General features: G+C 69.7%; 56 protein-coding genes, 3 tRNA genes and 2 pseudogenes (2 of these 61 only partly in view). 37 read left to right on the top strand and 24 right to left on the bottom strand.

Annotated elements, in window-relative coordinates; genetic code table 11:
* From ACAG26_RS02770 to recC, 4 genes are all read right to left on the bottom strand, one after another.
* Positions 1-480, bottom strand: partial view of a hypothetical protein gene (locus tag ACAG26_RS02770; RefSeq protein WP_370479097.1) — the 5' portion only. Its footprint begins 285 nt before the window's first position; 480 of the gene's 765 nt are visible here — the first part of the coding sequence; the start codon lies at positions 478-480; the stop codon falls past the left edge of the window.
* 95 nt (positions 481-575) lie between these two features.
* Positions 576-2,345, bottom strand: coding sequence for an exodeoxyribonuclease V subunit alpha (gene recD, locus ACAG26_RS02765; protein ID WP_370479095.1), 1,770 nt, complete (start codon positions 2,343-2,345; stop codon positions 576-578).
* Positions 2,342-5,596 carry an exodeoxyribonuclease V subunit beta gene (recB, locus tag ACAG26_RS02760; protein WP_370479092.1) on the bottom strand — a complete coding sequence of 1,085 codons (3,255 nt, stop codon included), beginning with the start codon at positions 5,594-5,596 and terminating at the stop codon, positions 2,342-2,344. The genes recD and recB overlap by 4 nt, the downstream gene beginning before the upstream one ends.
* Positions 5,596-8,892 (bottom strand): exodeoxyribonuclease V subunit gamma, encoded by a 3,297-nt coding sequence (recC, locus tag ACAG26_RS02755; RefSeq protein ID WP_370479089.1) that lies wholly within the window; start codon positions 8,890-8,892, stop codon positions 5,596-5,598. The genes recB and recC overlap by 1 nt, the downstream gene beginning before the upstream one ends.
* 177 nt (positions 8,893-9,069) lie before the next feature.
* On the opposite strand from recC, the gene ACAG26_RS02750 reads away from it, so the two are divergent.
* From ACAG26_RS02750 to ACAG26_RS02725, 6 genes are read left to right on the top strand one after another with little or no spacing between them, the layout of a single operon-like run.
* Positions 9,070-9,576 (top strand): protein disulfide oxidoreductase, encoded by a 507-nt coding sequence (locus ACAG26_RS02750; RefSeq protein ID WP_370479087.1) that lies wholly within the window; start codon positions 9,070-9,072, stop codon positions 9,574-9,576.
* 13 nt (positions 9,577-9,589) lie between these two features.
* On the top strand, positions 9,590-10,456 hold the full coding sequence (locus tag ACAG26_RS02745) for a cytochrome c biogenesis CcdA family protein (RefSeq protein ID WP_370479085.1): 867 nt from the start codon (positions 9,590-9,592) through the stop codon (positions 10,454-10,456).
* Between the two features lie 24 nt (positions 10,457-10,480).
* A complete protein-coding gene (locus tag ACAG26_RS02740; RefSeq protein ID WP_370479083.1) occupies positions 10,481-11,086 on the top strand; it encodes an HD domain-containing protein in 606 nt (201 codons plus the stop codon).
* 11 nt (positions 11,087-11,097) lie between these two features.
* Entirely contained in the window at positions 11,098-11,853 is a 756-nt protein-coding gene (locus ACAG26_RS02735; protein ID WP_370479081.1) for a class I SAM-dependent methyltransferase, read from the top strand.
* Between the two features lie 33 nt (positions 11,854-11,886).
* Positions 11,887-12,264 (top strand): BlaI/MecI/CopY family transcriptional regulator, encoded by a 378-nt coding sequence (locus ACAG26_RS02730; protein WP_370479079.1) that lies wholly within the window; start codon positions 11,887-11,889, stop codon positions 12,262-12,264.
* Complete coding sequence (locus ACAG26_RS02725; protein WP_370479077.1) at positions 12,261-13,181, top strand: M56 family metallopeptidase; 921 nt, start codon at positions 12,261-12,263, stop codon at positions 13,179-13,181. Before ACAG26_RS02730 ends, ACAG26_RS02725 begins: the two co-directional genes overlap by 4 nt.
* A gap of 83 nt (positions 13,182-13,264) precedes the next feature.
* Here the strand turns inward: ACAG26_RS02725 and ACAG26_RS02720 are convergent, their stop codons facing one another.
* Together ACAG26_RS02720 and ACAG26_RS02715 are read right to left on the bottom strand one after the other, a co-directional pair.
* Positions 13,265-14,104, bottom strand: a complete 840-nt coding sequence (locus ACAG26_RS02720; protein WP_370479075.1) for a cytochrome c biogenesis CcdA family protein — start codon at positions 14,102-14,104, stop codon at positions 13,265-13,267.
* Entirely contained in the window at positions 14,101-14,598 is a 498-nt protein-coding gene (locus tag ACAG26_RS02715) for a protein disulfide oxidoreductase (protein ID WP_370479073.1), read from the bottom strand. The genes ACAG26_RS02720 and ACAG26_RS02715 overlap by 4 nt, the downstream gene beginning before the upstream one ends.
* A gap of 156 nt (positions 14,599-14,754) precedes the next feature.
* On the opposite strand from ACAG26_RS02715, the gene ACAG26_RS02710 reads away from it, so the two are divergent.
* Genes ACAG26_RS02710 through ACAG26_RS02695 form a run of 4 tightly spaced genes read left to right on the top strand, consistent with a single transcriptional unit; the run spans position 14,755 to position 17,334 of the window.
* Positions 14,755-15,192, top strand: a complete 438-nt coding sequence (locus ACAG26_RS02710; protein ID WP_370479071.1) for an SRPBCC family protein — start codon at positions 14,755-14,757, stop codon at positions 15,190-15,192.
* 20 nt (positions 15,193-15,212) lie between these two features.
* Positions 15,213-15,683 (top strand): cyanase, encoded by a 471-nt coding sequence (gene cynS, locus ACAG26_RS02705; RefSeq protein ID WP_370479068.1) that lies wholly within the window; start codon positions 15,213-15,215, stop codon positions 15,681-15,683.
* 43 nt (positions 15,684-15,726) lie between these two features.
* Positions 15,727-16,299 carry a hypothetical protein gene (locus ACAG26_RS02700; RefSeq protein ID WP_370479066.1) on the top strand — a complete coding sequence of 191 codons (573 nt, stop codon included), beginning with the start codon at positions 15,727-15,729 and terminating at the stop codon, positions 16,297-16,299.
* A 3-nt stretch (positions 16,300-16,302) separates the two neighbouring features.
* Positions 16,303-17,334, top strand: coding sequence for a patatin-like phospholipase family protein (locus ACAG26_RS02695; protein ID WP_370479064.1), 1,032 nt, complete (start codon positions 16,303-16,305; stop codon positions 17,332-17,334).
* Positions 17,335-17,341: 7 nt separating this feature from the next.
* Here the strand turns inward: ACAG26_RS02695 and ACAG26_RS02690 are convergent, their stop codons facing one another.
* The 3 genes from ACAG26_RS02690 to ACAG26_RS02680 form a co-directional block, all read right to left on the bottom strand.
* Complete coding sequence (locus tag ACAG26_RS02690) at positions 17,342-18,043, bottom strand: crotonase/enoyl-CoA hydratase family protein (RefSeq protein WP_370479062.1); 702 nt, start codon at positions 18,041-18,043, stop codon at positions 17,342-17,344.
* Position 18,044: 1 nt separating this feature from the next.
* Positions 18,045-18,827, bottom strand: a complete 783-nt coding sequence (locus ACAG26_RS02685) for a hypothetical protein (protein WP_370479606.1) — start codon at positions 18,825-18,827, stop codon at positions 18,045-18,047.
* A 100-nt stretch (positions 18,828-18,927) separates the two neighbouring features.
* The gene (locus tag ACAG26_RS02680; protein ID WP_370479060.1) at positions 18,928-19,644 is read right to left on the bottom strand and encodes an MBL fold metallo-hydrolase; all 717 of its coding nucleotides are present in this window, start codon (positions 19,642-19,644) and stop codon (positions 18,928-18,930) included.
* 110 nt (positions 19,645-19,754) lie between these two features.
* Here ACAG26_RS02680 and ACAG26_RS02675 point away from each other — a divergent pair.
* From ACAG26_RS02675 to rplA, 11 genes are all read left to right on the top strand, one after another.
* Positions 19,755-19,827 (top strand) — tRNA-Thr (locus tag ACAG26_RS02675).
* Positions 19,828-19,862: 35 nt separating this feature from the next.
* A tRNA-Met gene (locus ACAG26_RS02670) sits at positions 19,863-19,936 on the top strand.
* A 40-nt stretch (positions 19,937-19,976) separates the two neighbouring features.
* On the top strand, positions 19,977-20,144 hold the full coding sequence (gene rpmG / locus ACAG26_RS02665) for a 50S ribosomal protein L33 (RefSeq protein ID WP_068250576.1): 168 nt from the start codon (positions 19,977-19,979) through the stop codon (positions 20,142-20,144).
* 47 nt (positions 20,145-20,191) lie between these two features.
* Complete coding sequence (hadA, locus tag ACAG26_RS02660) at positions 20,192-20,668, top strand: (3R)-hydroxyacyl-ACP dehydratase subunit HadA (protein ID WP_370479057.1); 477 nt, start codon at positions 20,192-20,194, stop codon at positions 20,666-20,668.
* Positions 20,655-21,083 carry a (3R)-hydroxyacyl-ACP dehydratase subunit HadB gene (gene hadB / locus ACAG26_RS02655; RefSeq protein ID WP_370479054.1) on the top strand — a complete coding sequence of 143 codons (429 nt, stop codon included), beginning with the start codon at positions 20,655-20,657 and terminating at the stop codon, positions 21,081-21,083. The genes hadA and hadB overlap by 14 nt, the downstream gene beginning before the upstream one ends.
* Before the next feature lie 3 nt (positions 21,084-21,086).
* Positions 21,087-21,587, top strand: a complete 501-nt coding sequence (gene hadC, locus ACAG26_RS02650) for a (3R)-hydroxyacyl-ACP dehydratase subunit HadC (protein WP_370479052.1) — start codon at positions 21,087-21,089, stop codon at positions 21,585-21,587.
* Positions 21,588-21,779: 192 nt separating this feature from the next.
* Positions 21,780-21,852, top strand: a tRNA-Trp gene (locus ACAG26_RS02645).
* Positions 21,853-21,918: 66 nt separating this feature from the next.
* Entirely contained in the window at positions 21,919-22,371 is a 453-nt protein-coding gene (gene secE / locus ACAG26_RS02640) for a preprotein translocase subunit SecE (RefSeq protein WP_370479050.1), read from the top strand.
* A gap of 44 nt (positions 22,372-22,415) precedes the next feature.
* Positions 22,416-23,159: a transcription termination/antitermination protein NusG gene (nusG, locus tag ACAG26_RS02635; RefSeq protein ID WP_370479048.1), complete on the top strand. Its 744-nt coding sequence runs from the start codon at positions 22,416-22,418 to the stop codon at positions 23,157-23,159.
* 28 nt (positions 23,160-23,187) lie between these two features.
* On the top strand, positions 23,188-23,616 hold the full coding sequence (gene rplK / locus ACAG26_RS02630; protein WP_370479046.1) for a 50S ribosomal protein L11: 429 nt from the start codon (positions 23,188-23,190) through the stop codon (positions 23,614-23,616).
* A 135-nt stretch (positions 23,617-23,751) separates the two neighbouring features.
* On the top strand, positions 23,752-24,459 hold the full coding sequence (gene rplA / locus ACAG26_RS02625; RefSeq protein WP_370479044.1) for a 50S ribosomal protein L1: 708 nt from the start codon (positions 23,752-23,754) through the stop codon (positions 24,457-24,459).
* 58 nt (positions 24,460-24,517) lie between these two features.
* Here rplA and ACAG26_RS02620 read toward each other — a convergent pair whose 3' ends face one another.
* From ACAG26_RS02620 to ACAG26_RS02580, 9 genes and pseudogenes are all read right to left on the bottom strand, one after another.
* Entirely contained in the window at positions 24,518-25,729 is a 1,212-nt protein-coding gene (locus ACAG26_RS02620) for an RNA polymerase sigma factor (RefSeq protein ID WP_370479042.1), read from the bottom strand.
* Positions 25,730-25,738: 9 nt separating this feature from the next.
* Positions 25,739-26,440, bottom strand: a complete 702-nt coding sequence (locus ACAG26_RS02615; protein WP_370479040.1) for a YciI family protein — start codon at positions 26,438-26,440, stop codon at positions 25,739-25,741.
* Positions 26,441-26,615: 175 nt separating this feature from the next.
* Positions 26,616-27,512, bottom strand: coding sequence for a cyclopropane mycolic acid synthase family methyltransferase (locus tag ACAG26_RS02610; protein ID WP_370479038.1), 897 nt, complete (start codon positions 27,510-27,512; stop codon positions 26,616-26,618).
* A 232-nt stretch (positions 27,513-27,744) separates the two neighbouring features.
* Positions 27,745-28,608, bottom strand: coding sequence for a cyclopropane mycolic acid synthase family methyltransferase (locus tag ACAG26_RS02605; RefSeq protein ID WP_370479036.1), 864 nt, complete (start codon positions 28,606-28,608; stop codon positions 27,745-27,747).
* Between the two features lie 113 nt (positions 28,609-28,721).
* Positions 28,722-29,582, bottom strand: a complete 861-nt coding sequence (locus tag ACAG26_RS02600; protein ID WP_370479034.1) for a cyclopropane mycolic acid synthase family methyltransferase — start codon at positions 29,580-29,582, stop codon at positions 28,722-28,724.
* Between the two features lie 59 nt (positions 29,583-29,641).
* Positions 29,642-30,547 (bottom strand): alpha/beta fold hydrolase, encoded by a 906-nt coding sequence (locus tag ACAG26_RS02595; RefSeq protein WP_370479031.1) that lies wholly within the window; start codon positions 30,545-30,547, stop codon positions 29,642-29,644.
* 2 nt (positions 30,548-30,549) lie between these two features.
* Positions 30,550-31,896: an ABC1 kinase family protein gene (locus ACAG26_RS02590; protein ID WP_370479029.1), complete on the bottom strand. Its 1,347-nt coding sequence runs from the start codon at positions 31,894-31,896 to the stop codon at positions 30,550-30,552.
* A gap of 64 nt (positions 31,897-31,960) precedes the next feature.
* Positions 31,961-33,403: a PE-PPE domain-containing protein gene (locus ACAG26_RS02585; RefSeq protein ID WP_370479027.1), complete on the bottom strand. Its 1,443-nt coding sequence runs from the start codon at positions 33,401-33,403 to the stop codon at positions 31,961-31,963.
* A 232-nt stretch (positions 33,404-33,635) separates the two neighbouring features.
* Positions 33,636-33,890: pseudogene (locus tag ACAG26_RS02580) on the bottom strand (DUF664 domain-containing protein); the annotation flags it as partial.
* Here ACAG26_RS02580 and ACAG26_RS02575 point away from each other — a divergent pair.
* The 3 genes and pseudogenes from ACAG26_RS02575 to ACAG26_RS02565 form a co-directional block, all read left to right on the top strand.
* Positions 33,888-34,385 (top strand): annotated as a pseudogene (locus ACAG26_RS02575) (WYL domain-containing protein); the annotation flags it as partial. The pseudogenes ACAG26_RS02580 and ACAG26_RS02575 overlap by 3 nt on opposite strands.
* Positions 34,386-34,460: 75 nt before the next feature.
* Positions 34,461-38,600 carry an NEW3 domain-containing protein gene (locus ACAG26_RS02570; protein ID WP_370479025.1) on the top strand — a complete coding sequence of 1,380 codons (4,140 nt, stop codon included), beginning with the start codon at positions 34,461-34,463 and terminating at the stop codon, positions 38,598-38,600.
* Positions 38,597-39,529, top strand: coding sequence for an ROK family protein (locus ACAG26_RS02565; protein ID WP_370479023.1), 933 nt, complete (start codon positions 38,597-38,599; stop codon positions 39,527-39,529). The genes ACAG26_RS02570 and ACAG26_RS02565 overlap by 4 nt, the downstream gene beginning before the upstream one ends.
* Here ACAG26_RS02565 and ACAG26_RS02560 read toward each other — a convergent pair.
* Genes ACAG26_RS02560 through ACAG26_RS02550 form a run of 3 tightly spaced genes read right to left on the bottom strand, consistent with a single transcriptional unit; the run spans position 39,492 to position 40,405 of the window.
* Entirely contained in the window at positions 39,492-39,809 is a 318-nt protein-coding gene (locus tag ACAG26_RS02560; RefSeq protein ID WP_370479021.1) for a type II toxin-antitoxin system PemK/MazF family toxin, read from the bottom strand. The two genes, ACAG26_RS02565 and ACAG26_RS02560, sit on opposite strands and share 38 nt — an antisense overlap.
* Positions 39,799-40,029 carry a hypothetical protein gene (locus tag ACAG26_RS02555; protein ID WP_370479019.1) on the bottom strand — a complete coding sequence of 77 codons (231 nt, stop codon included), beginning with the start codon at positions 40,027-40,029 and terminating at the stop codon, positions 39,799-39,801. The genes ACAG26_RS02560 and ACAG26_RS02555 overlap by 11 nt, the downstream gene beginning before the upstream one ends.
* 40 nt (positions 40,030-40,069) lie before the next feature.
* Complete coding sequence (locus ACAG26_RS02550; protein WP_370479017.1) at positions 40,070-40,405, bottom strand: winged helix-turn-helix transcriptional regulator; 336 nt, start codon at positions 40,403-40,405, stop codon at positions 40,070-40,072.
* Between the two features lie 88 nt (positions 40,406-40,493).
* Here ACAG26_RS02550 and ACAG26_RS02545 point away from each other — a divergent pair, with 88 nt between their 5' ends.
* The 4 genes from ACAG26_RS02545 (at position 40,494) to ACAG26_RS02530 (ending at position 43,488) form a co-directional block, all read left to right on the top strand.
* Entirely contained in the window at positions 40,494-40,910 is a 417-nt protein-coding gene (locus ACAG26_RS02545) for an anthrone oxygenase family protein (protein ID WP_370479603.1), read from the top strand.
* 312 nt (positions 40,911-41,222) lie between these two features.
* Positions 41,223-41,774, top strand: coding sequence for a 50S ribosomal protein L10 (rplJ, locus tag ACAG26_RS02540; protein ID WP_370479015.1), 552 nt, complete (start codon positions 41,223-41,225; stop codon positions 41,772-41,774).
* A gap of 44 nt (positions 41,775-41,818) precedes the next feature.
* Positions 41,819-42,208 (top strand): 50S ribosomal protein L7/L12, encoded by a 390-nt coding sequence (gene rplL, locus ACAG26_RS02535; RefSeq protein ID WP_370479012.1) that lies wholly within the window; start codon positions 41,819-41,821, stop codon positions 42,206-42,208.
* Between the two features lie 224 nt (positions 42,209-42,432).
* Entirely contained in the window at positions 42,433-43,488 is a 1,056-nt protein-coding gene (locus ACAG26_RS02530) for an ABC transporter ATP-binding protein (protein ID WP_370479010.1), read from the top strand.
* Positions 43,489-43,538: 50 nt separating this feature from the next.
* On the opposite strand, the gene ACAG26_RS02525 is transcribed toward ACAG26_RS02530, so the two are convergent.
* Positions 43,539-44,429 carry an oxidoreductase gene (locus ACAG26_RS02525; protein ID WP_370479008.1) on the bottom strand — a complete coding sequence of 297 codons (891 nt, stop codon included), beginning with the start codon at positions 44,427-44,429 and terminating at the stop codon, positions 43,539-43,541.
* A gap of 15 nt (positions 44,430-44,444) precedes the next feature.
* Entirely contained in the window at positions 44,445-45,263 is an 819-nt protein-coding gene (locus tag ACAG26_RS02520) for a class I SAM-dependent methyltransferase (protein WP_370479005.1), read from the bottom strand.
* 364 nt (positions 45,264-45,627) lie between these two features.
* On the opposite strand from ACAG26_RS02520, the gene ACAG26_RS02515 reads away from it, so the two are divergent.
* From ACAG26_RS02515 to ACAG26_RS02490, 6 genes are read left to right on the top strand one after another with little or no spacing between them, the layout of a single operon-like run.
* Positions 45,628-46,518 (top strand): metal-dependent hydrolase, encoded by an 891-nt coding sequence (locus ACAG26_RS02515; RefSeq protein ID WP_370479002.1) that lies wholly within the window; start codon positions 45,628-45,630, stop codon positions 46,516-46,518.
* A 26-nt stretch (positions 46,519-46,544) separates the two neighbouring features.
* Positions 46,545-47,426, top strand: a complete 882-nt coding sequence (locus ACAG26_RS02510) for a metal-dependent hydrolase (RefSeq protein WP_370478999.1) — start codon at positions 46,545-46,547, stop codon at positions 47,424-47,426.
* Between the two features lie 27 nt (positions 47,427-47,453).
* Entirely contained in the window at positions 47,454-48,341 is an 888-nt protein-coding gene (locus ACAG26_RS02505) for a metal-dependent hydrolase (RefSeq protein WP_370478997.1), read from the top strand.
* A 14-nt stretch (positions 48,342-48,355) separates the two neighbouring features.
* Positions 48,356-49,933 (top strand): flavin-containing monooxygenase, encoded by a 1,578-nt coding sequence (locus ACAG26_RS02500; protein ID WP_370478994.1) that lies wholly within the window; start codon positions 48,356-48,358, stop codon positions 49,931-49,933.
* The gene (locus ACAG26_RS02495) at positions 49,930-50,886 is read left to right on the top strand and encodes an SDR family NAD(P)-dependent oxidoreductase (RefSeq protein WP_370478992.1); all 957 of its coding nucleotides are present in this window, start codon (positions 49,930-49,932) and stop codon (positions 50,884-50,886) included. Before ACAG26_RS02500 ends, ACAG26_RS02495 begins: the two co-directional genes overlap by 4 nt.
* A gap of 6 nt (positions 50,887-50,892) precedes the next feature.
* Entirely contained in the window at positions 50,893-51,804 is a 912-nt protein-coding gene (locus ACAG26_RS02490) for an alpha/beta fold hydrolase (protein ID WP_370478989.1), read from the top strand.
* A 5-nt stretch (positions 51,805-51,809) separates the two neighbouring features.
* On the opposite strand, the gene ACAG26_RS02485 is transcribed toward ACAG26_RS02490, so the two are convergent.
* Complete coding sequence (locus tag ACAG26_RS02485; RefSeq protein WP_370479601.1) at positions 51,810-52,460, bottom strand: hypothetical protein; 651 nt, start codon at positions 52,458-52,460, stop codon at positions 51,810-51,812.
* 260 nt (positions 52,461-52,720) lie between these two features.
* Here ACAG26_RS02485 and ACAG26_RS02480 point away from each other — a divergent pair, with 260 nt between their 5' ends.
* The 3 genes in view from ACAG26_RS02480 to ACAG26_RS02470 are tightly spaced (at most 24 nt apart) and all read left to right on the top strand, a layout consistent with a single transcriptional unit that may run on beyond the window.
* Positions 52,721-54,523 (top strand): SDR family oxidoreductase, encoded by a 1,803-nt coding sequence (locus ACAG26_RS02480; RefSeq protein ID WP_370478987.1) that lies wholly within the window; start codon positions 52,721-52,723, stop codon positions 54,521-54,523.
* Positions 54,524-54,547: 24 nt separating this feature from the next.
* Positions 54,548-55,468, top strand: coding sequence for a cyclopropane-fatty-acyl-phospholipid synthase family protein (locus tag ACAG26_RS02475; protein WP_370478984.1), 921 nt, complete (start codon positions 54,548-54,550; stop codon positions 55,466-55,468).
* Positions 55,469-55,473: 5 nt separating this feature from the next.
* A protein-coding gene (locus tag ACAG26_RS02470; RefSeq protein WP_370478982.1) for a hypothetical protein crosses the window boundary here: on the top strand, positions 55,474-55,570 show its start. It continues 260 nt past the right edge of the window; the window shows 97 of its 357 coding nt (coding positions 1-97); it begins with the start codon at positions 55,474-55,476; its stop codon lies beyond the right edge, outside the window.

Below are 55,570 nucleotides of genomic sequence, written 5' to 3'. Positions count from 1 at the left end.
CTGTTCGGGCGCCAGGCCGCCGTGGCTGTCCACCGTGACACCGTCCTGCGCCGCTAGCCACGCCTGAAGCTCGGCTTCGGCGGCCCGCTCGGCCGCCGCGATCCGCTGTCCTTCGGGTGATTGCCAAAACGCGTCGCGGCGGCTGAACCACTTCTCCCATGCGCGCCGACGCTCCTGAGTGGTTTGACCACACGTGCATCCGAATCCGTAGTCATGGAAGTCGCTCTCGGGCAGCCGGGGATGGCATGCGCACATGCACCGCTGGCCGTTATTGATGTCACGCCACCCGGTGAGCGCATCCAAAGCGACGTCGGCGAGCGCGCGGGGGTCGTGGTCGCCGTGCCGGTCGAATGTGGCGGCCAGGTAGTCGTGGTACCGCTGCCGCGCCACGGCCCGGGCACGCTCGATGCGCTGCCGGTATTCGGCCGCTCCGTCGTCGTCGGAGAAGTCGACAATGTACCGCTCCGGGTCCTTGCCCACGCTGTCCAGGGTGGCACGCGTCGACGCCGTTGTCGCGCGAATTTTCGCTGCCCCGCGACGACGAAAAGCCATGGTATCACCGGCGATATCCGTTTTCAGACGGTGTTAGTGGTTCCGTCCCGGGGCTGGTGGGGCTCCTGAGACGCAGGTGCCGCCGTTAGCCGTTGCGCCAGCCCCGACGCCCGCACGACCCGGCGCCCCAACGCGGCGCGCACCGCGGCCTCCGAGCCGACCACCCGCACGGTGCGCTTCGCCCGGGTGACCGCGGTGTAGAACAGTTCGCGGCTCAACAACCGGGAGTCGTCCGCAGGCAGCAGCACCGTCACGTCCTCGGCCTGGCTGCCCTGGGACTTGTGGATGGTCATCGCGTGCATGGTGTCCACGTCGGCCAGCCGGCTGGGCGCGAACTCCAAAACCCGGTCGGCGCCGGCGATCACCGCCCGCAGCCCGTCGGGCCGCACCAGCGTCACCCCGGTGTCGCCGTTGTGCACCCCCAGCCCGTAGTCGTTGGCGGTGACCAACAGCGGCCGCCCGGCATACCACGGCGACCAGTGCGTGTCGCCGGTCTCCTCGGTCAGCCAGCGCTGCACCTGCCGGTTCCAGTGCTCGACGCCGTGCGGCCCGCGCCGGTGCGCGCACAGCAGCCGGTGCTCGTCCAGCGTCGCCAACGCGACCGCCTCGGCGCCCAACAGCGCGGCCTCCCGCAGCCGCAACGCGTGCGGCACCAGCACGGCCCGCAACCGCGCCACCGGATCCTCGTCGTCGATCCACTCCAGGTGCTCGCCGCCGGCGGCCAGCAGCGTCAGCACCGCGTCGGCGTCGCCGGCCCGGATCGCGGCGGCCAGCGCCCCGATCGACGCGCCGAATCGGTGCGCGGTGCGCAGCGCGGCCACCCGGGTGTCGCTGCGCGCCGACAGCCCGTCGACCAGATCGGCCAGCACCGCGCCGGCTTCCACCGACGCCAACTGGTCGGGGTCGCCGACCAGGATCAGCCGGGCATCCGGGCGCACCGCCTCCAACAGCCGCGCCATCAGCGTCAGCGACACCATCGAGGTCTCGTCGACGACGATGACGTCGTGCGGCAACCGGTTGCCGCGGTGATGCCGAAACCGCGTCGCGCTGTCCGGCCGGGACCCCAACAGCCGGTGCAGGGTCGACGCTGACAAGCCGGAAAGCCGTTGCCGATCAACCGGGTCCAGCCGCAGCACCTCGACGGACACCGCCTCGGCCAACCGGGCCGCCGCCTTGCCGGTGGGTGCGGCCAACCCGATCCGCAGCCCACCCCGGCCGGACACCGACGCCTGGCGGGCCAGCAGCGCCAGCAGCCGCGCCACCGTGGTCGTTTTCCCGGTGCCCGGCCCGCCGGTCAGCACAGTCACCGGCTGCGACAGCGCGATCTGCGCGGCGGCCCGCTGCTCCTCATAGCCCGGCGGAAACAGCCGATCCAGATCCGGCGCCGCGGCGGGTGCGCCGTGCAGCGACAGCGCCAGCAGGTCGGTGCAGACCTGGGCTTCCTCGCGCCAATACCGGTCCAGGTACAGCAGCCCGTCGTCGGTCAGGTGCAGCACCGGCGGCTCGCGCACGAGCCGGCTGGCCCGCACCGCCGCCAGCCACCCCGCCGGCTCCGGCCACGGCAGCTCCGGCCCGCCGACATCGGCGGCGACGGCGCCCAGGTCGACACACACCGATCCGCCGCGCAGCGCCCGCACCGTCACCGCCACCGCCAGCGCCACCCGCTCGTCGGGTTCCCCGCCCAGCGCGCAGATCCGTTGCGCGGTATGCACATCGGCGAACTCCAACACCTCGGCGGCGTTGAACACCCGCAGCAGGCCGGTGGCGCCGGCGACGGTCTCCGGGGTGGTCACGTCGCCCCCGCGTCGAGCAGGTCCGACAGCGCCGCCACCAACCCGGCCGGTGGCCGCCAACTGAACACCCCGGCCGGATGGCCGTCGAGTAGCGGGGTGTCCGGCCCGCACATGCCGCGCACGAACAGGTACAGCACCCCGCCCAGGTGCCGTGCCGGGTCGTAGCCGGGCTGGCGCCACCGCAGAAACCGGTGCAGCACCGCGGCGTACAGCAGCGCCTGCAGCGGATAGTCGGAATGCAGCATCGCCTCGGCCAGCTGGGGAGGGCTGTAGTCGGCGGCGGTGTCGCCCAGGTAGTTGGTTTTGTAGTCGACCACCAGATACCGCGGCCCGGGCAGCCGCAGCACCGCGTCGATCGACCCGGACAGATACCCGCGCAGCGGCTGGCCGCCCAGCACCTCCGAGCGTAACCGGTCGGCGTAGCCGGCCAGCGGGTCGTCGTCGGGCAGCTGCGCGGCCAGCAGCGCGCCGACCTCGGCCAACCGCAGCTCCGGGGCCACCCCGCGGACATCCCCGCCGGCCAGCGGGATCTCGAAGTCCAGCTCCCGCAGCCGATCCGGCAGCCCGACCGCCCGCAGCGTCACCCCAGACGCCAGTGGCCCCAACGCGGTGTCGTGCAGGGGCAGCAGCGCGGACGCCACCGCCGCCGGGTCGGCGTTCACCGGCCACCACACCGAGGCCGCCCGCACCTGCTGCTCGAGCTCGGCCGCCAAATCGGCGGCGGCCGGGTCGGCGTGTTCGAGCACGGCGTGCACCAGCGACCCGAACGTCGCGCCCGCCGGCAGCGCCGCCATCGGTGACGGAACCGCCGCGCCCACCGGCGCCGACACCGGAACCGCCTCGGCCTCGTCGTCGCGGGCGGTGATCTCGGCCTCGCTGGACACCGGGGCGTCGGCGGCGACGCGGATCAGCGCCGAATACGAGGTGCGCCGCCACCCGGTGTCGATCGACCGGTGAAAGTGCCGCACCGCCAGCGCGGTGGGCGGCGCCGGTGGGGGCAGCGGGGTGATCGGCGCGATCACCGAGTCCTCCAGCACCGGCCCGCCGGCGGCCGCCCACTCCCGGAACCGGGCCAGCGCCTCGGCGTCCGACGGCTTGGGGTCACAGCGGTCCGGCACCGTCGCCTCGCCGGGGCGGCGGCCGCGCAGCAGCCGGGACAGCCCGCCGGTGGGTTCGTCGAACGACGGCGCCCACCACGCCACCACCTGGGACTGCGCCCGGGTCAGCGCCACGTAGGTGAGCCGAATGTCGTTGCGGGCGGCCTCGGCTCGGCTGAACCGCCGCACATCGGCGGCGTCGGGGCCGCCGATGTGCAGGCAGCGAACCCCGGCGTCGTCGTGATACAGCGGGATGTCGTCGTCGAACACGTGCCGGTTGAACGCGAACGGCAGGTAGACGATCGGGAACTGTAACCCCTTGGCGCCCCACACCGTCAGGATCTGCACGGCGGCGGCGTCGCTGTCCAGGCGGCGGTTGCGTTGCCGGGCGCCGCTGCGGGTGCCGCGCTGCCGGCGCAGCCAATCCCGCAGCGCCGGCAGGCCCAGCCGGTCGCGGTGCGCGGCCTCGTGCAGCAGCTGCGCGAGGTGCGCCAGGTCGGTCATGGTGCGTTCCCCGCCGCGCTCGGCCAGCAGCCGGCTACCCAAACCGGCCAGTTGCGCGGCCTCGAACACCGCGGCCGGGCCGCGCAGGCGCAGCTCGTCGGCCCAGTCCCGCAACACCGCGGCCACCCGGTCGGTCAACGCGTCGCCGCCGGCCGCCAAATCGGCGGCGGTGTGGCCGAAGAACACCGTCGCCGCGGCGGCGCGCACCAGCCCGCCGCGGTGCGTCTGGTCGAAGGACTCCAGCAGGCACAGCCAGTCGGCGGCCGCCGCCGAGCCGAACACGTCGGCGTCGCCGGTGAACACCGCCGCAATCCTGGCCCGCGCCAACGCCTCCTGGCACACCGCGGCGTCCTTGCCGTTCTCCACGATCACCGCGATGTCCCCGGCGGTCACCGGCGCCCCGGCGAAGGTGGCGGCGCTGGCCCGCAGCGCGGCGATGTCGGCGGCCAGATCGGCGGCGATGTGGCGCCGCAACGGGTCGATTGGGATGACCCGGTCCTCGTCGACGCCGAACCCGGCCCGGCCGACCACCCGCAACCGAAACGGCGCGCCGCACGGTGCTCCGGCCAGCCGGTGCCCGCTGATCGCGGCGGTGATGTCGTGCACGACGATGCGCGGATCACCCAGCGCCGCACCGGCTAACACGGTGTGCACGCGGTCGACCAGCACCGCGTCGCTGCGCCAGTTCACCGCCAACGTGCACTGCCGCTCGGCGGTGCGCGCGGCCTGCAGGTAGGTGTAGATGTCGCCGCCGCGGAACCCGTAGATCGCCTGCTTGGGGTCCCCGATCAGCACCACGGTGGCGTGCCCGGCGAACCCGCGCTCGATCACCTGCCATTGGATCGGGTCGGTGTCCTGGAATTCGTCGACCATCACGATCGGCCAGCGGCGCCGCATCCGGTCGCGGGCCGGCGAATCGGCCGGCGCCAACGCCGCCGCCAGCCGGCGCAGCAGGTCGTCGTAGCCCAGCACCGACAGCCGACGTTTGCGTAGCTCCAGCTCGGCGAGCACCGCGGTGACAAACCGCAGCCGCACCTCGGCCGCCGAGCCGGGCTCGGGCTGCTGCGGGCGCAGCTGCGCGTACGGGTCGGCGACCGCCGCCCGGGCCAGGGCCAACGCGTCGGGGTAGCTCAGCGCGGCCTCGTCGTGCTGGGTGCCGAACCGGGCCAGGTACAGGTCGTCGACGATCCGGCACACCAGGTCGTCGAGGCTGTCCACCAACTCCACCCCGGCGCCGGTATCCCCGGCGATGCCCAGCGATTTGAGCACCAGGTGGCAGAACTGGTGGGTGGTGGCGATGGTGGCGGCGTCGAAGCCGGCCAACGCGTCGCGCAGCCGGTCGCGGCGCCGTGCCCGCTCGGCGGCGCCGCCGTGCAGCAGGTGCTCGACCAGGTCGGTGGCGGGCCGGGTGGTGCCGTCCAGGGCGGCCACGGTGTCCACCAGCTGGTCGCGCACCCGCTCGCGCAGCTCCCGGGTGGCCGCGCGGCTGAACGTGATCAGCAGCATCTCGTCCAGCGTGGCGTGGCCCTCGGCCAGATAGCGGGTGACCAGCCCGGCCAGCGCGAACGTTTTGCCGGTGCCGGCGCTGGCTTCCAGCACCGTGGTGGTGCCGGGGGCGGGCAGCGGGCCGAGCAGGTCGAAGCGGTCCATCAGCGCAGCGGCCGTTCCGCGCGCAGCAGCGGCAGCCACAGCCGCGCCGCCAACGCGCCCAGTCGGGTGTCCTCGCCGTCGACCTCTTCACCGGGGCGCGGCGGCCCCAGCAGCACGTCCAGCGCGGCCCGCGGCCCCCACACCTTTTCGTGCGCGGGTTCGGCGTTTTCGCCGGGGTAGCGCTGCGAGGACCACTTGCTGCCGGCGTACCCCACCGGGTCGCGGCCGGCGTGGCGTTTCTCCGCCCACGCGAACGACGTTTTCAGCGGCAGCGGCAGCGGTTGGCAGCGCCCGGTGTCGTAGAGCCGCACCAGCTCGGCCAGCGTGTCGCGGGGTTGCGGCGGCGAGCCGAACAGCCGCTGGCGGATCTGGTCGCCGTCGCCGGCGCGCCCGATACAGCGGGCCGTCCAGTCCCGGCCGGGATGCTGGGCGGCCAACGCCAGCAACGTGATCCAGGCCTGCAGCAGGTGGGTGTCGCGCAGCTTGGAGTAGGTGACCGACACCGTGGCGTCCCCGAACACCGGGGTGATCGTCCCGGTCAGCCGACGCCCGCCGCCGAGATCCACCGCGACGTCGTAGGCGTCCGGGTCGCCGACCCGATACTGGCGGGCCGCGGCCGCCAGCCCCGCCGCGCGGTCCCGGATCTGTTTGGCCGCCCGCCAGCCCAGCTGCCCGGGTGGCAGGCAGCCGCGCCGCCACTCGGTGTCGATGGCGGCGGCGGGGTCCATGCCGCGCAGCATGTCGTGCAGCATCCGATCGCCCACCGCCCACTGCTGGCGGGCGTCGACCTCGACGGGGATGTCGTCGCTGACCTCGTCGACGTCCCAGGGCAGCGTGTAGTCCAGGGCGCGGAAAAACCCCTTGACCGGATCCTTGAAGAACCCGAGCAGGTCGGGTAGCGCGACGTCGTCGGGTTCCGGTGCCGGCAGCGGGTCCGCGACGAAGACCGGTGCGGGGCAGCGGGTTCCGGCGGCGGCCTGGGCGGCCAGCGGCGCGGTCGGGTCGAAGGTGAACGGCGCGCCGGGGATCAACGCGCCCGGTCGCACGGTTTTGACGTCGAACGGCTGCAGCGGATGCTGCACGACGACCCGGTCGCGCACCGGGGCGCCGGTGGTGTGATCCAGGGCGTCGAGCAGCTCGGCCAGCGGCACCGCGGGCGGGCGGTGATGCCCGGTGTGCTCGTCGGCGCCGGTGTAGGTGATCACCAGCGTGTCGGTGGCCGCGCTGATCGCGTCCAGCAGCAATTGCCGGTCCTCGGATCGGATGTCGCGTTCCCCGGTCAGCGGGTCGCGGGCCAGCACGTCGTCGCCGTCGGGCAGATCCAGCCGCGGGAACACCCCGTCGTCCAGGCCCAGCAGGCACACCACCCGGTGCGGCACCGAGCGCATCGGCACCATGGTGCACACCGTCAAGGTGCCGGTGCGGAAGTTGGCCCGGGTGGGCCGCCCGGCCAGCCGGCCGGCCAGCAGTGCCCGCACGTCGGGCAGCCGCAACACGGTGTCGGTGCGGGCACCGGCGTCGGCCAGCACCGCGGCGAACTCGCGGTGCAGGTGCGCGGACGGCCAGGGGTCGTCGGTGCGGGTCAACGCCGCGACCCCGTCGCGCAGGGCCTCGATCCAGCCGGCCAGCGGGCGGGCGCCGTCGAGCGCCGCCACCGCCGCCTGCAGCCGGTCCACGTATTCGGCCAGCCGACCGGCCAGCTCCACCCGGCTGCTGCCGACGTCGTCGAGCGGCAGCGCGGTGTCCAGCCAGGCCCGCGAATCGTCGGACATCGCCACCCCGGTCAGGATGCGGTCCAGCCCGAACCGCCAGGTGTTGTGCACGACCTGGCCCAGCCCGTACGGCTCGCGGGTGCGCGGATCAAAACCCCAGCGGATGTTGGCGTCCCGCACCCAGGCGGTGATCTGGGTCAGGTCGTCGTCGGTGAAGGCGAACCGGGCCCGCACCGGGTCGGCGTGCGCGAGGTTGAGCACCTGGCTGGCGGTGGCCCGGCTGCCGGCGATGGCCAGCAGATCGGCGGCCACCCCCAGCAGCGGGTTGGTGTGGGTGAGCGCCCGGTCGGCCAACCGGACCCGCAGCCGATGCGCCGGATGCACGTCGCCGGCCAGCTCGCCCAGCCCGAAACCGGCCACGATCAGCGGGGCGTAGCTTTCGATGTCGGGGCACATCACCACGATGTCGCGCGGCTCCAGCGTCGGATCGTCCTGCAGGAGGCCCAGCAGCACGTCGCGCAGCACATCGAGCTGCCGGGCCGGGCCGTGACAGCTGTGCACCTGCACCGAGCGGTCGGTGTCGGCGTGTGTGCGTCCTTGTGGGCGCACCGCGTTGGCGTTCAGGTCGGCTTGCAGCCAGCCCAGCAGGGTGTCGGGGTGCGGTGCGGCGCCGAGGAATTCGTCGCTGGCCGGGTCTGGCGGCAAAGCACGCTGCAGCTCGCGCAGATCCCGACCCAGGGTTTGCAGCAGCGGATGCGCGGCTGCGTGGCGGCTGTCGTCGGCGGTCCGCGGCACGGCGCCGTGGCGATGAGTCAGCGCCTGCCACAGCGCGTCGGAGGGGTGCGGCAGCCACAGGTGCAGCTCGTGGTGGGTGGCCAAAGCCTGCAGCAACTCGACGTCGGTGCGGGTCAGCCGGGTGTGCCCGAACAGCGACAACCGGGCCGGCAAGGTATCTGTCGGGGCGTCGTGCAGCCGGGCTTTGGTCTCTTCGTGCCGCCGATGCGGGGGAGCGGCGGGGATCGTGGCCAGCAGCGCCCGCCACAACGGCGGCTGCCAGCACAGGTCGGGGGCCAGCTCGTTGCCGGCGCCGTCGGTGGCCCGCCCCTGGCCCCAGTCGATCAGCAGCTGGGGCCGTTGTTGGGCGTAGGAGGCGAACAGCCCGGCCAGCCGACGCGCCACCGCGTAGCGCCGGCCGCGCCGCAGCTCGCCCTCCGGGGTGGGGTCGCCGTGACCCAGATGCGTTGCCAGCGTGCGGCACCAGGGCTGCTCGCAGCTGGCGTCGATCACCTCCAGCAGCGGCCAGGTCATGGCGTCCGGGGACCACGGGTCGTCGTCGGCGGGGCTGGTGATCTCGGCGATCAGCGAGCCGGGGCTGCGAAACGCGACCCCCGCGCACACCCCGTCGCCGCCGCGGCCGGCGCCCAACACGTGCGAAAGGCGTTGGCTGAGCCAGCGCTCCACCCCGCGGGCCGGCACCAGCACCAGCTCCTCGGCGAACGGATCGGCCAGCGGGTCGGCCAGCAACCTGCCGAGCCCGTCGGCGAGCAGATCCGTGCGCTCGGCGCGGTGAACGTGAAGCGGCATCGAGGGAAACCCTAGACCGCGGCCCCGCTCGGGCCGCTGACTCTGCGTGTACCACGCGGGTTACTCGCACTTTTGCCTGGTGGATGCAGAGTCAACGCCTATGCTGCAGTGAACCGGGCCGGATTCGGCAACGTGTCGTCTAATGACGGTTGTGTCACTTCGATGGGAGGCACTGTCATGAGGATCCACCTCGCGCGTCGCATCAAGGCCCTGGCGCTGGGATCAGCCGCCGCGGCATTGGTTTTCGGGCTGGCCGGCCCGCCGACGGCAGCCGCCGCCGATGAGCGGCTGCAGTTCACCGGCACCACGCTGGACGGCGCACCGTTCAACGGCGCCAGCCTGCAGGGCAAACCCGCCGTGCTGTGGTTCTGGGCCCCGCAGTGCCCGTTCTGCAACCAGGAGGCGCCGTCGGTGAGCCAGGTCGCCGCCGCCAACCCCCAGGTCACCTTCGTCGGCGTGGCCGGACACTCCGACGCCGCCGCGGAGCAAAGCTTCGTGTCGAAGTACAACCTGAACTTCACCAACCTCAACGACGCCGACGGCTCCATCTGGGCCCGGTTCGGCGTCCCCTGGCAGCCGGCGTATGTGTTCGAACGCGCCGACGGCACCTCGTCCTTCGTCAACAACCCCACCTCGGCGATGCCCCAGCAGGAGCTGTCCGAGCGGGTCGCGGCGCTGACCTAAGCGAACCGGCGGCGTGGACCAACACCTGCTGGGGTTGGCCTTCGGCGCCGGATTGGTCGCCGCGCTCAACCCGTGCGGGTTCGCGTTGCTGCCCGCCTACCTGGCGTTGGTGGTGCGCGGCGAACGGGCCAGCGGCCCGCGCGCACTGGGGCGCGCGCTGGCGGCCACCGCGGCGATGACAGCCGGCTTTCTGGCGGTGTTCGCCGGCTTCGGGGCGCTGACCGTCGCGGTCGCGACCACCGTGCAACGCTACTTGCCGTATGCGACCACCCTGCTCGGCATCGCCCTTGTCGCGCTGGGGGTTTGGCTGCTGCTGGGGCGTCGGGTGGCGGCCTTGACGCCCCCGGCGCTGGCCGGCGGCCGGTGGGCGCCGACCGCGCGGATCACCTCGATGCTGGGCTACGGGGTGGCCTATGCGCTGGCGTCGCTGTCCTGCACGGTCGGGCCGTTTTTGGCGGTCACCGGGGTCGCGGTGCGCGGCGGATCGCTGCTCGGCGGTGCGGCGAGCTACCTCGCCTACGCGGCCGGGTTCGGGTTGCTGGTCGGGGTGTTGGCCGTCGCGGTCGCGTTGGCCCGCGCCACGCTGATCGACCGGATGCGCCGAATCATGCCCTACGCCAACCGGATTAGCGGGGCGCTGCTGGTCGTGGTCGGGCTCTACGTGGGTTATTACGGGCTCTACGAGGTGCGGCTATTCGACCTGAACGCCAACCCCGCCGACCCGGTGATCGCCGCGGCCGGCCGGCTGCAAGGCGCGCTCGCCGGGTGGGTGCACCAGCACGGGGCCTGGCCGTGGCTGGCGGCGGTGGCGGCGATCGCGCTGGGTGCGCTGGTGGTGCGGGGCGTGCGCCGTCGTCGTCGTACCCGCATGCCAAAGTGAAGGCGCACCCGGAAGGAGCCGACCATGCCCGCTGCGACGACCGCCCCACGCCTGACCCCGAGGTTCGTTGAGGCACTCGGCTACGCCGCCGACAAACACGCCACCCAGACCCGCAAGGGCGGCGACATCCCGTATCTGGGCCACCTGCTGTCGGTGGCCGGGCTGGTGATCGAGGCCGACGGCACCGAGGACCAGGCTATCGCGGCCCTGCTGCACGACGCCGCCGAGGATCAGGGCGGCGAAGCCACCCTGGCCGAGATCCGGGACCGGTTCGGTGCCGAGGTCGCCGGCATCGTCGCCGAATGCAGCGACACCTTCGAAACCCCCAAACCGGCGTGGCGGCCGCGCAAGGAACGCTATATCCGCCACCTGGCTGAGGCGTCCGACGGCGCCGTGCTGGTGTCGCTGGCCGACAAACTGCACAACGCCCGCGCGTTGCTGCGCGACTTCCGCACCGTCGGCCCCGAGCTGTGGGGCCGGTTCAGCCAGCACGACCCCCAGCAGCACCTGTGGTACTACCGGTCGCTGCTGGCCGTCTACGCCGAGCGCACCGACGACGCGATGGTCGGCGAGCTGCGCGACGTCGTCGACACGCTGGAACGCGAAATCGCCGCGGTTGGCACAATGTGACGATGGCAGACATGACGATCGCGAAACACCAGGGCGACTACGGAGTCGACGGCTCGTTTCACACCTTTTCGGCGCGGACGCAGGGGCTCGGTGTCCTCGCCCAGAGCGCGGCGCTGCTGGGGTTCGCGGCGATCAGCGCGGCCCGCGGTAAGCGGCTGCGCGCGGCGCTGTCCGGGGCGGCGGGCAGCGGAATCCTGGCCAGCGCCGGGCTGTACCTGTACGCCACCCGCGCCGGCAAATTCCAGGTGTGGGATGAGTTGCTCGACGCGCTGCGGCTGCGCGGCGACGAAACCCTGCTGGACATGGGCTGTGGCCGCGGGGCGGTGCTGCTGGCCGCGGCCAAGCGGCTGCCGCACGGCCGGGCCATCGGCGTCGACTTGTGGCAGGCCGACCAGACCGATAACTCCGAGCAGGCCACCCTGGCCAATGCCGCCTTAGAGCAGGTCCTCGGCCGGGTCGAGGTGCACACCGCCGACATGACCGCGCTGCCGCTGGAGGACGGCAGCGTCGACGTCGTCGTGTCCAATCTGGCCATCCACAACATCCCGTCCCGAAACGGCCGCCGCCGCGCGCTGACCGAGGCGGTGCGGGTGCTGAAGCCGGGCGGGCGGCTGGTGATCGCCGACCTGTGGGAGATCCGCAACCACGCCGCCCAGCTGCGCGAACTCGGCTGGCGCAACGTCACGCAGCGCAACCTGGGCTGGCGGATGTGGTACGGCGGTCCGTGGGCGGCAACACGTTTGGTGACCGCGACGAAACCGTCCTGACCAGGCACCGGGCGGACCGATACCATCGAGACCATGGCTGTTCGGGGATTCGGCGATCTCGAGGCCGTCGTCATGGACCGGCTGTGGCGCCGCGGCGCGGTGACCACGGTCCGGGAAGTCTTCGATGACCTGGCCGGCGAACGCCAAATCGCCTACACCACGGTGATGTCGACCATGGACAACCTGCACCGCAAGGGCTGGCTGCAGCGTGAGCGCGCCGGCAAAGCCTTCCGGTACTGGCCGACGATGAGCCGGGAAGAACATTCGGCGGCGCTGATGCGCGACGCGCTGGACGCCGGCGGCGACTCCGATTTGGTGCTCACCCACTTCCTCAACCAGCTCGACGAGCAGGAGTCCACCCGGGTGCGGGCCGCGCTGCGCCGGCTGATCGCGGATCGGGATCCGGTGTGAACGCGGCGGTGGTGCTGCTGGGGTATGCGGCCGCGCTGACCTGGCTGGGTCCGCGGCTGCTGCGCCGGGTCACCGGCGCCGGGGTGCCGCCGCGGCTGGCGGTGGCGGCGTGGCTGACGGCGGTGGCCGGTGCGGTCGGGGCCTGGCTGGCGGCCGTCGCCGCCCTGCTGGTCGCCGACATCGGCAGCATGTGGCGCCACTCGGCGCTCTCGTTGTGCCTCAAAGCGCTTGGCGTCGCCGGCCAGATCGGGCTGCCGCGTCCGGTGGGGTCGGTGCTGGTGGTGGCCCTGCTGGCGACCGGCCTGATCGTCACCGGTGTCGGCGGGGTGCGGGTGGCCCGCCGGGTACGGTGGCTGCGGGCCCGCAGCCGGGCGCACGCGTCGGCGGCGCGGCTGATCGGGCGGCCCACCGACCGGTCCGGGGTGGTGGTCGTCCCGGCGGGGCAGGCCGCGGCCTACTGCGTGGCCGGGCGGCCCCGCGCGGTCGTGGTGACCACCGCGGCGCTGGACCGGCTCGACGAGCCGCAACTGGCCGCCGTGCTCGCCCACGAGCAGGCCCACCTGGCCGGCCGACACCACGACGTGTTGACGGTGCTGCGGGCGCTGGCGGCCAGTTTTCCTGGGCTGCCGTTGTTTTCGGCGGCCGCCGACGCGGTGGCGGTCCTGTTGGAGATGTGCGCCGACGACGTCGCGGTGCGCCGACACGGGTCGCGGCCGCTGCTGGGTGGGCTGCTGGCCCTGGCCGGGGCGCCGTCGAGTGCGCCGGCGGTGTTGGGCGCCGCCGATACCGCGGTGCTGCAGCGCGCCGAACGGCTGCTCGCCCCGTCGCGGTGCTGGCGGCACCGCGCGGTGCCGACCGCCGTCATCGCCGTCGCGGTGCTCACCCCGGTGGCCGCCGCGCTGGCCTGCTCGCTGTAAGGCGCGCCCGTCGCCGCCGACTGTGCAGTCTTATACGCGAAACGGCGCTCAGGCGTATGAGATCGCACAGTCGGTGCGGCGGGTCAGGCGCGGCGACGCGCCAGCAGCACCACCGCGGCGACCACCGCCACCGCCGCGCCCAGCAGCGGCCACACCCCCAACGCGTCCACCACGCCGACCAGCCAGGACTGCACCGCACCGGCGGCCCGAATCACCGGGTCGTCGGGGCCGGCGTCGGTGAAATACAACCGGATCTCGTAGTAGCCGTAGTAGGTCACATACAGACCGGTCAGCAGCACGATCACCCCGGCGATGCGACCCACATACGGCAGCACCCGGCGCAGCGCCGCGGTCGCCGACGAGCCGGCCAGCGCCACGGCCAACGCCGCCACCCCGACCGTGATGCTCATCCCGGCCGCGTAGGCGAGAAACGCCAGCACCCCGGTCAGCGTCGACCCCTGCTGGAAGGTGGTGCTGATCACGGCGAGAAACGGTGCGACCGTGCACGATAGCGACGCCGTCGCATAGCCCACCCCGTAGCCGTACATCGACCCCAGCCGGGCCGTCGGTGTTCCGCCGGCGGCCCGCGGCAGCACCACGGTGATCTCCCGACCGGCAAGCAGCCACAGCGCGGTCCCGATCAACACCACCCCGATGACGACGGTGGCAAACGGCAGATACTTTTGCGCCGAGGCGATCACCGGGGAGATCACCAGCCCGAACACCCCGAACACGGTGAGGAATCCGGCGGCCATCGCCACGGTGGCCGCCCCGGCGCGGGCCACCGCCACCGGCCGCGCGGTGTGCTGGCTGCCGGCGATCACCAAACCCAAATAGCCGGGCAGGAACGCGAACCCGCACGGGTTGAGCGCGGCGACCAACCCCGCGCCCAGGGCGAAACCCAGCGCCGCGGTGTCGATCACTGGCCGGCCAGGGCCCGTACCCGCGCGGTCAGCTCGGCTTCCGGGAGCGACCCCTTGACCACGTCGACGCCGCCGTCCTTGGACACGAACGCATAGGCCGGTTGGCGGGTGACCCCGAATTTCGCCCACACCGTCGCGTCGGTGTCGGCGAGTTCGGTGAACGCGTCCAGGTGATATTTGCCGACGAACTCCTGCAGCGCCGGCAGTTGGTCCTGGGCGCCGACGCCCACGAACGTCACCGTCGGGTTCGCCGCGGCGACCCGGCCCACCATCGGTGCTTCGCGCTGGCAGGTGGGGCACCACGGCGCCCAAAACCACAGCACCGCGGGTCGTCCCCGCAAGCTTTCACCGGAAAACGGTTGCCCGGCCAGGGTTTTCGCGGAGAACTGCAGCTGGCTTCCGGCCCCGGTGCCGCCCTGGCTGGCCGGTGTCGAGCTGCACCCCCCGAGCAGCAGGACCATCGCGGCGGTGAGCAGGGCGAACAGGCGGGTCATCACGAGTCCTTCCGAGTCGGGCACAGGCCGATCTACTACCTACGTACGTAGATAGTAGATCGTAGGTGGCGTCGCGTCGGCGACCGGGAGGACGAGTTGGCCCGATCTTCGCAAGCCGTTAACGCACGGCGCAGACACGCTTTAATCTCAGCACGCATGGCGCACGGCACGCTGGAACACACCGCCGACATCGCGGCACCACCGGATCGCGTCGCCGCGTTCCTGGCTGACCTGGTCAACTACGCGGGCATCCATCCGATGCTGGTGACCGTGCGCCGGGTGGCCGGCGGCACCGACGGCGCCACGAAATACCTTGCCCCGCACCGCATGCGGCTGCACGGGGTGCCGATCCGGTTCACCTGCCGGGTCGAGCTACGCACCGATGGCCGCGGCACCATCTGGACGCACACCCGGCAGCGGCCGGGCATCGACATGCGCGCCACCATGACCGTGTGCCCGCACGGCGACGGGTCGCGGGTGCACGAGCGGGTCGAGGTGCGCGCACCCCGGCTGCTTGTGCGCACCGTGCTGCGCGACGGCGGCCGCTCGCACGCGGCGATGTGGGACAACTTGGCCCGGCACTTCCCGGGCTGACCGGTGCGCCGGGCAGGTGCATGCTGGTAGCCATGACCACCCGAAACGAGATCACCGAACAGATCGTGCTGGCCCGGCTGGCCCAGGGGTTGAGCTGGCAGGAGCTGGCCGACGCGATCAAGAAACCGGTGGTGTGGACCACCGCGGCGTTGCTGGGCCAACACCCCATCCCGGCGGAGTTGGGCAGCGTCCTCGTCGAGATGCTGGGCCTGGACCCGTCGGCGGTGCCGGTGCTGGCCGCACCGCCGATGCGCGGCGGGCTGCCGACCGCGGTGCCCACCGACCCGACCATCTACCGCTTCTACGAGGCGATCCAGGTCTACGGCGGTGCGCTCAAGGAACTGATCCACGAGCAGTTCGGCGACGGGATCATGAGCGCGATCAATATGAGCGTCGACCTGCAGAAGAAGTCGCACCCGTCGGGCGACCGGGTGGTGGTGACCTTCGACGGCAAGTTCTTGCCCTATGACTGGGTGAGCGCCGAGGCCTGAGGATCCGGCCCGCCCGGTGCGGGTGGCGCGTTACCCTCGATCGGTGACCTTCGGCGGCCCACAACCGGCTCCCGGCTGGTGGCTGCCCGCGTCCCCGCCGCGCCCGTCGCCGTGGCCGCGGCTGGCGCTGGTGGCCGCCGTCGTTGCCGCGGTGCTGGTCTCCGGCGTCGCGGTTGCGGCGTGGCGGGCCACCGGGCACCGGCACGACGCCTACCGGCCGGGGGATTGCGTGGTGGTGGAGGCCTCCACCGGCGGCGAGTTGCACGCCAGCCGGGCCCGCTGCGACACCGACCCCAGCTTCACCGTCGCCAAGCTGGCCAATCCGGCCGGCGGTTGCGCGCCGTCGGGCTACGACCGGTTCGCCCCGCCGTCGGCCGACGACCGCACCGGGCATCTGTGCCTGGTGCCCAACCTCGTGGCCGGGCACTGCTATCGGCTGGGTGTCGCGGTGGGGGTGTGGAACCTGGTCGACTGCACCGGCGCCGGGCCGGCGACCATCCGGGTGACCCAGCGGCTCGACACCGACGACGCGCGGGCCTGCGCGGCCGGTGACCAGCTGCCGGCCCGCAGCTATCCCGCTCCGCCGCGCACCTACTGCCTGGGGCTGGCCACCTGAGCCATGGCAGCGCAGCAGAAGCGCGTCGACCTGGTCCTCTCCGGTGGCGGCGTGAAGTTCATCGGGTTGGTGGGCGCCGTCGTCGCGCTGATGGACGCCGGCTATTCGATCCAGCGGGTGTCGGGGGTGTCCGGCGGTTCGGTGGTCGGCGCGATCATCGCGGCCGCCGCCAAGGGCGACCAGCTGACCGGCGACCAGGTCAAAGAGCTCGCGTTCTCGGTGCCGCTGCGCAAATGGCGTGATGCGGGACCGATCCCGATCGTCGGTCCGGCCTGGGGATTTGTCCGCGACACCGGCTTTTACCGCGGCGACGTCGCCCACGACTGGATCCGCAGCGAGCTGCACAACCTGGGTGTGCGCACCTTCGGTGATTTGATCTACGACGACGCCAGCCTGCGGCCCGAGCGGCGCTACCGGGCGGTGGTCAGTGTGGCCGATCTGACCGCCGCGCAGCTGGTGCGGCTGCCGTGGGACTACCGCCGGGTCTACGGGCTGGATCCCGACGAACAGTCGGTCGCCGATGCGGTGCGCGCCTCGATGGCGGTGCCGTTTTTCTATCGCCCGGTCACCTTGACCAACGCCGCCGGCCGCAAATCCACCCTGGTCGACGGCGGGGTGCTGTCGAACTTCCCGATCGACTCCTTCGACCGGCCCGACGGCCGGCCCCCGCACTGGCCGACGTTCGGGGTCACGGTGGTGCCGACGATCAACGAGGGGCTGGGCGAGGTGTTGCCGGGCGTCAAACCGCTGCGCTGGTTGGGTCAGGTGTCGCTGCTGGAGAGTTTGCTCACCACCATGCTGGTGGGCCATGACCAGACCCACCTGAATCAGCCGTGGGTCAGCGTCCGAGCGATCAAGGTCGACTCGACCGACGTGGGGGTCTTGGACTTCGGGGTGTCGCGAGCCCAGCTGGAGGCGCTGTACGCCAATGGCTACGCCGCCGCCGAGGAGTTCCTGTCGACCTGGGACTGGCCGGGGTATCTGGAGCGCTTCCGGCGCTTCCACGAACTGCCCCCGGAACCGCAGACGACCTAAGACCGGCCTAGCCGCCGAACTCGGCCTCGATGCCCTCGATCCCGGCGCGCAGCGCCGCCAACCCGGCCGCCCGAGCCCGCAATTTGGACGCGGCGTGCGCGCCGCGGTGCAGGTTGGCGAACTCGCCGGCGGCATCCATCGCGCGGGTCAACACCGCGTCGGGCAGCACGATCTCGTCGAGCCAGCCGGTGGCGACCGCGGTTTCACCGAAGAAGGTGTTGGCCAGCCCGACGGCCTGCTGGAAGGCCGACGGGGTGAGCCGCAGCTGCATGATCGCCAGCGCCGCATGCGGCAGGGTCATGCCGATCGCGACCTCGTTGGCCTGGATGTTGTAGGCCGGCGCGGCCACCCGGTGGTCGCCGCTGCACAGCAGAAACGCCCCCATCGCGATCGCGTGCCCGGTGCAGGCCATCACCACCGGCTTGGGATACGACAGCAGCCGGTACGCCAGCTCGAACCCGCCGCGCAGCATGTCGATGGCCGGCTGCGGCTCGCCGGAGGTCAGCACCTTCAGGTCGAAGCCACCGGAAAACACCCGCTCGTTGCCGGCGATCACCAGCGCCCCGACGTCGTCGGCGTCGGCGGTGTCCAGCGCGGCGTTGATGGCCTGCTGCATGGCCGGCCCCAGCGCGTTGACCTTGCCGTCGTCGAGCGTGATGACCGCGACGGACTCGTCGCGGCGATAGCTGACCGGGCCTGCCGTCGTCATCTCAGTTGTGGTGCTTGCCGAGTTCGGCTTCGGCGTCGCCCCAGTGCAGGCTGACGTCGGTCGGCTCGTCGTGTTCGCGGCTGCGCCACCGCTCCTGGGTTTCCTTGACCGCCTGCTGGATCCGGTCGATCTCGCTGCGGAACACGTCCGGGCGGGTCTCTTTGCTGGCGTAGTGGAAGTAGGTGAGCACCCCGCGCAGCAGCTCCAGCTTCTGCTTCTCCCGTTTGGCCAGGTCGTGGGTGGTCATCAGCTCGATGCGCTGCACCGGCGGCAGATCGTTCCAGTCCAGCACCACCTTGGACTCGAATTGCTCCCGCCCGCCTTTGCCGAACAGCCCGCGGGTCCGCTCCGGGCTGCCGTAGTAGGTGACGGCCCCGGCGAAATGCGACTCGATGGCGTCGCCGAGCTCGGCGCGGTCGATCGCCGAATCCCACACCGTGCGCCACTCCTGGCCCGGCGCCAGCACCGGGATCTCGCGGGGCAGCTTGAGCGGGACGACGTCGGCGTAGCCGTCGGCGGCGGTCTCGTACTGGGCGACGCTAGGCGGATGCGGGAAGGCGAACTGCACGTCGTAGGCCGGCGTCTTCCCGAAGTTGCGCACCACCAGCTCGATGACGTGCCAGTCGGCGGCGTGCGGCTCCATGTACATGCCCACATGCGGCCGGGTCTGCTCCAGCGTGACCCGCCGGTTGCGCTGCAGCTGCCGGTGCACGTAGAGCAGCGCCACCACGCCGAGCAGCAGCGCCGCCCAGGCGGCCCACGCCACCCAGGAGCCGGCTCCCATCTCGGTCAGGCTGTGCCAGCGGTCGTCGATCCACCCCGTCGAACCCACCCACCGGTTCTACCACAGCTGCCGGGGCGCCCGATGCACGGATTGGAACAGGTCAGCCGCCCATCAACAGGTGCCACTGCTCCAGGTCGGCGGCGCGGTAGACGTAGTTGGAGCGCTTCACCTCCGACAGCGACGCGCTGGGGTCGCTGGAGTACCAGTGCCCGGGGAACACCGTCGGGTCACCGGGCAGCGCCGCCAGCTGCTGCAGGCTGCGGTACATCGCGTCGGAATCCCCGCCGGGAAAGTCGGTGCGCCCGCAGCCGTCCAAAAACAGCGTGTCGCCGGCCACCAACCGGCCGTCGAGCAGGAAACACTGGCTGCCCGGGGTGTGCCCGGGGGTGTGCAGCAGCTCGATGTCGACGGCGCCGACGGCCACCTTGTCGCCGTGCTCGTGCGCGGTGAGATCCGTCATGGAGATGCCGGTGATCCGCGAAACCCACAGCGCCTCATGGGTGTTCACATGCACCGGGACGCTGACCCGGTCCAGCAGCTCGGCCAGGCCCTTGAGCTCGAAGCCCATCATCGAACCGCCGACGTGGTCGGGGTGGTGGTGGGTGACCAGCACCCCGGACAGCCGCATGCCGTCGCCCTCCAGCACGTCGAGCAGGTCCCCGGCGGCGTAGGCCGGGTCGACCACCACGGCGTCGCCGGTCTGCCGGTCCCCGATCAGGTAGGCGAAGTTGCGCATCTGGGTCGCCATCATGTCGCCGGCGGCGAAATCGCGACCCGACAGCAGCTGGCGGAAGTACAGCCGATCTGACTCTGGCATGCCCTCAAGCCTAGGACACGGCGACGCCGACCTGCGGTTTGGCGACGCTGCGGCCCAGGCTGTACCCTCTTCTAGGCCCGCGGCATCTGCGACTGATCGCTGCGGGTGACGCCCCCTTAGCTCAGTCGGCAGAGCGTTTCCATGGTAAGGAAAAGGTCAACGGTTCGATTCCGTTAGGGGGCTCGGTGGACGCCGGGCAGGCTGGCGGCGATACCCGAGGCGATGTAGCTCAGTTGGTTAGAGCGAACGACTCATAATCGTTAGGTCGCCGGTTCAAGTCCGGCCATCGCTACAACGCAAGCACGGCAATTGTCAGAAAGAGGGCAGCCAAAGTGGCCTCCAGCACCGATGTACGGCCGAAGATCACGCTGGCCTGTGAGGTGTGCAAGCACCGCAACTACATCACCAAGAAGAACCGCCGCAACGACCCGGACCGGCTGGAGCTGAAGAAGTTCTGCCCCAACTGCGGCAAGCACCAGGCTCACCGCGAGTCCCGGTAGGCCGCTGCCGTCACAACGCAGGCTGACTAGGTGAGGTTCTAAGGCTCGTGGCACTGTCGCCGAAGCTCGTCGGGACGCACTACCGGTATCCCGAGCATTACATCGTGGAGCGGGAAAAGATTCGCGAATACGCCAAGGCGGTCAAGGTCGAAGACCCGTCCAGCTACGACGAGCAGGCCGCCGCCGACCTGGGCTACCACGGACTGCTGGCCCCGCTGACGTTCATCTCGGTGTTCGGCTACACCGCGCAGCGCGCGTTTTTCGAGGACTCCAACATCGGCATCCAAGACGCCCAGATCGTCCAGGTCGACCAGGTGCTGAAATTCCTGCGGCCGATCGTGGTGGGCGACAAACTGTACTGCGACGTCTACGTGGATTCGGTGCGCCGCGCGCACGGCACCGACATCATCGTGACCAAGAACATCGTCACCAACGAGGCCGGTGACGTCGTCCAAGAGACCTACACGACCCTGGCGGGCCGTGCCGGCGAGGGAGAAGAGGGCTTTCAAGATGGCGCTGCGTGAGTTCAGCTCGGTGCAGGTGGGCGACAAACTGCCCGAACGGGTCATCCCGCTGACCCGCGCGGACCTGGTGAACTACGCCGGGGTATCCGGGGACCTGAACCCGATCCACTGGGACGATGACATCGCCAAGCAGGTCGGGCTGGACACCGCGATCGCGCACGGCATGCTGACCATGGGCCTGGGCGGCGGCTACGTGACGGCGTGGGTCGGCGACCCCGGCGCGGTCACCGAGTACAACGTCCGCTTCACCGCGGTGGTGCCGGTCCCCAACGACGGCAAGGGCGCCGAAATCGTCTTCAACGGCCGGATCAAGTCGGTGGACGCCGAAACCAAGTCGGTGACCATCGCGCTGACCGCCACCACCGACGGCAAAAAGATCTTCGGTCGGGCCGTCGCCTCGGCGAAGCTGGCGTAGACCATGCCGCTGAAAACCAACGTCCTGGGCATGAGCTGGCGTTACCCCGACTGCTTTGTGGTGGGCCGGGAGAAAATCCGGGAATTCGCCAAGGCCGTCAAGGCCGAGGACCCGGTCAGCTTCGACGAGGACGCGGCCGCCGAAGCCGGCTACGACGCGCTGGTCGCCCCGCTGACGTTCGTGTCGATCTTCGCCAAACTGGTTCAGGCCGACTTCTTCCGCAGCGTCGACACCGGGTTCACCACCATGCAGATGGTCCAGGTCGACCAGAAATTTCTCTACCACAAGCCGATCACGGTCGGTGACCGGCTCTACGCCCAGATGGACATCATCTCGGTGGAGGAGCGGTTCGGGGCCACCGTCGCGGTGACCAAGAACCTGTGCACCAACCAGGACGGTGAGCTGGTGCTGGAGGCCTACACCACGATGATGGGCCGCGAGGACGACAGCTCGGTCAACCTGAAGTGGGACGTCGAGAGCGGTCAGGTCGTCAAAACGGCCTGATTAGTAACCAGCACCAGCGTCGATGTACACTCGGACCTCGGGGTTTTCCCAGTATTAGCGCGCTTTCCGTGAGCCAGCCGAACGGAGGGCGCGCTAGTTATGAGCGCCGGCGACGATGCGGAGCAACGCGAAGCAAAGGGGCGGCGCCTAGGTAGAGTCCCGGCTTTGCGCGGGTTGGCCTGCCAACCGCGAAGGGGCGTAGCTCAACTGGCAGAGCAGCGGTCTCCAAAACCGCAGGTTGCAGGTTCAAGTCCTGTCGCCCCTGCAGACGAAGGCGTGCCATGGTGGACACTGGAGGGTACGCACGAGCAGACGAACGAAGGAGCATGCGGTGAGCGACGAGCGTGACGGTTCCGACGCCGCAGCTGACGGCGGCGAAACCGGCGACACCGTCGAACACGGTGGCCGCACGGCGGTGGCCACCCGTCCGCAGCGCCCCACCGGGAAGCGGTCCCGGCAGCGCGCGGCCGACGCCGCCGACACCGAGGCGGCCGCCGAGACAACAGACTCCACGGACAGCTCCGACACCGAAACCACGAAGACCAAGAAAGCCGGGAAAGGTAAGAAGACCAAGAAATCGGCGGGCGCGGTTAACCCGTTCGCCTACGTCTACAACTACCTGAAGCAGGTCGTCGCCGAGCTGCGCAAGGTGATCTGGCCCAACCGCAAGCAGATGATCACCTACACCTCGGTGGTGCTGGCGTTCCTGGTGTTCATGGTGGCGTTGATCGGCGGGGCGGACTACGGGTTCGCCAAGCTGATCATGCTGGTATTCGGCGAGTGAATCGCCGGTGCGACGAGCTGAAGTTATAGAGAGGACTGACAACCGTGACTACCTTCGACGGCGATACGCCCGCGGGTGAGACGGTCGACATCGAAGAGGCCGAACCCGACACGGCCCTGACCGAGGCGCCCGCGGCCGACACGGCCGAAGAGGCCGAAGAGGTTGACCCCGCGGTGGCGCTCAAGGCGGAGCTGCGCAGCAAGCCCGGCGACTGGTACGTCATCCACTCCTACGCCGGCTACGAGAACAAGGTGAAGGCCAACCTCGAGACCCGTGTGCAAAACCTCGACGTCGGCGACTACATCTTCCAGGTGGAGGTGCCCACCGAAGAGGTCACCGAGATCAAGAACGGGCAGCGTAAGCAGGTCAACCGCAAGGTGCTGCCCGGCTACATCCTGGTGCGGATGGACCTGACCGACGACTCGTGGTCCGCGGTGCGCAACACCCCCGGGGTCACCGGGTTCGTCGGCGCGACCTCGCGGCCGTCGGCGCTGACGCTGGACGACGTCGTGAAGTTCCTGCTGCCCCAGGGTGCGGCGAAGAAGCCCGCCAAGGGCACTGGGGGCACCGCCACCACCGCCGCCACCGAGGGTGGGTTGGAGCGGCCCGTCGTCGAGGTCGACTACGAGGTCGGCGAGTCGGTCACCGTCATGGACGGCCCGTTCGCGACGCTGCCGGCCACGATCAACGAGGTCAACGCCGAACAACAGAAGCTCAAGGTGCTGGTGTCCATCTTCGGTCGCGAAACACCTGTGGAACTGAACTTCACCCAGGTCTCCAAGATCTAGAACACAGTACGGAAGGACAGCAACACCCATGGCCCCGAAGAAGAAGGTCGCCGGGCTGATCAAACTGCAGATCGAGGCGGGTCAGGCCAACCCTGCGCCGCCGGTCGGTCCGGCGCTCGGTCAGCACGGCGTCAACATCATGGAGTTCTGCAAGGCGTACAACGCCGCCACGGAGAACCAGCGCGGCAACGTCATCCCGGTGGAGATCACCGTCTACGAGGACCGCAGCTTCACCTTCGCGCTCAAGACGCCGCCCGCGGCCAAGCTGCTGCTCAAGGCCGCCGGGGTGGGTAAGGGCTCGGCCGAGCCGCACAAGACCAAGGTGGCCAAGGTCAGCTGGGACCAGGTGCGCGAGATCGCCGAGACTAAGAAGGCCGACCTCAACGCCAACGACGTCGACGCCGCCGCCAAGATCATCGCCGGCACCGCCCGGTCGATGGGCATCGCCGTCGAATAGTGCCTGTTGACTCTGCGCTGACGGTGCAAAAGTGCGAGTAAGCACCGCCGTGAACGCAGACTCAACGCAAAGGAAAGCGTGGGAGGGCCAGCTTCGGCCCGCCAACCACAACCAACCACGAGATTGGATTAGCACATGAGCAAGAACAGCAAGGCCTACCGCGCCGCCGCCGAGAAGGTGGACCGCGCCAACCTCTACACCCCGCTGGCGGCCGCCAAGCTGGCCAAGGAGACGTCGTCGACCAAGCAGGACGCGACCGTCGAGGTGGCGATTCGGCTGGGCGTCGACCCGCGCAAGGCCGACCAGATGGTGCGCGGCACCGTCAACCTGCCGCACGGCACCGGCAAGACCGCCCGGGTCGCCGTGTTCGCGGTGGGGGAGAAGGCTGAGGCCGCCACCGCCGCCGGCGCCGACATCGTCGGCAGCGATGACCTGATCGAGAAGATCCAGGGCGGCTTCCTGGACTTCGACGCCGCGATCGCCACTCCCGACCAGATGGCCAAGGTCGGTCGGATCGCCCGGGTGCTGGGGCCGCGCGGCCTGATGCCCAACCCCAAGACCGGCACCGTCACCGCCGACGTCACCAAGGCCGTGAACGACATCAAGGGCGGCAAGATCAACTTCCGGGTGGACAAGCAGGCCAACCTGCACTTCGTCATCGGCAAGGCCTCCTTCGACGAGGCCAAGCTGGCGGAGAACTACGGCGCCGCCTTGGATGAGGTGCTGCGGCTCAAGCCGTCGGCGTCCAAGGGCCGCTACCTGAAGAAGGTCACCATCTCCACCACCACCGGCCCGGGTATCCCGGTCGACCCGTCGGTCACCCGCAACTTCGCCGAGGCCTAGTCCCCGCGACGCCTGACCGGCGTGTCGCGTCGGGAGATTCACACTCGGCGCGGGACAGCTAGCCCGAGCATTCCGCGATGCGGCGGCGCAGGAACGCCTGCGCCGGCGCGGAGCCGTGGGCTTCCAGCGCCTTGCGATACCAGCTCAGCGCCTCGGCGCGCCGGCCGGCGCGGCGCAGCAGGTCGGCGCGGATCGACGGCACCAGGCGCGCCAGCCGCGGATCGTCGGCCACCGCCGCCAGTGCGGCCAGCCCCGCCTCGACGCCGTCGCGGAACCCGACCGCCAGCGCCCGGTTGGCCCGCACCACCGGGGAGTCGGTGAGCGCCAGCAGCCGGTCGTAGGCGGCGCAGATCGCCCGCCAGTCGGTCTGCTCCCAGCTCGGCGCGGTCGCGTGCAGCGCCGCGATCACGGCCTGCGGCAGATACGGCCCGGTCGACCCCTGCGCGCGGCGCAGCCGATCCAGCCCACGGGCGATGCGCTGCTGATCCCAGCGGCGGCGGTCCTGCTCGTCGAGCGGGATCAGGGCCCCGCCGTCGTCGACCCGGGTGGCGCGCCGCGAATCGTGCAGCAGCACCAGCGCGGCCAGGGCGTGCGCGTCGGGTTCGGCCGGCATCAGCCGGCACAGCTCCCCGGCCAGCCGCACCCCCTCGTCGCACAGTTCGTCGCGGATCGCCGACGGGCCGGCCGTCGAGAAGTAGCCCTCGGTGAACACCGAATAGATGCAGGCCAACACGTGCGGGGTGCGTTCGGGCAGCAGCTCGGCCGGCGGCACCCGCAGCGGGATGTTGGCGCGGCGCACCTTGGTTTTGGCGCGGGTGATGCGCTGCCCGACGGCGGACTCGGTCTGCAACAGCGCCCGGGCGATCTCGGCGACGGTGAGCCCGGACACCAGCCGCAGCGTCAACGCCAGCTGCGAGGTCCTGTCCAGCGCCGGATGCGCGCAGGTGAACATCATCCGCAGCTCGTCGTCGTGCACCGGATGCGGATCGGTGTGCTCGGTGCGGGCCCGGATCTGGTCCACCATCGCCGCCAGTTCCTTTCCGGGACGCACCGATTCGCGTCGCAGCCGATCCCGGGCCCGGTTGCGGGCCACCGTCACCAGCCAGCCGCCCGGGTTTTCGGGGACGCCGTCGCGCGGCCAGCTGCGCAGCGCCTCGGCGCAGGCTTCCTGGACGGCGTCCTCGGCGACGGTCAGGTCACCGGACCACCGGGCCAGCGCGGCGACCGCCGCACCCCATTCCCGGCGGAAGACGCCGTCCAGGTCGGCCATGCGCGCCCGTTACAGCCCGGAGACGCCCGCCAGTTGACGCACCGCCACGGCCGAGGCGGGGATCATCGCCGCGAGTTTGACGGCCTCGTCGCGGTCGGCGGCCGACAGCAGATAGAAGCCGGTGGCGATCTCGGCGCCCTCCGCGTAGGGTCCGTCGGTCAACAGCAACTGGCCGTCGCGCACCCGCACCGTTGTCGCCGTCGCGGGGTCGTCTAGTGCTGCGCCGCCGCGGACGTGATCGCCTGCGGCAGCGGCGAATTCGCCGTGCCGGGCGGCCTCGGCCTGCCATTGTGGACTGCCGGGGACGTTGGCGTGTTCCGGCGGCTCCAGCAGCAGCGCCAGCCACTGCGCGTCGCCGCTGCGTGACCATCCCGCGTCGACGGTGTGGTAGACCGGCCGCACCTCGACGGTGCCGAACGCGGCGACCGGGATGTCGCGGGCGAACGCCAGCGCGTCGTCGAGGTTGTCGGCCTCGAAGACGTAGTACCCGCACGCCACCTCGGCGCTCTCGGCGAACGGGCCGTCGGTGATGGTCGGCGCGTCGGGGCCGCCGGTGATGCGCACGCCGGTCGCCACCGGGGTCAGCGCGTCACCGGCCCGGATCGCCGACGCCGTCTTGGCGTGGAACCGCTCGAATTCGGCCATCCCCGCGGCCCGCTCGTCGGGGTTGCGGTCCCGTTCCTGGCTGCTCAATAGGGCGAGGTACTGCATCGGTGTCACCTCCGGGGTAGGGGAGCGGAACCCGTGTCCCACTCTCTACCTATCCGACGAACGGCGCAGCCCGAATCCGACACCGGCTTCGTGCCCCGGCGTTCGTGACTGTGCGGCCTGATACGCCAGGTGGGCGTGTCGCGTATGAAACGGCACCCTCGGCACAAGCCTGGGGCTACGAGACCGCGCCCGGCTTGAGGTAAGTGACCAAGCTCACATCGAGGCTTTCGTCGGTGAAGTAGTACTCGCAGCCACGCAGGTAGCGCATGTAGCGCTCGTACACCTCTTCGGACTGGATCGCGATGGCCTTGTCCTTGTTGGCTTCCAGGGTGTCGCCCCAGATCCGCAGCGTTTTGACGTAGTGCGGCCGCAGCGACATGGCCTCGGGCACCACGAACCCGGCCTTCTCGCCGTGCTCGACCATCATCTCGGTGGTGGGCAGTCGCCCGCCCGGGAAGATCTCGGTGACGATGAACTTGATGAACCGCGCGGTTTCGAAGGTGATTCTCTTCCCCCGGGCGTTGAGGTCGTACGGGTGGTAGCTGACGCTGCTTTGAATGGTCATCCGCCCGTCGTCGGGCAGGATCTCAAAGCAGTTCTTGAAGAAATCGTTGTAGCGTTCGTGGCCGAAGTGCTCGAAGGCTTCGATGGACACGATCCGGTCCACCGGTTCACTGAACTCCTCCCAGCCGTGCAGTTCCACCCGATGGGTGCGGTCGCTGTCGACGGTGTCCAGCAACTGCTGGGCGCGGGCCTGCTGGTTCTTGGACAGGGTGAGGCCGATGACGTTGACGTCGTATTTCTCGATCGCCCGTTTCATGGTGGAGCCCCAGCCGCAGCCGATGTCCAGCAACGTCATTCCGGGCCGCAGATCCAGCTTGTCCAGGTTCAGGTCGACCTTGGCGATCTGGGCTTGCTCCAGGGTGAGGTCCGGCGGCTCGAAGTAGGCGCAGCTGTAGATTCGGTTCGGGTCCTGGAATAACCCGAAGAAGTCGTCGGAGATGTCGTAGTGGGCCTGGATCTCTTCGAAGTGCGGCCGCATTCGGGTCCTGCGTGACGTGTTCTCCGGCATCTGTGCTTGGTCGCCTTCCCCATGATCGCTCACTGGTGCTAAGCGCGTTTGCCCGTGGACGTTAGCGTAGGTCGATTCTGCAGCATACCGAGCGGAGAAACGCCAACTTCAGCCATGACACCGTTTCGCGGCCATACTGTGTCATACTGCCGCCCCGCGCGGTTGCCCAGGCGCCAGCACCGCGACCCGCTGAGCCCCCGATTTGCCCCGGACAGAACGACTTCGACGCCGGCTACTTTTGCAGCGTGAACTGGTGGACGTTGGTGTAGCCGTCCACGAAGAGCTCCACACAGCCGGTGAGGTACTTCATGTAGCGGTCGTACATCTCCTGGGACTGCGCGGCGATGGCTTCTTCGCGGTTGCGTTCCAGGTTGGCGGCCCACTCCCGCAGCGTCCGCGGATAGTACAGCCGCCCGATCGCCTGCTCCTGGCCCAGGATGAACCCGGCTTTGGTGGCGTGTTCTTCGACCAACGCCACCGACGGCAGCTGCCCGCCCGGGAAGATCTCGGTCATGATGAACTTGGCGAACCGGGCCTTCTCGAACGTCAGCGCGAGGCCGAGTTCTTTCGCCTCGCTCATCTTGACCGCGGTGATGGTGTGCAGCAGCATCCTCCCGTCGTCGGGCAGCGCGTTGTGGGCCATCTCGAAAAACGCGGGATAGCGTTCGTGGCCGAAGTGTTCGAACGCCCCGATCGACACGATGCGGTCGACCTGGTCGTCGAATTCTTCCCAACCCTGTAGCCGCACCTCGACGGTGCGCTGGGTGGGGACCTTCGCCAATTTCGCGATGGCGTAGTCGCGTTGGCGTTCGCTGAGCGTGAGCCCGACGACGTTGACGTCGTAGTTTTCCAGTGCCCGCTGCATGCCGTGACCCCAGCCGCAGCCGATGTCGAGCAGCGTCATCCCGGGTTGCAGCCCCAGCTTGCCCAGCGCCAGATCGAACTTGGCGTTTTGGCCCTCGTCGAGGGTCATATCGTCGCGTTCGAAATAGCTACAGGTGTAGCCCATCGTGGGGCCCAGGAACAGCTCGAAGAATTCGTTGGAAATGTCGTAGATCGACTGCAGTTCTTCGTACTTCGGATCTAATTTGGTCATCCTTACTTGCGCTCCCACTGGTTGCGGTTTGTTCGGCGACCCGGGTTAGGGTACTCCCTGATCGCCGCCGCGCGGGGAGCCACAACGACGCCGGGGGCCATTACGTCCGGATGCTATTTGGTCAGCGTGAATTGGTGCACGCTGGTGTAGCCGTCGCGGAATAGCCGCACACAGCCGGTGAGGTATTTCATGTAGCGGTCGTAGACCTGCTGTGACTGCACCGCGATGGCCTGGTCCTTGTGGGCTTCCAACGCGGCCGCCCACAGCTGCAGCGTCCGCACGTAGTTGGGCCCGATCTCGTGCGCCCGGGCCACGTCGAAACCGGCCGCGGTGGCGCGCTCTTTCACCATCGGCACCGTCGGCAGCCGACCACCGGGGAAGATCTCGGTCAGGATGAACTTGTTGAACCGGGCCATCTCCATGGTCAACGGAAGACCCCGCCGTTGGCAGTCGTCCTGGGTGATCGCGGTGATGGTGTGCAGCAACATCGTCCCGTCGTCGGGCAGCGCGTTGTAGGCCATGTCGAAAAACGCGGGATAGCGTTCGTGGCCGAAGTGTTCGAACGCCCCGATCGACACGATGCGGTCGACCCGCTCGTCGAATTCCTCCCAGCCCTGCAGCCGCACCTCGACGCTGCGCCGGGTGGGGACCCGGGCCAGCTTGGCCAGCGCGTAGTCGCGTTGGCGCTCGCTCAAGGTCAGCCCGATGACGTTGACGTCGTAGTTTTCCAGTGCCCGCTGCATGCCGCCGCCCCAGCCGCAGCCGATGTCGAGCAGCGTCATCCCGGGTTGCAGCCCCAGCTTGCCCAGCGCCAGATCGAACTTGGCGTTTTGCGCCTCGTCGGTGGTCATATCGTCGCGGGCGAAGTAGCCGCAGGTGTAGCCCATGGTGGGGCCCAGGAACAGCTCGAAGAATTCGTTGGAAATGTCGTAGATCGACTGCAGCTCTTCGTACTTGGGATTTAACTTAGGCATGCTTCCTAAGCCTCCCAGCCGCGGGCGGATTCGGCAAGTGCCTAAAGGCCTCGAATCGGTCAGTGCCCGTCGGCGAAGGTGGTCTTCAGCTCGCCGACCACCTGATCCCACAGCTCCTCGGGCAGTTCGTGGCCCATGCCGTCGATCAGCACCAGCCGCGCGCCCGGGATCGCCCGCGCCACCGCCCGCCCACCGAACGGCCGCATCAGCTTGTCGGCGCGGCCGTGGATCACCACCGTCGGCGCGGTGATCTGCCGGTCGTAGCGGACCAGGCTGCCGCTGCCCAGGATGGCGCCGAAGTGGCGGGCGATGCCCCACGGGTAGAAGCTGCGCTCGTAGCTTTCGATGGCCTCGGCCCGGATCCGCTCCTCGGGCGCCGGGTAGCCGGGGCTGCCGATGATCCGGGTGACCCGCACCGCGTTGTCGACGATCACCTCCCGCGGCGAATCCGGCGGCGGTCCGGTGAGGATCGCCAGCAGCGCCCGCGGCGCCGGCGGCGGCAGGAACGGCTGGTTGTTCGACGAGAAGATCACCGCCAACGAGCGGGTCCGGCGGGCGAAGCGGGCCGCGAAGACCTGGGCGATCATGCCGCCCATCGAGGCGCCGACGATGTGGGCGCGGTCGATGCCGAGGTGGTCGAGCACCGCGGCGCCGTCGTCGGCCATGTCCTCCAGCGTGTACACCGCGGGGCTGCGCAGCCCCAGAAACGACCGGATCATCCGCACCGGCAGCAGCCCGCCGGCGTGCCGACGGTCCAGCTTGCTGGACAGGCCGACGTCGCGGTTGTCGTACCGGATCACCCGCAGGCCCTGCGCGGCGAGCTTCTCGCAAAAGCCGGTGCGCCACAGCAGCAGCTGCGCGCCCAACCCCATGATCAGCAGCACCGCGGGGTCGTTCGGGTTGCCCATGTCCTCGTAGTAGATGTCCAGCTCGCCCGAGCGCGCGGTGCCGCTGCGGATCTCCACGGTTACGCCTCCGCCCCGTCGGTGTGCTCGCGGCTGACCTCGACCATGAAGTTGGCGAAGTACCCGGTCAGCTGCGGGTCGGACATCATCTGCCAGTTGGGGGCCAGCAGCTTCATGTAGCGCTCCACGTAGAGGAACTGCTTGCCGATCAGCACCAGCTCGCGGGGCAGCTTGACGTCGTAGGCGTCGGCCAGCGCCGACAGCTGCTTGCCGATCTCGGCATAGGACATGTCGCCGAGCGTCTTCATGGTCAGCGGGGTGGAGAACGCCTCCAGGTCCTTGGCGGCCTCGGCTTCGGGTTTCAGGGTGCCGACCGCGCCCATCAGGACGACGATCTTGCCGGCCGCGGCGTGGTCCTTTTTCACCAGCAGCGCATGCACCAGTTCGCGCAGCAGCCACCGGGTGCGCGGGTCGATGCGGCCCATGATGCCGAAGTCCAGAAACACCACTCGGCCCTGATCGTCGACGAACAGGTTGCCGGCGTGCAGGTCGCCGTGGAACAACCCGTGCCGCAGCCCACCCTCGAAGGTGGCGAACAGCAGCGCCTTGACCAGCTCGGTGCCGTCGAAGCCGGCCTTGCGGATGGCGGCGGCGTTGTCGATGCGGATGCCGTGCACCCGCTCCATGGTCAGCACCTTTTCGCTGGTGTAGTCCCAGTGCACGTCGGGCACCTTGATGTTTTGGCCCAGCGGGGAGGCATGCAGGTGCGAGACCCAGGTTTGCATCGACTGCGCCTCGATGCGGAAGTCCAGCTCCTCGGCGAGGTTGTCGGCGAAGTCGGCGACGACGTCTTGGGCGGACAGCCGCCGGCCGAGTTTGGCGAACTCGACCAGCTGGGCGAACCGTTTGAGGATCTGCAGGTCGGCGGCGACCCGGCGACGGATCCCGGGCCGCTGGATCTTGACGACGACGTCTTCGCCGCTGTGCAGGGTGGCGAAATGCACCTGCGCGATCGACGCCGACGCGACCGGGGTCTCGTCGAAGCTGGCGAACAGCTCCGCGGGTTCGGCGCCGAGCTCCTCGAGGAACAGCTGGTGGATCTCGGTGGGATCGGCGGGGGGCACCGCGTCGAGCAGGCTGCGGAACTCGCGGGACAGCGGTTCCCCGAACGCGCCCGGGCTCGACGCGATGATCTGGCCGAATTTGACGTAGGTGGGGCCCAGATCGGCGAAGGTCTGCGGGATCTCCTTGATGACCTTCTGCTGCCAGGGGCCGCGGGCGGGCAGTTTGGTGAGCACCCGAAGGCCGGTGCGGGCCACCTGCCATCCGGTCGCGCCGATCCGGACCGCCTCGACCGGCAAGGGCACCCGATCGAGCTTGGCTACCTCGCGGTGTTTGGTCGAAGTCATTGTTGCAGTCTGCCAAATTGGCGATGACATCTTCGAATCTGGCGTGAGCCCCGTCACGTCGCGATCAGAGCAGGCCCGCGATGTCGATGAACGGGCTGAGCAGGTCGCCGGCGGCGAACGCGACGCCTTCGCCGAGGCTGGCCAGCGCGAACATGCCCGCCACCGGCAGGATCCCGACGTCGGCGGCGATCGGCAAGCCGATGGCGTCGAGCAGGTCACCGGCGGCCAGCTCGTTCACGATGCCGGTGATGTCCAGCGCCGGCAGCGTGGTGACCAGGGCGTTGCCGATGTCGGCCAGCGGCAGCAGCGACGCGTAGCCGGCCGAGGCGGCCGCGCTGACGGCGTTGACCAGCGAATCCAGGCTTACCCCGGGCGGCGGGAAGGAGATGTCCTCGGCGGCCACCGCGGCGATGAACGGGGTCTGCAGCAGGTTCAGCAGCGGGTTGTCGGCCAGCGAGAACACCGACGCCGGGTCCTGCAGGTAGCCGACCACGTCCTTGACGGCGTCGGCGATGCCTTGTTCGGTGCCCGACACCAGCAGGCCGGGCACCTTCTCGAAGTCGGCGAGGCTGGGGAACACCCCCAGCGGGGTGGGCACATCCGGTGCCGAGGTCGACCAGCCGTAGTCGGGGTCGCCGTAGCCCAGGTTCACCAGCACCCGCAGGTCCGGTTCGAGCAGGTCGGACACCACCGGCCCGACCGCCGGGATCGAGCGCACCAGGTCCAGCAGCGGCAGGTGGTCGGTGGGAATCATGTAGTAGGTGGTGGCGCCGGCTTGGCCGATCTCCTCGGCGGTGGACAGATCCATGTTCGGGTACTGGGTGTGCACGAACAAGATGCCCAGCAGCGCGTTGAGGTCCGACAGCAGATTCAGCGGGTACCGCGGATAGTCGGCGAAGCCGTCGTACTCCCCGGTGTAGATGTCGGTGGTGTAGTCGGTGACCGGGGTGGCGCCGCTGAACGTGATGCCCAGGCTGGGGATGGACGGGTTGGTGCCCAGCGCCGGCAGGTCGAAGCGTTCCAGCATGCCGCCGTTGGGGTTGTTCGGGTCGCCGAGCAGCACAAACTTGAGCTGGTCGGGGTCGGCGGTGATGCCGGCGGTGCCGTTTTCGATGTTCTCCATCTCGATGGTGTCGATGGTGGCGCTTTGCGAATAGCCCAACGCGGTGACGGCGTTGCCGTCGGCGAGCTGGTCTTTGATCGCGTTGTTGAGGATGGTCACGCCCTGCGTCACCGAGGTGTCGAACGGCAACTCCTTGGGTCCGATGATCGGATAGAGCCCCTCGGGGGTGGCCAGGCCCTGCAGGCTGCAGGCGGTTGTGCAGTGCAGGTACAGGTCGTTGACGTCGTCGATGTAGACCTGCGGCGGGATCGGCATCCCGCTGCCGCCCATCACCAGATCGGTGCTGTCGGCGAACGCATCCGACGCCGTCAACGCCGCCGACAGCGCCATCGCCCCGGCGCCGGTCCCGGCCAACAGTGCCACCCGCAGCCAGCGTGCACTCATTGCGACCTCCCCACCCGGCGCGCCGAGCCCGGCCCGGCGCGCGCGGCAACCCCTCGCATCTTGCCGGTTAGCTGAGCCGCACGTCGGGCGATTCCGAAAATCAGCTAAGAAAAAGCTGAGGAGCGGCCGGGCCGGCGGCGGCGCTTGTCACCGGTGTCACAACCGTCACGTGCGCACCTGCGGGGAGCAGGTGGTGATGTTGCAAACGGATATCACCGGCGATATCACCGGGCTACCCGGTGGGCCGCCAGGGCGTCAGCCAGGCCGTGGGCTCGGCGCCTTCGTGGCCGGCGATCAGCTCGTACATGGTGGCGCCGTCGATGCTTTCCCGGATGATGTCGGCGTGCCCGGCGTGCCGGGCCAGTTCGCTGATCAGGTGATGGATGACCCAGCGCACCGACCACGCCTCGACGTCGCGGGGAAACCACGGCGCATCCCGCGGCACCGGCACCGCGGCATCGAGCTCGGCAGCCTCGAGTACCCGCACGTCGCCGCCGCCTACACCGACCGCGCCGGGGCGGCCACCCAGCGGCGCCTCGAGCCCTATCAGCTCGTGACCACCGGACGGCGCTGGTATCTGCTGGCCTACGACCGGGACCGGGCGGACTGGCGCACCCTGCGGCTGGACCGGATGGGCGCGGTGCGCGCCGTCGGCAGCACGTTTGCGCCGCGGCCCGCCCCCGACGCCGCGGCGTATGTGCAGCGGGCGATCAGCGTCTCGCCGTACCGCTACACCGCGACGGTGCGCTACGCCGCCGCCAAAGACGTGGTGGCCCGGCACTTCTCGCCGACATCGGTGACGATTCGGGCCGACGGCGCCGACGCCTGTGTGGTCACCGCCGGCGGCGACGACCCGCAGCGCATGGTGGTGTACTTCGCGATGGTCGGTGCCGACTTCGAGATCCTGGAACCGCCCGAGGTGGCCGAGGCCGCCCGCGTCGTCGCGCAACGGCTCGAGGCGGCGGCCGGCGTGCAGACATAAACGCCCCCCGACACGGCCGAAAATTAGGGGCGTTTGCGTCTGCTCGCCGCGCGCGTCGGCCGTAAGGTGCGGGCTATGCGCGTCGTCTCCGCGGAGTCGACCGACCTGTACGTCGGGCCGGCCGACGCGCCGCTGCAACTGGTCCGGGTCGGCTACACCGGCGCCGCCACCCCGACCCGCATCGCCGTCGCCGGTGACGGCCTGACCGGGGATGCGCTCGCCGACCCCGGGGACGGCGTCGTCGAGGTCCCGGTGGCCGTCGCGGACCCGGTGCCCGGCCAGCGGCGGGCCGCCCGGGCCGGCGATGTGGGGTTCACCTTCACCGTCGCCGAACCCGGCTGGACCATGTACCTGGTCAGCCACTTCCACTACGACCCGGTGTGGTGGAACACCCAGGCCGGCTACACCAGCGCGTGGACCGAGGACCCGCCCGGGCAGTGCCGCCAGAGCAACGGCATCGACCTGGTGCGCACCCACCTGGACAAGGCGCGGCGCGAACCGGAGTACAAGTTCGTCCTCGCCGAGGTCGACTATCTCAAACCGTATTGGGACACCCACCCCGAGGACCGCGCCGATTTGCGGCGGCTGATCGCCCAAGGCCGCGTCGAGGTGATGGGCGGCACCTACAACGAGCCGTCCACCAACCTCACCGACGCCGAGACCACCATCCGAAACCTGGTGTCGGGCATCGGGTTTCAGCGCGACATCGTGGGGGCGCGGCCGGCCACCGCCTGGCAGCTGGATGTGTTCGGGCACGACCCGCAGTTTCCGGGCATGGTGGCCGACGCCGGGCTGACCGCCAGCGCGTGGGCGCGCGGACCGTTTCACCAGTGGGGTCCGATGGCCGGCGGCGGTGATCCGCGCCGCATGCAATTCCCCAGCGAGTTCGAGTGGATCGCGCCGTCCGGGCGCGGGCTGCTGACGCACTACATGCCCGCGCACTACGCGGCCGGCTGGTGGATGGATGGGCAGGGCACCCTGGCCGACGCCGAAGCCGACGTCTACCGGCTGTTCGGTGGGCTCAAACAGGTGGCGTCCACCCGCAACGTGCTGCTGCCGGTGGGCACCGACTTCACCCCGCCCAACCGCTGGGTGACCGAGATCCACCGCGACTGGAACGCCCGCTACACCTGGCCGCGGTTCATCTGCGCGCTGCCGGCCGAGTTCTTCGCCGCGGTGCGCGCCGAGCTGGCCGAGCGCGCGGCGAGCCCGTCACCGCAGACCCGCGACATGAACCCGATCTACACCGGCTGCCACGTCTCCTACATCGACACCAAGCAGGCCAACCGGGCCGCGGAGCGGGCGATCCTGGCCGCCGAGAAGTTCGCCGTGTTCGCCGCGCTGACCGCCGGGCTGGCCTACCCGGACGCGGAGCTGGCCCAGGCCTGGACCCAGCTGGCCTACGGCGCCCACCACGACGCCATCACCGGATCCGAAGCCGACCAGGTGTATCTGGATCTGCTGACCGGGTGGCGCGAGGCCTGGCAGCTGGGTTGTACCACCCGGGACGCCGCGCTGACGGCGCTTTCCCGGCAGGTGGCTACCGGTGACGGCGTGGTGGTGTGGAACCCGGTGGCGCACCACCGCACCGACGTGGTCACCGTGCACCTGCAGACCCCGCTGGCAGCCGGCGCAACGGTGGTGGACCCCGACGGCACCGAACTGCCCGCCCACGTCGAGCACGGCGGCACCACGATCAGCTGGCTGGCCCGCGACGTGCCGTCGCTGGGGTGGCGCAGCTACCGGCTGATCCCCGCCGACACCGCGCAGGGCTGGCAGCCGGTGCCCGGCACTCGGATTTCCAACGAGCACCACCAGCTGGCCGCCGACCCGAGCCGCGGCGGCGGGATCGCGTCGTGGCGGCACCACGGTCGGGAGATGCTCAGCGAGGGCGCGCTGGGCAACCAGCTCGCGGTCTACGACGAGTACCCCAAGCACCCGAATTCCGGGGAGGGCCCCTGGCATCTGGTGCCCAGCGGCAACCTGTTCACCGCCCAGATCGCCGGTGACGTCGCCGTGCGGGCCTACCGCGGGCCGCTGGGGGAGCGGCTGGTGGTAACCGGCCGGATCCGCGATGTGCTGACCTACACCCAGACGCTGACGCTGTGGCACGGCGTGGACCGGGTCGACTGCCGCACCACCATCGACGAGTTCACCGGCGCCGACTACCTGGTGCGGCTGCGCTGGCCCTGCCCGGTGCCCGGCGCCATGCCGGTCGCCGAGGTGAGCGACGCCGTCATCGGGCGCGGCTTCGGTCTGCTGCATGAGCCCAGCGGACGTTCGGTGGACACCACCCGGCACCCGTGGACCCTGGACACCCCGGCCAACCGCTGGTTCGGGCTGTCGGCCACGGCCCGGATCGCCGTCGGCGCCGACGCCCGGGCGGTGTCGGTGGCCGAGGTCGTCACCCCCGACGGCGGGCTGGCCGCGACGCGGGCGCTGCTGGTCGCGTTGGTGCGCGCCGGCGTCACCGCCACCAGCTCGCCGGCGAACGGCCCCCGCTACGGCAACCTCGACGTCGACTCCAACCTGCCGGATACCCGGATCGCGCTGGGCGGCCCGGATCACAACGCGTTCACCGCCGCGGTGCTGGCCGCCGCCGACCCGGCGTATGCCGCCGAGCTCGATGCGCAACTGGCCGCCCACGGCCGGGCCCGGGTCTGGGTGCCCGCAGCGACGCCGCTGCCCGCCGTCTGGGTGCCGGGCGCCGACCTGCGCGACCCGCGAGCCCTGCCGGTGCTGGTGCTCGCCGCCCGCGACCACACCGGCCTGGCCGAGGAGGTCGCCCGGGTGGCCGACGACCTCGTCGACCACGAAATCGTCGTCACCCAGCGGGCCCCGGCGGAGATGGCGCCGTTCGAGGCGCGGACCGTCGCGCTGGTCAACCGCGGGGTACCCGGTTTCGCCGTCGACACCGCCGGCACCCTGCATCTGTCGCTGCTGCGCTGCTGCACCAGCTGGCCGTCGGCGGCCTGGACCGACGATCCGCGCCGCGCCGCCCCCGATGCCAGCAGCTTCCAGCTGCAGCACTGGACGCACGCCTTCGACTACGCCCTGCTCGCCGGCGACGGCGACTGGCGTCACGCCCGGATCCCAGCCCGCAGTGCGGCGTTCGCCGAACCGCTGCTGGCGGTGCCGGTGTCCGGCGGGTCCGGGTCGCTGCCGGCGACCGGATCGCTGCTGCGCGTCGAGCCGGGTTCGGTGCGGCTGGCCGCGGTCAAACCGGCCGGCAATCCGCTGGCCCGCGGCAGCGCGCACCCGGTCGACCCGGCCACGGTCACGCTGCGGTTGGCGGAGACCTGCGGCGCCGACACCGGCGTCACCGTCGGCTCCGACCTGGGGCCGGTGCGGCTGCTGGGCCGCGCCGACCTGCTGGAGCAGCCGTGCGAGCACCCGGCCCCCGACCGGCTGCACGGCTACGAGATCGCCACCGTCACCGCCCGGCTGGACGTCGAACGGCTGGGCACCGACACTTTGGCGACCGAGACCGAGAGCGCCCAGCCGCTGTATGCCCGCTACTGGCTGCACAACCGCGGCCCGGCCCCGCTGGGCGGGCTGCCGGCGGTCGCCTACCTGCACCCGCACCGGGTGGCCGCCGCGCCCGGGGACCGGATGACGCTGCGGCTCACCGCCGCCAGCGACTGCACCGACGCCACCCTGACCGGCCGCATCACCCTGCTCGGTCCTAACGGCTGGTCGCTCACCCCGGCGGCGGTGCCGGTCGAGTTGCCGCCCGGCCGGCACCGGGAGGCCGAGATCGCGGTGGCGGTGCCGCGCGGCACCGACCCGGGCCGCTATCCGGTGCGCGCCCAACTGACCCTCGACGGCGAGGGTGTGCCGCCGTCGTGGCGGCAAACGGTGGAGGACGTGTGCGTGGTGTCGGTCGGCGCCGACGGGCCGCTGGTGTCGCTGGTCGCCGAGCCGACCGACGTCACGGTGGCACCCGGCGGCGCGGCGCGGCTGGCCGTCACCCTCGGCTCGCAGGCGGCCGCGGACCTGGCCGTTGAGGCGCACCTGATCAGCCCGTGGGGCACCTGGGAGTGGGTCGGGCCGGCCGCGGTCGGCGCGGTGCTGCCCGCCCGCGGGCGCGTCGAGATCGGCTTCGACGTCACCCCGCCGCCGTGGCTGGCGCCGGGACAGTGGTGGGCGCTGGTGCGGGTCGGCTGCGCGGGGACGCTGCTGTACTCGCCGGCGGTCACGCTGACCGTCCGATGACCCGCACCCTGGCCCTCGACATCGGCGGCACCAAGATCGCCGCCGGCCTTGTCGACCACGACGGCGCGCTGGCGCACACCGTGGTCCGGCCCACCCCGGCCGAGGCGGTGTGGTCGACGGTCGAGGCCGTGATCGCGCAGGCGCTGGACGCCGCGGGCGGCGCGGTCCGCGCGGTCGGCATCGCCTGCGCCGGGCCCGTCGACCTGCCGACCGGCACCGTCGGCCCGATCAACATCCCCGGCTGGCGCGGTTTTCCGCTGCGCGACCGGGTCGCGGCCGCGGTGCCCGGGGTGCCGGTGCGGCTGGCCGGTGACGGCGTGTGCATGGCGTTGGGGGAGCACTGGCGCGGCGCCGGCCGCGGGGCGCGTTTCCTGCTGGGCATGGTGGTGTCCACCGGGGTCGGCGGCGGGCTGGTCCTCGACGGCGCCCCCTATCACGGCCGCACCGGCAACGCCGGGCACGTCGGCCACGTGGTGATCGATGTTGACGGCGGGCCCTGCGCGTGCGGCGGCCGCGGCTGCGTGGAAACCGTGGCGGCCGGGCCGGCGCTGGTGCGCTGGGCGCACGCCCACGGCTGGGCGGGGGTGGACGCGCGCGAGTTGGCGGTCGCGGCCGCGGCCGGGGATGCGGTGGCCCGCACGGCGTTTGATCGGGGCGCCACCGCGCTGGCCGCCGCGATCGCTTCGGTGGCCGCGGTCTGCGATGTCGACCTGGTCGTGATCGGCGGGGGAGTCGCCCAAGCCGGCCCGCCGCTGTTCGACCCGCTGCGGGTGGCGTTGGACCGCTACGCCGGGTTGGCGTTTCTATCCGGCCTGCGGGTGGCGCCGGCCGAACTCGGCGGCGATGCCGGGCTGATCGGCGCGGCCCGACTCGCCGGGGCCGGCCGCGCTGTCAGTCGAGACCCAGCACCGCCAGGAGTGCAGCATTGACGGCGTCCAGCTCCGAGCCGGCGAGGCGGCCGGCAAATTCGCCGAGACGAACCTGCGGATCGATCACGGTGAGCTGCTCGACCATCACCCGCGTCTTGGTGCCATGGACTTCGATCTCCGGTCGAAAGGACGCGGCGCGGCGGCCGGTTGAAGTGGGCGCGATGATCCAGGTGGACAGCGGCAGGTCGTCGGACTGCACCACCACGGCGTAGTGGCCGCCGGATTGTTCGTGGCCGCGGGCGTCCTTGGGCGCTTTGAGCCGATAGAGGTCACCACGCACGAATCGCGTCCATCTCCGCGGCCAGCTCGCGTGCGGCGGCGACGTCCTCGGGGTCGTTGCGCAATTGTTCGGCCTCGGCGCGCAACCGTGCCCGGCGCTGGACACGTTCGGCCGCCAGGATCGCGGCCCGGGCTACCTCGGAGCGCGACTGGCCGTCGCGTGTCAACGCATCCAAGGCCCGCTCCACCTCGGGATCAGTGCGGATCGTCAGCGTTGCCATACGACAGATTGTAATACGGCTGGCAACACGGGATGGGTGCTCAAGCACCGACCCGGCGCCGCATGTGGGTGCGGCCCCAGTCGCACAGGCTGGCCAGCACCGGGGCCAGCGTCATGCCGTACTCGGAGATCGAGTAATGCACGCACGGTGGCACCGTGCCGGCGTCGTGGCGGTCGATGATGCCGTCGGCGACCAACTCGTGCAGGTGGCGGATCAGCATCCGCTCGGTGATGCCCGGGATGCTGCGTCGCAGCTCGGCGGTGCGCATCGGCCCGTCGCTGAGCCGCCACAGGATGGTGCCCTTCCAGCGGCCGTCGATCACCGACAGCGCGGTGTCGATCGGGCAGTCGCTGACATCCTTCTTCGACACCGCCATCGCCCGCTCCTAAGCTGACTAATTTGTCAGTACCTTGTTTTTTGGCAGCTTACCGACCAGGGTCGATCATGTGAACGAGATTGTGCGGATGCTGGCCGTGCTGGTGGTCGGGCCGATGGTGGGATCCGAGTTCGCGGTGGCGGCGTTCCTCCATCCGATCGCCGCGCGCCTGCCCGACCACGCGTTTCGCGCCGCCCGCAGCGACGGCGCCCGCGTGCTGGGGCGGGTGATGCCGTACTGGTATCTCACCTCGCTGGCGCTGCTGGTGGTCGCCGCGCTGGTCGCCGGGCCGCAGCGCTGGCTGTTCGGGATCGGGGTGGCGGTGATGGCCGCCGTGGTGCTGATGACGGTGGCGGTGATGGTGCCGATCAACAACCGCATCGCCGCCGGGGACGTCTCGCCTCGGCTTGTCACCCGCTGGGACCGGCTGCACTGGCTGCGGGTGACCCTGCTGGCCGCGCTGTTCGCCCTGCTGGTCATCGGCGTACTGCGAACACCGCGTTGAGTCTGCTCCCGCCAGGCAGAAGTGCGAGTGGACACCCCGGTGGACGCAGAATCAACGGCGGGGCGGTGGGGCGGCCCGTTTTGGCTGATCGCGACGGCCGCGGTACGCTAGTCCGCGATCCACCCAAGACCGTCGGTCACCGCAAGGTTGAAGGTCCGGGAATATCCCGGCGGCCCACGCAGGAGGACGAGGCACACACCGGCGCCTGCCGGCATATCTTGACGCCCCGACCGCTTCCTGCGTCGGGGCGTTCGCTATTTCCGGGTGGACACCAGGCAAGCACAGGGATTTTCGACACCCGAGGAGGTATGCATGGCGAGGGCTGACAAGGCCGCCGCCGTCGCGGACATCGCCGAGCAGTTCAAGGCCTCGACCGCCACCGTGATCACCGAATACCGCGGCCTGACGGTGGCCCACCTGGCCGAGCTCCGTCGCTCGCTGGGCCAGTCGGTCACCTACTCGGTGGCCAAGAACACGCTGGTCAAGCGGGCCGCCACGGAGGCGGGTGTCGAAGGCCTCGACGAACTGTTCGTCGGGCCGACCGCGATCGCGTTCATCAACGGTGAGCCGGTCGACGCCGCCAAGGCGATCAAGACCTTCGCCAAGGACCACAAGGCGCTGGTCATCAAGGGCGGCTACATGGACGGTCACCCGCTGACCGTCGGCGAAGTGGAGCGCATCGCCGACCTGGAGAGCCGCGAAGTGCTGCTGGCCAAGCTGGCCGGCGCGATGAAGGGCAACCTGTCCAAGGCGGCCGGGCTGTTCAACGCCCCGGCGTCGCAGGTGGCCCGGCTGGCGGCCGCGCTGCAGGAGAAGAAGGCCACCGAGGCTCCGGCGGAAGCACCGGCTGACGCCGCCGAATAACCCCAAATACCCACCACCACCGGAATCAGGAAGGACCCACACCCATGGCAAAACTGTCCACCGACGAGCTGCTCGACGCGTTCAAGGACATGACCCTGTTGGAGCTCTCGGACTTCGTCAAGAAGTTCGAGGACACCTTCGAGGTCACCGCGGCCGCCCCGGTCGCCGTGGCCGCTGCCGCCCCCGGCGGCGCCCCGGCCGCTGAGGCCGCCGAGGAGCAGTCCGAGTTCGACGTCATCCTTGAGTCGGCCGGCGAGAAGAAGATCGGCGTCATCAAGGTCGTGCGCGAGGTCGTCTCCGGCCTGGGCCTCAAGGAGGCCAAGGACCTGGTCGACGGCGCGCCCAAGCCGCTGCTGGAGAAGGTCGCCAAGGAGGCTGCCGAGGAGGCCAAGACCAAGCTCGAGGCCGCCGGCGCCACCGTCACCGTCAAGTAGTCTCCGCCACACAACCCCCGAGGCCCAGCCTCGGGGGTTGTGTGCTGTCCGGGCCGCCCACCGGGGCCGCGACAGCGGACTTTAGAGTCAGCACTTGGCTTGTCGGGTGCCGTCTTTAGCGGGTGGTCCCGGTACCGTGATGCGCGCTCACCGAGTGCGCTACAGTGGCCTGTGCCACACGCGCAGGCGCGTGCGGCGAGCAAACGTAGCCGGAAGGATCTCCCATGGGTGTCGCCATCGAGGTAGAAGGACTGACTAAATCCTTCGGATCTGCGCGAATCTGGGAAGACGTCACGATGACGATCCCGCAGGGTGAGGTCAGCGTGTTGCTGGGCCCGTCGGGTACCGGCAAATCGGTGTTTTTGAAGTCGCTGATCGGGCTGCTGCGGCCTGAGCGTGGTTCGATTTTGATTGACGGCACTGACATTATTGAGTGCTCGGCCAAGGAGCTCTACGAGATCCGCACCTTGTTCGGGGTGTTGTTCCAGGACGGCGCGTTGTTCGGGTCGATGAACCTGTTCGACAACACCGCGTTCCCGCTGCGGGAGCACACCAAGAAGAAGGAGAGCGAGATCCGTGACATCGTCATGGAAAAGCTCGCCCTGGTCGGTTTGGGTGGGGATGAAAAGAAGTTCCCCGGTGAGATCTCCGGTGGTATGCGCAAGCGTGCCGGGCTGGCTCGGGCGTTGGTGTTGGACCCGCAGATCATCTTGTGCGACGAGCCGGACTCGGGTCTGGACCCGGTGCGTACCGCGTATTTGAGCCAGTTGTTGATCGACATCAACGCCCAGATCGACGCGACCATCTTGATCGTGACGCACAACATCAACATCGCCCGCACCGTGCCGGACAACATGGGCATGTTGTTCCGTAAGCAGCTGGTGATGTTCGGGCCGCGTGAGGTGTTGTTGACGTCGGATGAGCCGGTGGTCAAGCAGTTCCTCAACGGGCGCCGGATCGGGCCGATCGGGATGTCGGAGGAGAAGGACCAGGCCACCATGGCCGAGGAGCAGGCCATGCTGGACGCCGGCCAGCACCACGGCGGTGTCGAAGAGATCGAGGGGGTGCCCCCGCAGCTGTCCGCGTCGCCGGGCATGCCGGAGCGCAAAGCGGTCGGTCGGCGCCGGGCCCGGGTCCGCGAGATCCTGCACACCCTGCCCAAAAACGCCCAGGCCGCGATCATCGACGACCTGGAAGGCACCCACAAATACGAGGTGCACGACTTCCCCAGCACCGGCGACGACGAGCCGCCCACCGGACGAATTCCCACCATCCAGTAATCGGGTCGAGTACGCCCCTAGCGGTCGGCGCCGCGCACCGGCGACCGGCTCTATAGGTGGGTCTCCTGCAGGTGGTAGGTGACGCCGGTCAGCTGTTCGGATGCCTCCCACAACCGGTGCCACAGCGTCTCATTGCGCGACAGCCGGCTCGACGGGCAGGGCTGCACCGGGCCGCGGGTCTGCCCCAACCGGGCGGGACCCCAGTAGATGCTCGGGTCGGCGTCGGGCATGGTCGCGGCGAACAGCGTGGACTCGGCGGCCCGCTGCGGGGGGTGGCCGACCAGCCGGGCGCCCTGTTTGGCGACCAGGTCCAGCAGCGTCTCGGTGTTGGTGAACAGGTCGGTGCCCGAGACGCCCGGATGCACGGCGTAGGAGCGGGTGCTCGACCCGGCCGCGGTCAGCCGCCGCTGCAGCTCACGGGCGAACATCAGGTTGGCCAGCTTGGACTGGGCGTAGGCCAGGTTGCGTTGGTAGCGGCGGTGCTCGTAATTCAGGTCGTCGATCCACAACTTCGGGGTCTGCCGGTGCGCGATGGACGACAGCGTGACCACCCGGTCACCGATGCGGTCGAGCAGCAGGCCGGTCAACGCGAAGTGGCCCAGGTGGTTGACCCCGAACTGCGTCTCGAAGCCGTCGACGGTGCGCCGAAACGGGGTGTTCATCAGCCCGGCGTTGTTGATCAGCACGTCGAAACCGGGTTGCTGCGCGGCGAATTCGCGGACCGACGCCAAGTCGGCCAGATCGAGGGCGGCCACCGTCACATCGCCGTCGATACCCTCGGCGATCTGTTGGGCCTTGGCGACATTGCGGCACGCCATCACCACCGTGGCGCCCTTGGCGGCGAGCATCCGGGTGGTGACCGCACCGAGGCCGCCGTTGGCGCCGGTCACCACAAACGTGCGGCCGCGCTGGTCGGGGATTTGATCGGGTTGCCATGCCATGGGAGATCCTGTCCGTTAGTGCTTGGTCGCGACGACGGTCTGCGCCAGCCCGGCGACATGCTGCTCGATCCCGGTGCAGCCGGCGTCGCCGAGCGCGTCGGTGATCTCGTGGCCGCCGAACCAGCGGACACCGCTGAGCGTATCCAGCACGGCGCCCCGCACCGCGGTCCGGGTACCGCCGGGGATCAAGCTGGTCAGGATCACCACCCGGCCCCCGGGCTTGAGCACCCGGACTAGCTCCCTGATCGTCTGGAACGGGTTGTTGATCAGGTACAACGCGGCAAGGCAGCTCACCGCGTCGGCCACCCCGTCGGCGAACGGCAAATTCTCGGCATCGCCGCGCAGATAGGCGACGCCCGCGCCGGTGTTGTCGGCGACCGCGCGGCGCAGCATTGCCGACGACGCGTCCAGCCCGATCGCCAGCCCGCCCGGCGCCACCTGCGCCCCGAACCACCCGGTGAAATTACCTGGGCCGCAGCAGATGTCGATGACCGTAGCGCCGGGCCGCAGGCCGAGCCAGGACGACACCTGGGCGCGGTCGGCGTCGCGGCCGGGGGCCTTGAGGCCGCTGGCCAGCCGCAGGCCAAGCGGCCGGCCGACCTGGTACCCGGCCGAGTAGATCCGGGTGCGCATCAGCCGCTGCGCCAGGTTGTACACCGGCGGCGCGCTGTCACCGAGGACGTCGCAGTAACCGTGGCTGGTGGTGTCGATCCGCGTGTACCGGCCGGGATCCAACAGTTGCAGGGTCCGTGTCGTGGCCGAAGACTCGGCGGTGAAGGTCATGGGGCGTGGGCTTTCGTCGTCGGGGGTGTCCACCGGGTCGGCGCTGGTCATCGATGCGGTGGACGTCGCCAGGTAGCCGGGACCAGCGGTATCCGGTACTGGGTATCACACCGTCTCCGACCGGGGCTGTCAAGGGCGGCCCTTGACAGAGTGACATATCAGTCCAAAAATTAGTCCACATCAGCGGCGGAAAGGATGGCGATGCAGCCAGACCGAGTGCGCCGGCCGCGCGCCGCGTGGGCCATTGCCCGGGTAAATGGGCGTGGTAACGCTGAATTCCTTGAGGCGCCGCGGTTCTCGATGCGGCCCGGTTCTTCTCAGGCTCTTGCGGCCCGCTCACGAACCGCGCTATCGTGACGGAATTAACCGATACAGGCAGTACTAGGTACTGAATGTTCGAAGGAGGGCACTCCTCATGGCGACCCAGCATCGAGCGCACGGGGCCGCGGCCGTAGCCGCGCCGCCGCCCAGGTATCCCCAGACCCGACGGATCCGCTTCCGCTTTGGCGAGGACGGGACGTCGGGCAAGTACTTCGTCAACGACGACATCGTGTTCAGCCACTTCGTGGCGGGACTGTCGGGCGCCTTTCCGCCGGGGGAAGAGTCGTTCATCCGGTCGGTTCGTCGTTTTGCCGACAAGGTCACCGACCCGACCCTGAAGAAGCGGGTCGCGGGTTTCATCGGTCAGGAATCCATGCACGGCCAGCAACACCGCCGGCTGAACGAGAAGCTCGTCGAACTGGGTTACCCGATCCGGTGGTGGGATTCGAATACGGCCAAGGAACGGATGCTGCGGGCCGAGCAGCGGTTCGGGGCTCAGGTGCACCTGGCGATGACCGCCGCCGCGGAGCATTACACCGCGGTCCTTGCCCAACGGGTGCTCTCCAGCGACGAACTCCAGGCCATCCCCGGTGACGCGGAGGTGTGGAATCTGCTGAACTGGCATGCTTTGGAGGAGTTGGAACACAAATCGGTCGCGTTCGATGTCTACCGTGCGACGGCGGGGTCGGAGCGGGTGCGGATCGCCGTGATGGCCGCCATGTTCGCCACCACCCTTCCGCTGACCGCCATCTCGTTGGCGTTCTCGCTGTCGCGTGACCCGGTCGCGCGCCGCCAGCCACTGCGGCTGGTGCGCGAGGCGTACGAGCTGTCCCGCGGCCCGATATTCAAGGGATTGGGACGGGAGCTGGCGAAGTACGCGAAACCCGGTTTCCACCCCGACGACATCGACACGTCAGCGCTGCTGGAGCGTTGGCAGCGACAGCTTTTCGGCGCCGACGGCGAGCTTGTCGATCACCTCAAGTGACCCGTGCAGCAAAGGAGACAGTGTTCATGGCTACCACCGCGGCGATAACGCCGACGAACGAGGCCTACCCGAAGGTCCGCCGGATCCGGTTTCGGTTCGGCGAACCGCAGCCGATGAACCACCACTTCGTCGAGGGCGACATCGTGCTGAGCCACCTGGTGGCGCTGCTGTCGGCGGTGTTTCCGCCGGGGGAGGAGTCCTTCATCCGGTCGGTGCGGCAATTCGCCGATCGAGTGACCGACCCGGTGCTCAAAAAGCGGGTCGCCGCGTTTATCGGGCAAGAGTCGGTGCACGGTCAGGAGCACCGCCGGCTCAACGAGAAGCTCATCGAGATGGGCTACCCGTTCGTGCGGCTATTCACCTTCGGCCGCGACGCGTTCCGGCAGCGGGCCGTGGAGCGCATCGAGAAGATGACCCCCGGATATGTCCATCTGGCGATGACGGCAGCTGCCGAGCACTACACCGCGACGCTCGCTCAGCGGGTGCTGGGTTGCGAAGAGATCCAGGCGATCCCGGCGGATGAAGAGGGCTGGCACCTGCTGAACTGGCACGCCATGGAGGAGTTGGAGCACAAGTCGGTGGCGTTCGACGTGTACCGGGCGGTCGGCGGGCCGGAGTGGATCCGGATCGGGGTGATGGCGGTGATGTACCTGTTCACCATCCCGGTCGTCACGGTGGGGGTGGCGTTGTCGATCCTCACCGATCCTCGGGGATGGCGTCCGGTCAAACTGCTGCGCCAAACCCGTTACGTCTTCCGGGGGCCGATTCTGCGCGGATTGATGGCGGAGCTGCGCACCTACCTCAAACCCGGCTTCCACCCCGACGACATTGACACGACGGCCCTGTTGCAGCGCTGGCAGGCCGAGCTCTTCGGCGCTCGGGGTGCCCTTGTCGACCACCTGAAGTGACCCACCGACTAGAGGAGAGCAGCTGAGATGGTTGCGAGCCAGGCAGTTTCCACCACCCACGGCACGGCGCCGTATCCGACGGTGCGCCGGATCCGGTTCCGGTTCGGCGAACCGCAGCCGATGAACCACCACTTCGTTGAGGGCGACATCGCGTTCAGCCATTTTGTGGCGGTGTTGTCGGCGGCGTTTCCGCCGGGCGAGGAGTCGTTCATCCGGTCGGTGCGGCGGTTCGCCGATCGGGTGACCGATCCGGTGCTCAAAAAGCGGGTGGCCGGGTTCATCGGCCAGGAGTCGGTGCACGGTCAGGAGCACCGCCGGCTCAACGAGAAGCTCATCGCGATGGGCTATCCGTTCGTGCGGCTGTTCACCTTCGGCCACGACAGCCGCCGGGAGCGGTTGGTGCTGCGGATCGAGAACCGGGCACCCGGCCTGGCGCATCTGGCGATGACGGCGGCGGCCGAGCATTACACCGCCACCCTGGCCGAGCGGGTGCTGTCCAGCCCGGAAATCCAGGCGATCCCAGAGGATCCCGAGGTGCGCAACCTGTTCAACTGGCACGCCGTCGAAGAGTTGGAGCACAAGTCGGTCGCGTTCGACGTGTACCGGGCGATGGGTGGGCCGGAATGGTTGCGGATCGGGGTGATGGCGGCGATGTATGGCCTGACCATCCCGATGGTGACGGTGGGGGTGCTGCTCTCCATCGCCACCGACCCGCCAGGATGGCGTCCGATCCGGGTGCTGGGCGAGACCATCGGGATCTACCGCGGCCCGCTGGTCAAGGGGCTGATGGCCGATCTGCGCAGCTATATGCGGCCGGGTTTTCACCCCGACGACATCGACACCACCGCGCTGGTACAGCAGTGGCGCCAGGAGTTGTTCGGCGACGACGGCGTCCTCGTCGGACACCTCAAGTAGGCGGGAGACCCACCTTGAGCACCACTATCGACATCCAGCCGCTGCCGACCGCCGAGCGGACCACCCCCGACCACGAGGTGGTGATCGTCGGGGCCGGGTTCGGCGGCATCGGCGCGGGTATCGCGCTGCAGCGGCAAGGTATTCACGAATTTGTCATCGTGGACAAGTGGGACCAGGTCGGCGGCACCTGGCATGCGAACACCTATCCGGGTGTGGCGGTGGATATCCCGTCGTTTGTCTACAGCTTCTCCTACGAGCAGCGCGGTGACTGGTCGCGGCTGTTCGCCCCGGGTGCGGAGTTGCGGGACTACGCCAGCGACATGGTGGACAAGTACGGTCTGCGGGACAAGCTGCGGTTGAACACCACCATCACCGCGGCGGTGTTCGACGAGATCAACAGCTTGTGGCGGTTGACCACCGACGGCGGGCAACAGATCACCGGCCGCTACGTCGTGATGGCGGTCGGCGGGCTGGAGAGCCCGAAAATGCCGGACATCCCGGGTCTCGACGACTTCGCCGGCACCCTGATGCACACCGCGCTGTGGGACCACGATGTCGCGCTGGCGGGCAAACGGGTCGCGATCATCGGCACCGGCGCGACCGCGCTGCAGGTGGTGCCGGCCATCGTCGACGAGGTCGGTCACCTGACCGTTTTTCAGCGGACCCCGATTTGGGTGTTTCCCAAGGTCGACATGGAGATGAAGTCCGTGGGGCGGTGGGTGATGGGGCAGCGGCAGCTCCGCTCGGCGATCCGGCTGGCGGGTACCGTGGCGACCGAGATCGCGATGAGCGGCCAGTTGGTCGGCCCGCGCTGGCTCACCGAGGCCACCCGACGGCTGGCGGAGATCCCGGTGCGCCGCTGGATGCGCAGCCAAGTCGACGACCCCGACATCCGCGAGAAGCTGATCCCGCGTTACGGGTTGGGCTGTAAGCGGCCGTCGATGTCCAACGATTACCTCAGGACCTTCAACCGCGGCGACGTCAGCCTGGTCACCGAGTCCATCGACTGCATCACCGAAAACGGGGTGCGCACCGTCGACGGGGCGGAGCATCACATCGACGTGTTGATCTGCGCCACCGGTTTCCGGCTGTGGGACAACCGAGCCGTACCGCCCTTCCCGGTGATCGGGCGCGACGGAGTCGATCTCGGGCAATTCTGGGACGAACACAGATACCAGGCCTATCAGGGTGTTTCGATCCCTGGGTTTCCGAACGCGTTCACCATCACCGGTCCGTACGGATTTGTGCTCGGCTCCTACCTGTGGATGATCGAAGCGACGTCGGCGCACCTGAGCCGGGCCATCGCCGAAGCCAAACGTCTGGGCGCGACGGTGTGCGAGATCCGTCAGGAAGCCCACGACGCGTACTTCCAGGACTGCCTCAAACGGCAACAGCGCAACTTCCTGTTCACCGACACCTGCGCGGGTTCGAACACCTACTACATCGACGACAAGGGCGATTCACCGTTCCGGCCGTCGACCCATGGCGAAATGTACTGGCAAAACCGGCACTACAACCTGGACGTCTACCGCTACAGCACGGGACCCGCGGTGCCGGTCGCGGTGGCCGCCGAGACGAAGGAGAACGCGTGAAGATCAACGGGTTGCGGCCCCAGCTGGTGGTGGTCACCGGCGCCGGCAGCGGTATCGGGCGGGCGACCGCGATCCGGTTCGCCAAACTCGGTGCGCATGTGGTGGTCTCCGACATCGATCTGGATGCCGCCCAGGCCACCGCGGCGATCATCCGCGGCCACGGACACCGGGCGTCGGCGGCCCGACTGGACGTCACCGACCCCGAGGCGTGGGAGGCGTTCGCCCGCGACGTGCTGGCCGATCACGGCTATGCCGACGTGCTGGTCAATAACGCGGGAATGCTGGTGGGCGGGCCGTTTCTGGCGCTGAGCCCCGCGGACTGGGACCGCCAACTGGGCGTCAACCTGCTGGGGGTGATCCACGGGTGTCGGGTTTTCGGCGCCCAGATGGTGGAACGCGGTGCCGGCGGACACATCGTCAACATCGCGTCGGCGGCGGCGTTCACCCCGACCCCGGTGATGTCGGCGTACTCGGTGTCCAAGGCCGGGGTGAAGATGCTGACCGAGTGCCTGCGGCTTGAGCTGGGGCCCAAAGGCATCGGCGTCAGCGCGATCTGCCCCGGCGTGATCAACACCAACATCGGTGAGCACGCGGTCACCGTCGGTGTCGATCAGGAGTTGATGGAGCGCGGTAAGCGCGTCACCCGGCAGCTGCAGGAGTTCGCCGAGAAGCTTCCGTTCTCGCCGCTGAGCCCCGACCTGGTGGCCCGCGCGGTGGTGCGGGCGGTGCGGTTCGACCTCGCGGTGGTGCCGGTCCGCGCGGAAGCGTGGCTGGGCTATTTCATGCTGCGCATCGCCCCCGGCATCAACCGGCGGATGACCCAGCCGTTCTCGGTGGACACCCTGGAACGGCTCGGCGCCCGGCTCCTGGACCGGTTCGGCGAGTTACCGCTGCTCGGTTTGGCCGGGGATCGCGCCGGCGCCGAGGTGCCGGTCGCTCGCGCCGGTAAGTAGCGGCCGATGACACGGGCCTACCGCGACGCGCGCTGGCGTCAGGTCGTTTTGCCCCTCGATGATGCGTGGTTGAACGTCACCGAATGGGGCACGGCCGACGCCGATTTGACGGTTGTGCTCACCCACGGCTGGACGCTGTCGGCCCGGATCTGGGAGGACGTTGCCGCGTCGTTGGTCACCGCCGATCCGGGGGTGCGGGTGCTGGCTTACGACCACCGCGGGCACGGCCGCTCGGCGCGGGTGTCCACCGCCTCCATCGAACAGCTGGCCGACGATCTGGCCGATGTTGTGGCACAGCTGGTTCCGGCCGGGCCGATCGTCTTCGGCGGTCACTCGCTGGGCGGCATGGTGTTGGTGGCGTTGGCGCAGCGCCATCCACGGATCGTGGCGCAGCGCGCGGCTGGGGTGATGTTCGTCGCCACCAGCGCCGGCGACCTGATGGGGGCGATCCGGAAGGTCCCCGGAACCGAGACCCTGATGACGGCCGCGCTGCGGGGGACGGCGCGGATGGCACTCCCCAGCAGGCCACTGTTTTTGGCGCGTCAGGGTGCGCGCGGTGCGTTTGGTAAGCATCCGCGCCGGCACGACCTGAACCGGGTCGTCCGGCAAGGCGAGCAGGCCGACCCAGCCGCCGTGGCGGCCCTGGGGCGCTCGATCCTGGACCACCGCCGCTACCCGGCGCTGCGGGCGTACCGCCACCTCAACGTCGTCGCCATGGCCGGGACCCGCGACTGGCTGACCCCGCCGATCCATGCGCGGCGCATCGCCGAACAGCTGCCCGACAGCGAGCTGGTGGTCTTCGACGGCGCCGGCCACTTCCTGCCCTATGAGCGTCGGGAAGCGGTGAGCGCGCACCTGCTGAACCTGATCGCCAAGGCGCGACAGTCGGCTCAAAGCCGCAGCGGGGTCGCCGGATGACCGCGCTATTCACCCCAGCGCGGCCACGGGCGGATGGTGATCCGTTCGGCGCCCGGCCAGATGGCGTTGGCGGCCGGCGACGCGCAGAAGGTGTCCTCGGCCTGGTAGACGTCCATGTCGATGGCGTGCAGGCCGTCTTCCTGATGCGCCCGGCAACTCACCGTCTGCACCCGATGGCTGTCCGGGTCGACCTGTTCGGCCTCGATGGTCAACACCACCACCAGCGTGAAGCCGGCGCCGGTGGGCAGGTAGAACGTGAGGTCGCGGCTGCTCAGTGCGCCGCCGTTGCTGACCACGTAGCCGTCGCCGCTGGGATAGACGGCTTGGGCGACCATCTGGGTGCGTTCCAGATGTTTGCGGTCCCCGTCGGCGCGCCACACCGCGAACCGGGTGTTGGGGCTGCCGTTGAAGCTGTGCCGGTCCATCGGGATGATCAGTTCGTCACGACCGTCCCCGTCGAGGTCCTGCAGCCCGGCCGGGCTCGGGCTCGACGGCTGCAGCATTTCGTTGATGGTTTGCACCACCTCGCCGGAGCCGTCGCTGACGAGGACCTTCACCGCCTGCGGCGGCTGGCCGGCATCCACGGCCCAGTGGGTGACGTCGAAGGTCAGGCCCACCCGATCCCCGGAGTGCAGGAGGCAATCCGGATGCGGCAGCACCGAATCCGGATTGATCACCGCGGCGGTGCGCGGGCAGGCCGGCAGCGCGGAATCGGCGGCAGCGGTGGGCGACACCACGCCGGCGGCGGTGATCGCGGCGGCGAGGACGGTCAGGAACGGCCGCGCCGGCGGGCCGAGGATAGGGCGCTCTGCTGGACGCATAGCCACTCCGGATCGATTGGGAATCTACGACAGTCAGTACACGATACCGCTTGTCCGAGAATAGGTCACGAGTTCGACAAGATTGAGGAAGCAGCATGACGACAACGACCCCGCGGCGCGGCACGGCGCCCGATGCGTCGGCGCAAACCCACCGCATCGTGCGCAACGGCGACGTCGAGATCGCCGTCTACGAGCAGGGCAACCCAGACGGCCCGACCGTCGTGCTGCTGCACGGTTGGCCGGATTCACACCACATGTGGGACGCCGTGGTGCCGTTGTTGACCGACCGTTTCCACGTGGTGACCGTCGACAACCGCGGCCACGGGCTATCGACCAACCCGAGAAGCTACCGTGACTTCGCGTTGGACGCGTTGGCCAGCGACTATCTGGCCGTCATCGATGCGGTCAGCCCCGAGGCGCCCGTCCACGTGCTCGCTCACGATTGGGGCAGCGTCGCGATGTGGGAAGCGGTGTGCAACACCGATGCCCAACACCGGATCGCGTCGTTCACCTCGGTGTCGGGCCCCAACGTCGCACACCTGGTGATGTGGGCCCGTAATCGGCTGCGCCGTCCGACACCGAAGAACCTCGCGCTGGTGCTGGCACAGCTGGGGTCGCTGAGCTACATGTTCTACCTGATGCTGCCGGTGCTGCCGAAGGCCACCCTGCGACTGTTCGCCACCGAGGAACGTTGGCGTAAACAGCTGTCCCGCGCGGAGGGCGCCGCCGTCGACCAGATCTCCCTGGGCCCGACGTTCAACCGCGACATCGGTAACGGGCTGCGGATTTATCGCGCCTCCGTGCTGTCCCTGTTCTCTCGGCTGAAGGGCGAGCAGCGGTTCACCCGGGTGCCGGTGCAGGTGATCGTGGGGACCCGGGACCCGGCGGTGCGTCAGGCCTGCTACGACGACGAGCTGAACTGGGCCCCGGCAGTATGGCGGCGGGTTGTCAAGGGCGGGCACTGGTTGGCGTTTTCGCATCCGGAGTTACTGGCCACCGCCACCACCGAACTGATCGACGCCGTGTCCGGCAATCCCGCACCTCGGGGGCTGCGTCGCGCCGAGATGGGTAGGACCCGCAAAGCCTTCGAACATCAGCTGGTGGTCATCACCGGGGCCGGCAGCGGAATCGGTCGCGAAACCGCGCGGGCATTCGCTGGTGAGGGCGCCGAGCTCGTGATCTCCGACGTCAACCTGGCCTCGGCAAAGGAGACCGCCGCGCTGATCGCCGAGGCCGGCGGCACCGCGCACCCGTATCAACTCGATGTGGCCGACGAGGCGGCGGTGATCGCGCACGCCGACAAGGTGATAGCCGTACACGGCGTACCCGATGTCCTGATCAACAACGCCGGGGTCGGTCAGGCCGGGCGATTCCTGGCCACCCCGGCCGAGGACTTCAAGCGGGTGCTCGACATCAACTTGTACGGGGTAGTCCACGGCTGCCGCGCGTTTGCGCCCGCGATGGCGCGTCGCGGCCTCGGCGGGCACATCGTCAACCTGTCCAGCATGGCGGCCTACTCACCGTCTCAGGGGTTGAGCGCCTACGCCACCAGCAAGTCCGCGGTGTTCATGTTCTCCGACTGCCTGCGGGCTGAACTGGCCGCCGCGGGTGTCGGTGTCAGCACGATCTGCCCGGGGGTGGTGCACACCAACATTATTCGCAGCTCGGTGGTTTCCGGCCTGCCCGAGCCGGAGGCGCAGCGCAAGCTGGCGCGGGTCGACCGTGCCTACCGGCTCCGCCGATACGGTCCCGACAAGGTGGCCAAGCGGATCGTGAAAGCGGTCAAGAACAACAAGAAGATCGTGCCGGTGACACCGGAGGCGCAGCTGCAATACCGGCTGAACAGGCTGGCCCCCGCGGTCGGTCGGTTCGGCGCGAAAACCTTGTCACTGGGCTAAAATCACCCTCACGAAGGAGCGGCCATGGCCACAATTCCGCGGAGTATCCACGACGAATCCACCGGTGACCGCCTGAAGCGCTGGGCCGGCGAGTGGGGGCGGATGGCGCGGGTGGCGGTGTCGCCGTCCGATGGCCCCAAGACCGGTCAGATCTACGACATCATCGGTACGCAGAACCTGTTCGGCGAGGAATCGCTGTTCATCAACTTCGGTTACTGGGAGAACCACCCGACCACGCTGGATGAGGCCAGCCGGGAGCTGGCCCGGCTGGTGGCACGCACGGCGGACTTCAGCCCATCGGACATCGTGGTGGACTGCGGTCCCGGCTACGGCGACCAAGACATGTTGTGGATCAAGGAATTCAAGCCTAAACGCATCACCGGAGTGAACCTGGCCCGCGAACAGATCGCCATCGCCACCCGCCGGGCCGCGGAGGCCGGGCTGGCCAAACGCATCAGCTACGTTGAGGCGTCGGCCACCGATTTGCCGTTCGATGACCGGTCGTGCACCAAGGTGGTGGCCCTGGAGTCGGCGTTTCATTTCCCGTCCCGGGTGGACTTCTTCGCCGAAGCGCTTCGGGTGCTCAAACCGGGTGGCCGGTTGGTGACCGCCGACATTGTCCCGAAACGCTCGCTGTTCACCGTGCCGGCTCGCGCCGAGGTGTCCCGGCTGGGGTGGCGGGCCGCCTCACGCCGGGCGGTGCGGGGTGCGGTGGACCTGACCGGCTACCGGGACCTGTTGCTCGACATCGGATTTGTCGACGTCTCCGCGCGTTCCATCAGTGACGACGTGTACGGGCCGCTGGGCAAGTTCCTGCACAAGCGGCTGCGCGACCCCGCCATGCGCCACGTCAACCCGCTCGTCCGGTATTCGTTCACCCCGCTGGGATTTCGGCTCAGCGCGCTGCACTCCGACTACATCCTCGCCGTGGCCACGAAGGCGTGAGGGGCATGCTACGGATCTGGGTCAGCCTCATGACGGCGGCGGCGACGTGTCTGGTGGGCGCGCCGTTAGCGGCAGCGCAGGACCCGGAATGCGACGTCATCG

Source organism: Mycobacterium sp. pUA109, from assembly GCF_041287095.1.
GTDB lineage: Bacteria > Actinomycetota > Actinomycetes > Mycobacteriales > Mycobacteriaceae > Mycobacterium.
Note: the sequence above shows the minus strand (reverse complement) of the source record. Positions and strands in the feature narration are given on the sequence as shown.

Bases quoted from the DNA above. Each gene is read 5' to 3' on its own strand.
- ACAG26_RS02545 (WP_370479603.1), top strand. From the start codon at position 40,494: ATGCTGGCCGTGCTGGTGGTCGGGCCGATGGTGGGATCCGAGTTCGCG.
- ACAG26_RS02680 (WP_370479060.1), bottom strand. From the start codon at position 19,644: ATGCCAGAGTCAGATCGGCTGTACTTCCGCCAGCTGCTGTCGGGTCGC.
- cynS (WP_370479068.1), top strand. From the start codon at position 15,213: ATGCTGGTAGCCATGACCACCCGAAACGAGATCACCGAACAGATCGTG.
- ACAG26_RS02740 (WP_370479083.1), top strand. From the start codon at position 10,481: ATGCCCGCTGCGACGACCGCCCCACGCCTGACCCCGAGGTTCGTTGAG.
- rplL (WP_370479012.1), top strand. From the start codon at position 41,819: ATGGCAAAACTGTCCACCGACGAGCTGCTCGACGCGTTCAAGGACATG.
- ACAG26_RS02525 (WP_370479008.1), bottom strand. From the start codon at position 44,429: ATGGCATGGCAACCCGATCAAATCCCCGACCAGCGCGGCCGCACGTTT.
- ACAG26_RS02520 (WP_370479005.1), bottom strand. From the start codon at position 45,263: ATGACCAGCGCCGACCCGGTGGACACCCCCGACGACGAAAGCCCACGC.
- ACAG26_RS02735 (WP_370479081.1), top strand. From the start codon at position 11,098: ATGACGATCGCGAAACACCAGGGCGACTACGGAGTCGACGGCTCGTTT.
- hadC (WP_370479052.1), top strand. From the start codon at position 21,087: ATGCCGCTGAAAACCAACGTCCTGGGCATGAGCTGGCGTTACCCCGAC.
- ACAG26_RS02530 (WP_370479010.1), top strand. From the start codon at position 42,433: ATGGGTGTCGCCATCGAGGTAGAAGGACTGACTAAATCCTTCGGATCT.
- ACAG26_RS02570 (WP_370479025.1), top strand. From the start codon at position 34,461: ATGCGCGTCGTCTCCGCGGAGTCGACCGACCTGTACGTCGGGCCGGCC.
- ACAG26_RS02710 (WP_370479071.1), top strand. From the start codon at position 14,755: ATGGCGCACGGCACGCTGGAACACACCGCCGACATCGCGGCACCACCG.
- ACAG26_RS02555 (WP_370479019.1), bottom strand. From the start codon at position 40,029: ATGGCAACGCTGACGATCCGCACTGATCCCGAGGTGGAGCGGGCCTTG.
- rplK (WP_370479046.1), top strand. From the start codon at position 23,188: ATGGCCCCGAAGAAGAAGGTCGCCGGGCTGATCAAACTGCAGATCGAG.
- rplJ (WP_370479015.1), top strand. From the start codon at position 41,223: ATGGCGAGGGCTGACAAGGCCGCCGCCGTCGCGGACATCGCCGAGCAG.
- ACAG26_RS02615 (WP_370479040.1), bottom strand. From the start codon at position 26,440: ATGCAGTACCTCGCCCTATTGAGCAGCCAGGAACGGGACCGCAACCCC.
- ACAG26_RS02510 (WP_370478999.1), top strand. From the start codon at position 46,545: ATGGCTACCACCGCGGCGATAACGCCGACGAACGAGGCCTACCCGAAG.
- ACAG26_RS02475 (WP_370478984.1), top strand. From the start codon at position 54,548: ATGGCCACAATTCCGCGGAGTATCCACGACGAATCCACCGGTGACCGC.
- ACAG26_RS02565 (WP_370479023.1), top strand. From the start codon at position 38,597: ATGACCCGCACCCTGGCCCTCGACATCGGCGGCACCAAGATCGCCGCC.
- ACAG26_RS02505 (WP_370478997.1), top strand. From the start codon at position 47,454: ATGGTTGCGAGCCAGGCAGTTTCCACCACCCACGGCACGGCGCCGTAT.
- recB (WP_370479092.1), bottom strand. From the start codon at position 5,596: ATGGACCGCTTCGACCTGCTCGGCCCGCTGCCCGCCCCCGGCACCACC.
- ACAG26_RS02715 (WP_370479073.1), bottom strand. From the start codon at position 14,598: ATGACCCGCCTGTTCGCCCTGCTCACCGCCGCGATGGTCCTGCTGCTC.
- ACAG26_RS02750 (WP_370479087.1), top strand. From the start codon at position 9,070: ATGAGGATCCACCTCGCGCGTCGCATCAAGGCCCTGGCGCTGGGATCA.
- ACAG26_RS02600 (WP_370479034.1), bottom strand. From the start codon at position 29,582: ATGCCTAAGTTAAATCCCAAGTACGAAGAGCTGCAGTCGATCTACGAC.
- ACAG26_RS02590 (WP_370479029.1), bottom strand. From the start codon at position 31,896: ATGACTTCGACCAAACACCGCGAGGTAGCCAAGCTCGATCGGGTGCCC.
- ACAG26_RS02585 (WP_370479027.1), bottom strand. From the start codon at position 33,403: ATGAGTGCACGCTGGCTGCGGGTGGCACTGTTGGCCGGGACCGGCGCC.
- ACAG26_RS02730 (WP_370479079.1), top strand. From the start codon at position 11,887: ATGGCTGTTCGGGGATTCGGCGATCTCGAGGCCGTCGTCATGGACCGG.
- hadB (WP_370479054.1), top strand. From the start codon at position 20,655: ATGGCGCTGCGTGAGTTCAGCTCGGTGCAGGTGGGCGACAAACTGCCC.
- ACAG26_RS02620 (WP_370479042.1), bottom strand. From the start codon at position 25,729: ATGGCCGACCTGGACGGCGTCTTCCGCCGGGAATGGGGTGCGGCGGTC.
- ACAG26_RS02490 (WP_370478989.1), top strand. From the start codon at position 50,893: ATGACACGGGCCTACCGCGACGCGCGCTGGCGTCAGGTCGTTTTGCCC.
- ACAG26_RS02695 (WP_370479064.1), top strand. From the start codon at position 16,303: ATGGCAGCGCAGCAGAAGCGCGTCGACCTGGTCCTCTCCGGTGGCGGC.
- ACAG26_RS02515 (WP_370479002.1), top strand. From the start codon at position 45,628: ATGGCGACCCAGCATCGAGCGCACGGGGCCGCGGCCGTAGCCGCGCCG.
- ACAG26_RS02550 (WP_370479017.1), bottom strand. From the start codon at position 40,405: ATGGCGGTGTCGAAGAAGGATGTCAGCGACTGCCCGATCGACACCGCG.
- ACAG26_RS02480 (WP_370478987.1), top strand. From the start codon at position 52,721: ATGACGACAACGACCCCGCGGCGCGGCACGGCGCCCGATGCGTCGGCG.
- rplA (WP_370479044.1), top strand. From the start codon at position 23,752: ATGAGCAAGAACAGCAAGGCCTACCGCGCCGCCGCCGAGAAGGTGGAC.
- ACAG26_RS02610 (WP_370479038.1), bottom strand. From the start codon at position 27,512: ATGCCGGAGAACACGTCACGCAGGACCCGAATGCGGCCGCACTTCGAA.
- recC (WP_370479089.1), bottom strand. From the start codon at position 8,892: ATGCCGCTTCACGTTCACCGCGCCGAGCGCACGGATCTGCTCGCCGAC.
- ACAG26_RS02605 (WP_370479036.1), bottom strand. From the start codon at position 28,608: ATGACCAAATTAGATCCGAAGTACGAAGAACTGCAGTCGATCTACGAC.
- ACAG26_RS02685 (WP_370479606.1), bottom strand. From the start codon at position 18,827: ATGGGAGCCGGCTCCTGGGTGGCGTGGGCCGCCTGGGCGGCGCTGCTG.
- ACAG26_RS02690 (WP_370479062.1), bottom strand. From the start codon at position 18,043: ATGACGACGGCAGGCCCGGTCAGCTATCGCCGCGACGAGTCCGTCGCG.